Source organism: Pseudomonas sp. Bc-h (genome assembly GCF_002080045.1).
GTDB lineage: Bacteria > Pseudomonadota > Gammaproteobacteria > Pseudomonadales > Pseudomonadaceae > Aquipseudomonas.
On record NZ_MUIN01000004.1, the window covers coordinates 230686 to 285914 of the forward strand.

At 60.0% G+C, this 55229-nt stretch carries 60 protein-coding genes and 1 pseudogene (2 of these 61 only partly in view); 35 read left to right on the forward strand and 26 right to left on the reverse strand.

What is annotated here, in order from left to right:
- The 4 genes from BWR59_RS07980 to pilG form a co-directional block, all read right to left on the reverse strand.
- Positions 1-237: the 5' end (the start) of a methyl-accepting chemotaxis protein gene (locus BWR59_RS07980; protein WP_081565094.1), read on the reverse strand. 1806 nt of this gene lie to the left of the window's left edge; the window shows 237 of its 2043 coding nt (coding positions 1-237); the start codon lies at positions 235-237; the stop codon falls past the left edge of the window.
- An 89-nt stretch (positions 238-326) separates the two neighbouring features.
- Entirely contained in the window at positions 327-866 is a 540-nt protein-coding gene (locus tag BWR59_RS07985) for a chemotaxis protein CheW (protein WP_081565095.1), read from the reverse strand.
- Between the two features lie 16 nt (positions 867-882).
- A complete protein-coding gene (gene pilH, locus BWR59_RS07990) occupies positions 883-1248 on the reverse strand; it encodes a twitching motility response regulator PilH (RefSeq protein ID WP_003316741.1) in 366 nt (121 codons plus the stop codon).
- Between the two features lie 45 nt (positions 1249-1293).
- On the reverse strand, positions 1294-1704 hold the full coding sequence (gene pilG, locus BWR59_RS07995) for a twitching motility response regulator PilG (RefSeq protein ID WP_081565096.1): 411 nt from the start codon (positions 1702-1704) through the stop codon (positions 1294-1296).
- Between the two features lie 265 nt (positions 1705-1969).
- Between pilG and gshB the strand changes: the two genes are divergently transcribed.
- From gshB to BWR59_RS08030, 7 genes are all read left to right on the forward strand, one after another.
- Positions 1970-2923 (forward strand): glutathione synthase, encoded by a 954-nt coding sequence (gshB, locus tag BWR59_RS08000; protein ID WP_081565097.1) that lies wholly within the window; start codon positions 1970-1972, stop codon positions 2921-2923.
- 230 nt (positions 2924-3153) lie between these two features.
- Positions 3154-4056, forward strand: coding sequence for an energy transducer TonB (locus tag BWR59_RS08005; protein WP_081565098.1), 903 nt, complete (start codon positions 3154-3156; stop codon positions 4054-4056).
- Between the two features lie 111 nt (positions 4057-4167).
- Positions 4168-4737, forward strand: coding sequence for a YqgE/AlgH family protein (locus BWR59_RS08010; protein WP_081565099.1), 570 nt, complete (start codon positions 4168-4170; stop codon positions 4735-4737).
- Positions 4737-5177 (forward strand): Holliday junction resolvase RuvX, encoded by a 441-nt coding sequence (gene ruvX, locus BWR59_RS08015; protein WP_081565100.1) that lies wholly within the window; start codon positions 4737-4739, stop codon positions 5175-5177. The genes BWR59_RS08010 and ruvX overlap by 1 nt, the downstream gene beginning before the upstream one ends.
- 93 nt (positions 5178-5270) lie before the next feature.
- The gene (gene pyrR, locus BWR59_RS08020) at positions 5271-5795 is read left to right on the forward strand and encodes a bifunctional pyr operon transcriptional regulator/uracil phosphoribosyltransferase PyrR (RefSeq protein WP_081565101.1); all 525 of its coding nucleotides are present in this window, start codon (positions 5271-5273) and stop codon (positions 5793-5795) included.
- A gap of 12 nt (positions 5796-5807) precedes the next feature.
- Positions 5808-6812 (forward strand): aspartate carbamoyltransferase catalytic subunit, encoded by a 1005-nt coding sequence (locus tag BWR59_RS08025; protein WP_081565102.1) that lies wholly within the window; start codon positions 5808-5810, stop codon positions 6810-6812.
- Positions 6809-8080: a dihydroorotase gene (locus tag BWR59_RS08030; RefSeq protein ID WP_081565103.1), complete on the forward strand. Its 1272-nt coding sequence runs from the start codon at positions 6809-6811 to the stop codon at positions 8078-8080. Before BWR59_RS08025 ends, BWR59_RS08030 begins: the two co-directional genes overlap by 4 nt.
- A gap of 83 nt (positions 8081-8163) precedes the next feature.
- Here the strand turns inward: BWR59_RS08030 and BWR59_RS08035 are convergent, their stop codons facing one another.
- Together BWR59_RS08035 and BWR59_RS08040 are read right to left on the reverse strand one after the other, a co-directional pair.
- On the reverse strand, positions 8164-9507 hold the full coding sequence (locus BWR59_RS08035; protein ID WP_168184461.1) for a delta-60 repeat domain-containing protein: 1344 nt from the start codon (positions 9505-9507) through the stop codon (positions 8164-8166).
- A gap of 397 nt (positions 9508-9904) precedes the next feature.
- Positions 9905-10321 (reverse strand): TM2 domain-containing protein, encoded by a 417-nt coding sequence (locus BWR59_RS08040; protein ID WP_081565105.1) that lies wholly within the window; start codon positions 10319-10321, stop codon positions 9905-9907.
- Between the two features lie 250 nt (positions 10322-10571).
- Here BWR59_RS08040 and BWR59_RS08045 point away from each other — a divergent pair, with 250 nt between their 5' ends.
- Positions 10572-11303, forward strand: a complete 732-nt coding sequence (locus BWR59_RS08045) for a C40 family peptidase (RefSeq protein WP_081565106.1) — start codon at positions 10572-10574, stop codon at positions 11301-11303.
- A 122-nt stretch (positions 11304-11425) separates the two neighbouring features.
- Here the strand turns inward: BWR59_RS08045 and BWR59_RS08050 are convergent, their stop codons facing one another.
- Positions 11426-12460, reverse strand: a complete 1035-nt coding sequence (locus BWR59_RS08050) for a type IV pilus twitching motility protein PilT (protein WP_081565107.1) — start codon at positions 12458-12460, stop codon at positions 11426-11428.
- Positions 12461-12514: 54 nt separating this feature from the next.
- Between BWR59_RS08050 and BWR59_RS08055 the strand changes: the two genes are divergently transcribed.
- The 9 genes from BWR59_RS08055 (at position 12515) to BWR59_RS08095 (ending at position 19208) form a co-directional block, all read left to right on the forward strand.
- A complete protein-coding gene (locus BWR59_RS08055) occupies positions 12515-13201 on the forward strand; it encodes a YggS family pyridoxal phosphate-dependent enzyme (RefSeq protein WP_081565108.1) in 687 nt (228 codons plus the stop codon).
- Between the two features lie 24 nt (positions 13202-13225).
- The gene (proC, locus tag BWR59_RS08060; RefSeq protein WP_081565109.1) at positions 13226-14044 is read left to right on the forward strand and encodes a pyrroline-5-carboxylate reductase; all 819 of its coding nucleotides are present in this window, start codon (positions 13226-13228) and stop codon (positions 14042-14044) included.
- Positions 14045-14054: 10 nt separating this feature from the next.
- The gene (locus tag BWR59_RS08065) at positions 14055-14645 is read left to right on the forward strand and encodes a YggT family protein (RefSeq protein ID WP_081565110.1); all 591 of its coding nucleotides are present in this window, start codon (positions 14055-14057) and stop codon (positions 14643-14645) included.
- A gap of 178 nt (positions 14646-14823) precedes the next feature.
- Positions 14824-15963: a homoserine O-acetyltransferase gene (locus BWR59_RS08070; protein WP_081565111.1), complete on the forward strand. Its 1140-nt coding sequence runs from the start codon at positions 14824-14826 to the stop codon at positions 15961-15963.
- 7 nt (positions 15964-15970) lie between these two features.
- Positions 15971-16591 (forward strand): methionine biosynthesis protein MetW, encoded by a 621-nt coding sequence (gene metW, locus BWR59_RS08075; protein ID WP_081565112.1) that lies wholly within the window; start codon positions 15971-15973, stop codon positions 16589-16591.
- 20 nt (positions 16592-16611) lie between these two features.
- Positions 16612-17058: a DUF4426 domain-containing protein gene (locus tag BWR59_RS08080; protein WP_081565113.1), complete on the forward strand. Its 447-nt coding sequence runs from the start codon at positions 16612-16614 to the stop codon at positions 17056-17058.
- Positions 17055-17651, forward strand: a complete 597-nt coding sequence (gene rdgB, locus BWR59_RS08085) for an RdgB/HAM1 family non-canonical purine NTP pyrophosphatase (protein WP_081565114.1) — start codon at positions 17055-17057, stop codon at positions 17649-17651. Before BWR59_RS08080 ends, rdgB begins: the two co-directional genes overlap by 4 nt.
- Positions 17648-18862, forward strand: a complete 1215-nt coding sequence (gene hemW, locus BWR59_RS08090) for a radical SAM family heme chaperone HemW (RefSeq protein WP_081565115.1) — start codon at positions 17648-17650, stop codon at positions 18860-18862. Before rdgB ends, hemW begins: the two co-directional genes overlap by 4 nt.
- A gap of 22 nt (positions 18863-18884) precedes the next feature.
- Entirely contained in the window at positions 18885-19208 is a 324-nt protein-coding gene (locus BWR59_RS08095; protein ID WP_062385487.1) for a DUF3392 domain-containing protein, read from the forward strand.
- Between the two features lie 135 nt (positions 19209-19343).
- Here the strand turns inward: BWR59_RS08095 and BWR59_RS08100 are convergent, their stop codons facing one another.
- The 5 genes from BWR59_RS08100 to BWR59_RS08120 all read right to left on the reverse strand — a co-directional run bounded on the left by BWR59_RS08100 (position 19344) and on the right by BWR59_RS08120 (position 22348).
- Positions 19344-19784 carry a hypothetical protein gene (locus BWR59_RS08100; RefSeq protein ID WP_081565116.1) on the reverse strand — a complete coding sequence of 147 codons (441 nt, stop codon included), beginning with the start codon at positions 19782-19784 and terminating at the stop codon, positions 19344-19346.
- 229 nt (positions 19785-20013) lie between these two features.
- A complete protein-coding gene (trmB, locus tag BWR59_RS08105; RefSeq protein ID WP_081565255.1) occupies positions 20014-20727 on the reverse strand; it encodes a tRNA (guanosine(46)-N7)-methyltransferase TrmB in 714 nt (237 codons plus the stop codon).
- A gap of 55 nt (positions 20728-20782) precedes the next feature.
- A complete protein-coding gene (locus BWR59_RS08110) occupies positions 20783-21577 on the reverse strand; it encodes a thiazole synthase (protein WP_081565117.1) in 795 nt (264 codons plus the stop codon).
- A gap of 75 nt (positions 21578-21652) precedes the next feature.
- Positions 21653-21853, reverse strand: coding sequence for a sulfur carrier protein ThiS (gene thiS, locus BWR59_RS08115; protein ID WP_081565256.1), 201 nt, complete (start codon positions 21851-21853; stop codon positions 21653-21655).
- A 111-nt stretch (positions 21854-21964) separates the two neighbouring features.
- Positions 21965-22348 carry a DUF423 domain-containing protein gene (locus BWR59_RS08120; RefSeq protein WP_081565118.1) on the reverse strand — a complete coding sequence of 128 codons (384 nt, stop codon included), beginning with the start codon at positions 22346-22348 and terminating at the stop codon, positions 21965-21967.
- 79 nt (positions 22349-22427) lie between these two features.
- Here BWR59_RS08120 and mtgA point away from each other — a divergent pair, with 79 nt between their 5' ends.
- Positions 22428-23138 (forward strand): monofunctional biosynthetic peptidoglycan transglycosylase, encoded by a 711-nt coding sequence (gene mtgA, locus BWR59_RS08125; protein ID WP_081565257.1) that lies wholly within the window; start codon positions 22428-22430, stop codon positions 23136-23138.
- A gap of 97 nt (positions 23139-23235) precedes the next feature.
- On the opposite strand, the gene rpoH is transcribed toward mtgA, so the two are convergent.
- The 4 genes from rpoH to ftsY form a co-directional block, all read right to left on the reverse strand.
- On the reverse strand, positions 23236-24090 hold the full coding sequence (rpoH, locus tag BWR59_RS08130) for an RNA polymerase sigma factor RpoH (protein WP_081565119.1): 855 nt from the start codon (positions 24088-24090) through the stop codon (positions 23236-23238).
- A gap of 138 nt (positions 24091-24228) precedes the next feature.
- A complete protein-coding gene (gene ftsX / locus BWR59_RS08135) occupies positions 24229-25254 on the reverse strand; it encodes a permease-like cell division protein FtsX (RefSeq protein WP_081565120.1) in 1026 nt (341 codons plus the stop codon).
- Positions 25251-25922 carry a cell division ATP-binding protein FtsE gene (gene ftsE, locus BWR59_RS08140; RefSeq protein ID WP_081565121.1) on the reverse strand — a complete coding sequence of 224 codons (672 nt, stop codon included), beginning with the start codon at positions 25920-25922 and terminating at the stop codon, positions 25251-25253. Before ftsE ends, ftsX begins: the two co-directional genes overlap by 4 nt.
- Complete coding sequence (gene ftsY, locus BWR59_RS08145) at positions 25919-27469, reverse strand: signal recognition particle-docking protein FtsY (RefSeq protein WP_081565122.1); 1551 nt, start codon at positions 27467-27469, stop codon at positions 25919-25921. Before ftsY ends, ftsE begins: the two co-directional genes overlap by 4 nt.
- Positions 27470-27995: 526 nt before the next feature.
- On the opposite strand from ftsY, the gene BWR59_RS08150 reads away from it, so the two are divergent.
- From BWR59_RS08150 to BWR59_RS08175, 6 genes are all read left to right on the forward strand, one after another.
- On the forward strand, positions 27996-29351 hold the full coding sequence (locus BWR59_RS08150) for a pitrilysin family protein (protein ID WP_081565123.1): 1356 nt from the start codon (positions 27996-27998) through the stop codon (positions 29349-29351).
- A complete protein-coding gene (locus BWR59_RS08155) occupies positions 29344-30840 on the forward strand; it encodes a pitrilysin family protein (RefSeq protein WP_081565124.1) in 1497 nt (498 codons plus the stop codon). The genes BWR59_RS08150 and BWR59_RS08155 overlap by 8 nt, the downstream gene beginning before the upstream one ends.
- Positions 30840-31460, forward strand: coding sequence for a 16S rRNA (guanine(966)-N(2))-methyltransferase RsmD (gene rsmD, locus BWR59_RS08160; RefSeq protein WP_081565125.1), 621 nt, complete (start codon positions 30840-30842; stop codon positions 31458-31460). The genes BWR59_RS08155 and rsmD overlap by 1 nt, the downstream gene beginning before the upstream one ends.
- Positions 31444-32466, forward strand: coding sequence for a hydrolase (locus BWR59_RS08165; RefSeq protein WP_143490794.1), 1023 nt, complete (start codon positions 31444-31446; stop codon positions 32464-32466). The genes rsmD and BWR59_RS08165 overlap by 17 nt, the downstream gene beginning before the upstream one ends.
- Positions 32467-32629: 163 nt before the next feature.
- Positions 32630-33358 carry an AzlC family ABC transporter permease gene (locus BWR59_RS08170; RefSeq protein ID WP_081565127.1) on the forward strand — a complete coding sequence of 243 codons (729 nt, stop codon included), beginning with the start codon at positions 32630-32632 and terminating at the stop codon, positions 33356-33358.
- Complete coding sequence (locus BWR59_RS08175) at positions 33355-33678, forward strand: AzlD domain-containing protein (protein ID WP_081565128.1); 324 nt, start codon at positions 33355-33357, stop codon at positions 33676-33678. The genes BWR59_RS08170 and BWR59_RS08175 overlap by 4 nt, the downstream gene beginning before the upstream one ends.
- A 127-nt stretch (positions 33679-33805) precedes the next feature.
- Here BWR59_RS08175 and BWR59_RS08180 read toward each other — a convergent pair whose 3' ends face one another.
- The 3 genes from BWR59_RS08180 to BWR59_RS08190 form a co-directional block, all read right to left on the reverse strand.
- The gene (locus BWR59_RS08180; RefSeq protein ID WP_081565129.1) at positions 33806-34660 is read right to left on the reverse strand and encodes a sulfurtransferase; all 855 of its coding nucleotides are present in this window, start codon (positions 34658-34660) and stop codon (positions 33806-33808) included.
- Between the two features lie 63 nt (positions 34661-34723).
- Positions 34724-35410, reverse strand: coding sequence for a TetR/AcrR family transcriptional regulator (locus BWR59_RS08185; RefSeq protein ID WP_081565130.1), 687 nt, complete (start codon positions 35408-35410; stop codon positions 34724-34726).
- A 73-nt stretch (positions 35411-35483) separates the two neighbouring features.
- Entirely contained in the window at positions 35484-36680 is a 1197-nt protein-coding gene (locus BWR59_RS08190) for an MFS transporter (protein ID WP_081565131.1), read from the reverse strand.
- Positions 36681-36858: 178 nt separating this feature from the next.
- On the opposite strand from BWR59_RS08190, the gene BWR59_RS08195 reads away from it, so the two are divergent.
- The 6 genes from BWR59_RS08195 (at position 36859) to ggt (ending at position 43258) form a co-directional block, all read left to right on the forward strand.
- Positions 36859-38298, forward strand: coding sequence for a coniferyl aldehyde dehydrogenase (locus BWR59_RS08195; RefSeq protein ID WP_081565132.1), 1440 nt, complete (start codon positions 36859-36861; stop codon positions 38296-38298).
- Positions 38295-38831 (forward strand): twin-arginine translocation pathway signal protein, encoded by a 537-nt coding sequence (locus BWR59_RS08200; protein ID WP_081565133.1) that lies wholly within the window; start codon positions 38295-38297, stop codon positions 38829-38831. Before BWR59_RS08195 ends, BWR59_RS08200 begins: the two co-directional genes overlap by 4 nt.
- Before the next feature lie 35 nt (positions 38832-38866).
- Positions 38867-40459, forward strand: a complete 1593-nt coding sequence (locus BWR59_RS08205) for a GMC family oxidoreductase (protein WP_081565134.1) — start codon at positions 38867-38869, stop codon at positions 40457-40459.
- A gap of 135 nt (positions 40460-40594) precedes the next feature.
- Entirely contained in the window at positions 40595-41074 is a 480-nt protein-coding gene (gene coaD, locus BWR59_RS08210; RefSeq protein WP_081565135.1) for a pantetheine-phosphate adenylyltransferase, read from the forward strand.
- Positions 41075-41185: 111 nt separating this feature from the next.
- A complete protein-coding gene (locus BWR59_RS08215) occupies positions 41186-41437 on the forward strand; it encodes a YfhL family 4Fe-4S dicluster ferredoxin (protein WP_081565136.1) in 252 nt (83 codons plus the stop codon).
- Between the two features lie 78 nt (positions 41438-41515).
- A complete protein-coding gene (ggt, locus tag BWR59_RS08220) occupies positions 41516-43258 on the forward strand; it encodes a gamma-glutamyltransferase (protein ID WP_081565137.1) in 1743 nt (580 codons plus the stop codon).
- Here the strand turns inward: ggt and BWR59_RS08225 are convergent.
- The 3 genes from BWR59_RS08225 to BWR59_RS08235 all read right to left on the reverse strand — a co-directional run bounded on the left by BWR59_RS08225 (position 43240) and on the right by BWR59_RS08235 (position 45414).
- Positions 43240-43578, reverse strand: coding sequence for a multidrug transporter (locus BWR59_RS08225; RefSeq protein ID WP_081565138.1), 339 nt, complete (start codon positions 43576-43578; stop codon positions 43240-43242). The two genes, ggt and BWR59_RS08225, sit on opposite strands and share 19 nt — an antisense overlap.
- 117 nt (positions 43579-43695) lie before the next feature.
- Positions 43696-44508, reverse strand: coding sequence for a bifunctional DNA-formamidopyrimidine glycosylase/DNA-(apurinic or apyrimidinic site) lyase (gene mutM / locus BWR59_RS08230; RefSeq protein ID WP_081565139.1), 813 nt, complete (start codon positions 44506-44508; stop codon positions 43696-43698).
- 39 nt (positions 44509-44547) lie between these two features.
- A complete protein-coding gene (locus BWR59_RS08235) occupies positions 44548-45414 on the reverse strand; it encodes an HDOD domain-containing protein (RefSeq protein ID WP_081565140.1) in 867 nt (288 codons plus the stop codon).
- 168 nt (positions 45415-45582) lie between these two features.
- On the opposite strand from BWR59_RS08235, the gene BWR59_RS08240 reads away from it, so the two are divergent.
- Positions 45583-46779 (forward strand): class I SAM-dependent rRNA methyltransferase, encoded by a 1197-nt coding sequence (locus tag BWR59_RS08240; protein WP_081565141.1) that lies wholly within the window; start codon positions 45583-45585, stop codon positions 46777-46779.
- Positions 46780-46884: 105 nt separating this feature from the next.
- Here BWR59_RS08240 and BWR59_RS08245 read toward each other — a convergent pair whose 3' ends face one another.
- Positions 46885-47301 (reverse strand): magnesium transporter, encoded by a 417-nt coding sequence (locus tag BWR59_RS08245; protein WP_230981977.1) that lies wholly within the window; start codon positions 47299-47301, stop codon positions 46885-46887.
- A gap of 233 nt (positions 47302-47534) precedes the next feature.
- On the opposite strand from BWR59_RS08245, the gene ilvD reads away from it, so the two are divergent.
- Entirely contained in the window at positions 47535-49382 is a 1848-nt protein-coding gene (ilvD, locus tag BWR59_RS08250) for a dihydroxy-acid dehydratase (RefSeq protein ID WP_081565143.1), read from the forward strand.
- A gap of 120 nt (positions 49383-49502) precedes the next feature.
- On the opposite strand, the pseudogene BWR59_RS08255 reads toward ilvD, so the two are convergent.
- Both BWR59_RS08255 and BWR59_RS08260 read right to left on the reverse strand, forming a co-directional pair.
- Positions 49503-50429: pseudogene (locus BWR59_RS08255) on the reverse strand (haloacid dehalogenase-like hydrolase); the annotation flags it as partial.
- A gap of 172 nt (positions 50430-50601) precedes the next feature.
- Positions 50602-51114: a dihydrofolate reductase gene (locus BWR59_RS08260; RefSeq protein WP_081565144.1), complete on the reverse strand. Its 513-nt coding sequence runs from the start codon at positions 51112-51114 to the stop codon at positions 50602-50604.
- A 261-nt stretch (positions 51115-51375) separates the two neighbouring features.
- Here BWR59_RS08260 and BWR59_RS08265 point away from each other — a divergent pair, with 261 nt between their 5' ends.
- Positions 51376-52755 (forward strand): DUF2868 domain-containing protein, encoded by a 1380-nt coding sequence (locus tag BWR59_RS08265; protein ID WP_081565145.1) that lies wholly within the window; start codon positions 51376-51378, stop codon positions 52753-52755.
- Complete coding sequence (locus BWR59_RS08270; protein ID WP_081565146.1) at positions 52748-54133, forward strand: GTPase/DUF3482 domain-containing protein; 1386 nt, start codon at positions 52748-52750, stop codon at positions 54131-54133. Before BWR59_RS08265 ends, BWR59_RS08270 begins: the two co-directional genes overlap by 8 nt.
- A gap of 104 nt (positions 54134-54237) precedes the next feature.
- On the opposite strand, the gene BWR59_RS08275 is transcribed toward BWR59_RS08270, so the two are convergent.
- On the reverse strand, positions 54238-54801 hold the full coding sequence (locus BWR59_RS08275; RefSeq protein ID WP_081565147.1) for a phosphonate degradation HD-domain oxygenase: 564 nt from the start codon (positions 54799-54801) through the stop codon (positions 54238-54240).
- A gap of 175 nt (positions 54802-54976) precedes the next feature.
- Between BWR59_RS08275 and BWR59_RS08280 the strand changes: the two genes are divergently transcribed.
- On the forward strand, positions 54977-55229 hold the 5' portion of the coding sequence (locus BWR59_RS08280; protein WP_081565148.1) for a YkgJ family cysteine cluster protein. Its footprint extends 203 nt past the window's final position; the window shows 253 of its 456 coding nt (coding positions 1-253); it begins with the start codon at positions 54977-54979; its stop codon lies beyond the right edge, outside the window.

The window sequence follows — 55229 nt, forward strand, 5'->3', positions numbered from 1 at the left end:
CAACTTGAACGCCGCAGCCTTGCCGGCCGCAGCCTCTGTCGCGTTTTTCGCGATGCGCTGAGACAGAACCCGTAGCTCGCCGGCATGCCCGATGTACTGTTTGTCGTAGTTGGACTGCGTGCTCAAGTACGCAAAATTGACGAACAGCAGCATGATGAAAACGATCAGGCCCACGAACAGCGCAATGATCTGCGAGCGACTGCGCGCGCCTTCCAGTGACTTGCCGGTATTACTCATTTCTCAGGGCTCCGCCTGAACCATGGCTCTTGCGGACAGGTCCGCGCCTGCGAAGACGACGGGCGTCCTCGGTGCTGTGCCAGACAGTATTAAAGTGCAACATCCATAAAACCCGGCGACTGCACCAGGATTCTGGGACTGAAAACCCGCCAGGCCTGCTCGCGTAGAAACCGGCCTTGAATATAGGGGGCGATGTTCGGCTCGCTGTCATCCGGGGACTCTGGCATCAGGCTTCGCTCACTGAAATGCTGCATGCCCAACACTTCATCGACCAGCAATCCGGTGAACACGTCCTGATGGTCGATCACCAGCACCCGGCGCTGCTTGCGCAGCGGCGAGAGTTCGTGACCAAAAAAAGCGTAGAGGTCCATGATCGGCAGCAATCGACCGCGCAGGTTGGCAATGCCCTTGACCCATGGCTTGACGCCCGGCAGCGCGGCACAACGCGGTTCGTGGAGGATTTCGTCAACCTCGCCCATGGGCGCCACGTAATAGCGCTCGCCCATGCGAAAGCCGATGCCGCTCCAGCCTTGCTGTCGGGTTTCCTGCAACGGCAACCCGGCAGCCAACGAGCGACAGCGCTGGTCGATATCGAGCAGCAGCTGGAAGGCAGTTTGCGACTGAGCCATGAACGCCAGCGGGCCTTCAGCCCGCCAGGACCGCGTTCAGGGTTTTCATGAGGGTTTCTTCGTCCACCGGCTTGGTCAGGTAATCCCTTGCGCCCTGGCGTTTGCCCCAGACCTTGTCGGTTTCCTGATCCTTGGTGGTGATCATGATCACCGGGATCATGCTGGTGTCCGCGTCCTTGGTCAGCTGACGGGTCGCCTGGAAGCCATTGAGACCGGGCATGACGATATCCATCAATACCGCATCGGGCTTTTCCTGGCGGGCCAATGCCACGCCATCGGCACCGTTTTCAGCTTTGAGGACTTCGTGGCCATGCTTCTCCAGCATCCCGGTCAGCTTGTACATTTCAGTCGGCGAGTCATCGACGATCAGAATTCGAGCCATGGTGCTTCCCCATAGAAACAGCCGCCCCACAACCTGGGACCGGCATCAAGATAGTTGTTGTTCTACTGCAACGAACCCTGGCACGTGAGCCTTGATCGCACTCAGCAGTTCTTCCTTGCTAAACGGTTTGGTCAAAAACTGATCGGACCCGACGATACGCCCCTTGGCCTTATCGAACAGCCCGTCCTTGGAGGACAACATGATCACCGGCGTAGACTTGAATGCCCGGTTGTTCTTGATCAACGCGCACGTCTGATACCCGTCCAGCCTGGGCATCATGATGTCGACAAAAATGATTCTTGGATGATTATCGGCAATCTTGGCCAGCGCATCGAAGCCGTCTACAGCGGTAATCACTTCGCAGCCAACGTTCTTCAACAGGGTCTCGGCAGTGCGACGAATCGTTCGGGAGTCGTCGATGACCATGACTTTCAATGGGGCTGAATGCTGTTCCATATCTGCTCTACCATCGCCGCGGCGATTCAGATGGGTCTGCCTTCGGCCGGGCATGGCGCTGTTAGAAATCGCTGAACCCCCATCTAGAGGGGTGGAATGACAACTGACGAGACGCCAGATGCCGAGCCTTTTTAGCACACTCTAAAGACGCAATCCATAAAGCATATGCGCCACTCTTGCCCCTTGACCGCAGGCCAGCTCAGCGCCACCCTGACGCCTGTTTTCAGGCCCGTTGCGGCCATTACCGATCAGAGGAATATCGCCCATGAGCATTCGCCTGGGAATCGTCATGGACCCCATCGAGCGCATCTCCTTTAAAAAGGACAGCTCGCTGGCCATGCTCCTTGCAGCGCAGGCCCGCGGCTGGTCGCTGTTCTATATGGAACAGCAGGACCTGTATCAGGACGCAGGCCAGGCCCGCGCGCGCATGAAGCCGCTGAAAGTGTTCGCCGACCCTGCACACTGGTTCGAACTGGAAGCCGAAGTCGACAGCGGCCTGGATGATCTGGACGTGATCCTGATGCGCAAGGATCCGCCGTTCGACATGGAATTCGTCTATTCCACCTACCTGCTGGAGCAGGCCGAGCGCGCGGGCGTGCTGGTGGTCAACAAGCCTCAGAGTCTGCGTGACTGCAACGAGAAGCTGTTCGCCACGCTGTTTCCTCAGTGCACACCGCCAACGCTGGTCAGCCGCCGCTCGGACGTCCTGCGTGAATTCGCAGCCAAACACGGCGACGTCATCCTCAAGCCGCTGGACGGCATGGGTGGTGCCTCGATCTTCCGCCATCGCGTTGGCGACCCGAACCTGTCGGTGATTCTGGAAACCCTGACCAACCATGGTCAGCAACAGATCATGGCGCAGGCCTACCTGCCTGCGATCAAGGACGGCGACAAGCGCATTCTTATGGTCGATGGCGAGCCTGTGCCGTATTGCCTGGCGCGAATTCCAGCTGCAGGCGAAACCCGTGGCAATCTGGCCGCCGGTGGCCGGGGCGAAGCTCGTCCGCTGACCGACCGTGATCGCTGGATCGCCGCCGAAATCGGCCCGATCCTGCGGGAAAAAGGCCTGTTGTTCGTGGGTCTGGATGTGATCGGGGAGCATTTGACTGAAATCAACGTCACCAGCCCGACCTGCATCCGCGAAATCGACAACGCGTTCGGCACGGACATCGGCGGGATGTTGATGGATGTGATCGAGAAGAAGCTGCAAGCTCGATAATTGATGCACCGTACCTTGTAGCAGTCCGGCTTGCCGGCGGCAGCGACTCCAATGACGCCACGGCCGGCAAGCCGGGCTGCTACAGAATCGAAGATACCTCGCCAAAGCCCACTAATCGGCCCGGCGCCATCAAAGCCCAAGAACCCCCTGACATTGCGTTATCATGCGCGGCCTGAATTTCGTCCTAGGTTGGTTTTCGCAATGCTGGTTCGTGTGATTCCGGAGCGTCGATGAACGCTGCGGTCGACAGTGATCTCCCGATGGCCCTGACCCGCACCCAAGTGCGCCCGGCCGATCGCCTGGGTTTTACCCTGATGATCGCGGCGCTGGTACATCTGGCATTGATCCTTGGCGTGGGCTTTACCTACGTCAAACCCGAGAAGATCACCCAGACCCTGGAAATCACCCTCGCCCCCTTCAAAAGCGACACTAAGCCCAAGGATGCTGACTTCCTCGCACAGGAAAACCAGCAAGGCAGCGGCACCCTCGACAAGAAGGCCGTGCCCAAGACCACTGAAATAGCGCCCTATCAAGACACCAAAATCAACAAGGTGACACCTCCGCCTGCCGCCAAGCCAGTGGTCAAGCAGGAAGCGCCCAAGACCGCCGTGGCCACTAAAGCCCAGGCGCCGCAGAAAACCGTCGCCAAACGCGATGAAGTCAAACCGGACGAGCCCAAAAAGGCCGCCCCGACCTTTGACAGCACCCAACTGAACAGCGAAATCGCAAGCCTGGAAGCCGAACTTGCCGATGAGCAGCAGGCCTATGCCAAGCGTCCGAAGATTCATCGCCTGAGTGCCGCATCGACCATGCGCGACAAGGGCGCCTGGTACAAAGAGGACTGGCGCAAGAAGATCGAACGCATTGGCAACCTCAACTACCCCGAAGAGGCCCGGCGCCAGCAGATCTACGGCAGCCTGCGGATGATGGTGTCGATCAACCGCGACGGCACTCTCTATGAGGTTCTGGTGCTGGAGTCCTCCGGCCAGCCGTTACTGGATCAGGCAGCGCAACGAATCGTCAGGCTGGCGGCGCCTTTCGCACCGTTCACCGGCGATCTCGCAGACATCGACCGGCTCGAGATCATCCGAACCTGGAAATTCGCCCGGGGCGACAAGCTTTCGAGTAACTGACCGACGGGCCAGCGGTTATCAACATGAAACCTGAACCCCGTCGCGATTTATCCGCCCTCGGGTCGGTTCTGCCAGTTGTCACAACAGCCCCACGGCGCCACACTAGGGCTCATGAAAAACGTCACTCCGTCGTACCTCAAGCACCAATTTCTGATCGCCATGCCCCACATGCACGATGAGAACTTCGCTCAGACCTTGACCTACATCGTCGAGCACAACGCCAATGGCGCCATGGGTCTGGTGATCAACCGACCGCAAAGCCTTTCTCTGGCTGACATTCTCGAGCAACTGCGCCCGGAGCTTCCCCCGCCCGTGCGTTGCCAGCACATCCCCATTCATGTCGGCGGCCCGGTTCAGACCGATCGCGGTTTCGTCTTGCATCCGACCGGACAAGTGTTCCAGGCCACTGTGGATCTGGGCGGGATCTCGCTGTCCACCTCGCAGGACGTCCTGTTTTCCATCGCCGACGGCTACGGACCTGATCAAAATCTGATCACCCTCGGCTACGCAGGCTGGGATGCAGGGCAACTGGAGGCCGAATTCGCGGCCAACGCCTGGCTAAACTGCGCATTCGATCCGGCCATCCTGTTCGAACTCGACAGCGAACAACGCCTCAACGCCGCTGCCGCGAAACTGGGCGTCAATCTGAACCTGCTGACCAGCCAGGCGGGCCACGCCTGATGGCCGCACTGCGCCTGTTATTGGGCTTCGATTACGGCACCAAACAGATCGGCGTCGCGGTCGGACAGGTCATTACCGGCCAGGCCCGCGAGCTGTGCACCCTGAAAGCCCAGAACGGCGTGCCGGACTGGGACAAGGTTCAGGCACTCATCACCGAGTGGAAGCCCGACGCGATTGTCGTTGGCCTGCCGCTGAACATGGATGGCACGCCAAGCGAGATGAGCGCCCGCGCCGAGAAGTTCTCGCGCAAGCTCAACGGCCGCTTCAACCTGCCCGTCTACACCCATGACGAACGCCTGACCACCTTTGAAGCCAAGGGCGAACGCTCGGCTCGAGGCGGCCAGCGCGGCAGCTATCGCGACAATCCGGTGGACGCAATTGCCGCAGCGCTTCTGCTGCAAGGCTGGCTGGAAGCCAACGGCGCACTGTTTGAAAGCTGAGCGCTTTACACTGCACCGCATTGAACAGCACTGAATTCGAGTTTCAGCCCGGCCAGCCGCAAGGAGTGAGACCGGGCTTCTGAAGGAGCGACCATGAGCAGCCTGCCCAACCCCGCCGAATTGATCAGCCAGATGGCGATTGATCTGAACGCGCACCTGAATAAACGTGATATCAGCGAGCCTCGCTTCATCGGCATCCGCACAGGCGGCGTATGGGTCGCTCAGGCCCTGCTCGAAGCACTGAACAACCAGTCGCCGCTCGGCACGCTGGACGTTTCGTTCTACCGCGACGACTTCAGCCAGAACGGCCTGCACCCTCAAGTGCGCCCCTCGGAGCTGCCGTTCGAGATCGAAGGTCAGCATCTGGTGCTGATCGATGACGTATTGATGAGCGGCCGTACTATCCGCGCCGCCCTCAACGAACTGTTCGACTATGGCCGCCCGGCCAGCGTGACCCTGGTTTCACTGCTGGACCTGGACGCCGCCGAGCTGCCGATTCGCCCAAATGTGACCGGCGCGACGCTGGATCTGTCTCCGAACGAGCGGGTCAAGCTGTCCGGCCCGTCGCCGCTGACGCTCGAACTGCAAGACCTTTCCACCGATTCCGCCGCCCTCTAAGAGTCCTTTGCGATGACGCCTCTCGACGCCAAGCGCCCGCTGCAGCTGAACCATCAGGGTCAGCTGCAACATTTTCTCTCGCTCGACGGTTTGCCCCGCGAACTGCTCACCGAAATCCTCGATACCGCCGACTCGTTCCTTGAAGTCGGTGCCCGGGCGGTGAAAAAAGTCCCGTTGCTGCGCGGCAAGACCGTATGCAACGTGTTCTTCGAGAACTCGACCCGCACCCGCACCACGTTCGAACTGGCGGCACAAAGGCTGTCGGCGGACGTCATCACCCTGAACGTGTCGACCTCCTCGACCAGCAAGGGCGAGACGCTGTTCGACACCCTGCGCAACCTTGAGGCCATGGCTGCCGACATGTTCGTCGTGCGTCACGGCGACTCGGGGGCGGCGCACTTCATTGCCGAGCACGTGTGCCCGCAGGTGGCGATCATCAACGGCGGCGACGGCCGTCACGCCCACCCGACGCAAGGCATGCTCGACATGCTGACCATCCGCCGCCACAAGGGCAACTTCGAGAACCTCTCGGTGGCCATCGTCGGCGACATCCTGCACTCGCGCGTAGCGCGCTCGAACATGATCGCCCTCAAGGCGTTGGGCTGCCCTGACATTCGTGTGGTCGCACCGAAAACCCTGCTGCCGATTGGCGTCGAGCAGTATGGCGTGAAGGTCTATACGGATCTGGCAGAAGGCCTGAAAGACGTCGACGTGGTCATCATGCTGCGCCTGCAGCGCGAGCGCATGTCCGGCGGCCTGCTGCCGAGCGAGGGCGAGTTCTACCGCCTGTTCGGCCTGACCACCGCGCGCCTGGCCGGAGCCAAGCCTGATGCAATCGTCATGCACCCTGGCCCGATCAATCGGGGTGTGGAGATCGAGTCGGCTGTGGCCGACGGCGCCCATTCCGTGATCCTCAATCAAGTGACCTACGGCATTGCCGTGCGCATGGCCGTCTTGTCCATGGCCATGAGTGGCCAGAACGCCCAACGCCAGTTCGAGCAGGAGAACGCGCAGTGAAGTTCAGCATCATCAACGCTCGCGTCATCGACCCTGTCAGCGGCATGGATCAGGTCATCGACGTACACCTGGAAGCCGGCAAGATCCTCGCCCTTGGCTCGGCGCCCGCCGACTTCACCCCATCGCAGACCATTGACGGCAAGGGTCTGGTTGCAGCGCCCGGTCTGGTGGATCTGAACGTGTCCCTGCGCGAACCGGGCTACAGCCGCAAAGGTACCATCGCCAGCGAAACCCGCGCGGCCGCAGCCGGTGGCGTGACCAGCCTGTGCTGCCCACCTCGGACCAAGCCGGTGCTCGATACCTCGGCCGTGGCCGAACTGATTCTGGATCGCGCCCGTGAAGCCGGACACAGCAAGGTGTTCCCGATTGGCGCGCTGAGCAAAGGTCTGGAAGGCGAACAACTGGCCGAACTGATCGCCCTGCGTGATGCGGGTTGCGTCGCTTTCACCAATGGCTTGGTGAACTTTGGCAGCAATCGCACCCTGTGCAGGGCGCTGGAGTACGCCGCGACCTTCGACCTGACCGTGATCTTCAACTCCCAGGATCATGATCTGGCGGCCGGTGGTCTGGCTCATGACGGCCCGACTGCAGCATTCCTCGGCTTGCCGGGCATTCCCGAAACCGCCGAAACCGTGGCGCTGGCCCGCGACCTTCTATTAGTAGAGCAAAGCGGCGTTCGCGCGCACTTCACTCAGTTGACCAGCGCTCGTGGCGTTGCGCTGATCGCCCAGGCCCAGGCTCGTGGTTTGCCAGTGACCGCCGATGTTGCGCTGTATCAGTTGATTTTGACCGACGAAGCGCTGATCGACTTCTCCAGCCTCTATCACGTGCAACCGCCGCTGCGCACCCGCGCTGACCGCGATGCGCTGCGCGAGGCAGTTAAATCGGGCGTGGTACAGGCCATCTCCAGTCATCACCAGCCCCATGAACGCGATGCCAAACTGGCGCCGTTCGGTGCGACGGAACCGGGTATCAGCAGCGTCGAGCTGCTGCTGCCACTGGCGATGACGCTGGTTGAAGATGGCTTGCTGGACCTGCCGAGCCTGCTCGCGCGCCTGAGCTCGGGCCCTGCGGCGGCCTTGCGCCTGCCTGCGGGCCAGTTGGCTGCCGGTGCCCCTGCGGATCTGGTCCTGTTCGACCCGGCTGCCTCCACCGTCGCAGGCGAGAAGTGGCTGTCCAGGGGCGAGAATTGCCCGTTCCTCGGCCATTGCCTGCCGAGCGCGGTGAAGTACACCTTTGTGGATGGCCGGATCAGCTATATCGGGTGACATCCGAAATACTGACTTTCAGTGCAAACGCTAAGCACTCATCGTACTGAAATGAGTGCTTAGCCAACGATCACTAAGTGTATCTATGCGGTGCCACCAAAATACCGCCGCATTGATCCCATATTCGCTCCTAGCCCGGGCTCCATCGAATTATTACATCCGACTACCAGTTTCCCTCCCTTCTGTTCGATCATTTTAGCTGGAAGACTGCCGCCCCCGCCGGGGTGGTATTGGTAGCCATTCCCCTTCTCACCAAACGTCTTGTCCAATTGTCCGCCAGGAAGAAGGTAACGAGCGAGACAGGAGTCCTGGGCACCTGTACCCCAGGCCATTAGATTCCCATCGCCCGTAATAAACGCATCCTCCCAAGGACAATCATTATCAACTGTTACCGAATCAAAAAAATCACCCGGCTCACCATCTACTTGAAACGATTGGATAAATGTCTTACCGCTGACCGGACCCTCTTTTTTGTGAAATAGGTTACCCATCGCCAATATTGAGCCATTGTCCTGTATGACTAAGTGACGAATGCTGACACCTTGGTCCTTTGGTTGAAACCGATAAATTCCATCACCCCGATCACCAAAGGTTCGGTCTAATGTCCCATCCTGGTTCACCCGAGCCAATAGTCCCACATAATCCCCAACTGGCTGATAATAACAGCCACCCACAATGGTCTTTTCACCTTGACTGGCCAGCGTTGTGATTTCCACAATAAAATCCTCTTCTACATCGATGTTTGAACGTAAGTCGAACACGCCATTGACAAGCTGGCCATCTAGGGTAACTCGATAAACCAAACCACTCGTGCGGGAGGCACGCCCGGCGTTGACTGCAACGACAAAACCATCTTTAGCTAGCGCAAAATTTGCTACCCTCCCCAGCCGCCCTGCAAACTCGCTATATTGCTCCGGTAGATCCCATTGCAAAAAACCTGGCCTCGGAGCCTTCTTTGTAGCTGCTCCGCTTTGCTTGGCAAAATCAGGATCGGGGGAACAATCATGCAGGAGGCGCCCGAAACTCAGCGTTTTAGTGCCCACTCCCCCCAACATAATAAAGCCATTGTTTTCATCTGAAATAAACCGCCACATCGGCTGACCTAAAAGGTCATCACTTTGCTGCCCAAGTTTCAATCCAAAAACGCGATCGGGAACGGTATCGGACGTGATTCGAACAATAAAATAGTCGTGAGTTCTAGGCCCTTCAAAGGGCCCGAAGTAACCACAAACATAGAGTCCTCCATCCGGCTCTCCCGCACTATCGATACTGTTCGCAACCGATATGATTTTAACCAAGCCGGGCATAGGCTCGAGACCGAGGTCAGCCAGCACTGCACTAAGACGAACCACCGTAACTCCCGGATCGCCCTTAGGAAAAACGAATTCGCGATCCAGTGCCCCGGGGTACTCAGCGTTCTTAGTCATATCAAAAATCTCCCTATAATAATTAACCACCTCAGCCTGCTGAAACATTTCATACCAGGCGTATAGAACTGTATAGCAAATAGCGTGAAGAACGCAGAACTTTCCCGACGAAGTGAGTCGACTTATTCGAAATTAAATAACCCGTTAATATTCACTTTCGCGATTGAACAGAAAAACAACAAACTATTATTTCGGCTTAAGGTTGAGAAACACTATCGCTTGATTCATGATTGCCGCGACCGCATGCTTCACTCCCGAGGATAACGAGCATCATCTGTAGGAGCGAGCGTACCCAGAGCCGCCGCCAAGCGGTAGATTTGCACCTCAGGCTCCATGTCCAAGCATTCGTTGCTAGGCATTCACCAAGGCAGCGGAGCGAGTTGATGACCAGTAGAAATCAACGCTTCGCGTTCTTCACTGAAACTTGGTCATTCAGCGTCCAGAAGTCGTACAGAACGCCCAGGAAGAACAGCCCGCCGGTAAACAGGTAAATGATCCCGGTGATCCATTTACCCTGATACATCCGGTGCACACCGAAGACACCCAAAAAGGTCAGCAAAACCCAGGCGACGCTGTAATCGGTGGTACCCGCGTTGAATCTCAGATCGGCTTCGCGATCCATCGACGGGATCAGAAACAGGTCGATCAGCCAGCCAATCCCCAGCAAACCCAGCGTGAAGAACCAGATCGTGCCGGTCACCGGCTTGCCGTAATAGAAGCGGTGAGAACCGGTGAAACCGACGATCCACAGCAGATAACCCATGACCTTGCTGTGGGTGTCGGGACGTTGAACGTCAGGGTGATAGGTGTTCATTGGTTACCTCTTTTGTGACGATAGAAAAAAATATGCGTAAGTTTTGTGACTTTGATGTGCCTCTCCGACGTATGGCTTGAACCTCTGGGCGATCACGCAAACCCTTGTTCTGCAAGGCGATGGCCACAGACATGTGACAGTTAGAGCGTCGAAACTGACCTTGAGACCAGTAAATTGTTCGACAAATGGCCTCGGAAACGTCGAAAAAGCTGTTATAAAGTTGCGCGCTGACCAATATGAGCCCTGCCTAATGCGTCCATTTTTGAAGACATGGCTAACTATTTGCCTATTTATGCCACTGGCCGCCCACGCCACCAATCGTGAGCAAACGCTACCTTCGAGTTTTACGGGTTTTACTGCCAGATCCGAGTCATCGGAAACCGTATCTCGCAACATTGCCGCTCAACGCGCAGCAATCGCAGCCCTCGAAGAGACAGCAACCCCGCTTGAAACTTCAAGCAGGAAAAACCGAGTAACCAAGGGCAAGAAGTCCCACAGTTCTCGCAAGATTTCGGAAAACACCGTTGCCCTCGCCGCGTCTTCGCAGATGGGGACCAGGCAGAGCAACAACGTGGTCAACCGGGCCGTGAATGCAATCGGTACACCTTATCGTTGGGGCGGCACCAGCCCGACAAAAGGCTTCGACTGCAGCGGCCTGGTCAAATACGCGTTCAACGATGTGAGCGAAGTGGACCTGCCGCGCACCTCCAACGCCATGGCCGAAGGCCACGGGCAGAAGGTCGACCGCAAGGATCTGAAGCCGGGCGACTTGCTGTTCTTCAACATCAAGAGCCGCAAGGTCAACCACGTCGCCATTTACTTGGGTGACGACCGCTTTGTTCACGCACCTCGCCGTGGCAAGTCGGTGACCATCGACACGCTGAAGAAGCCGTACTGGGACAGCCACTACGTGGTTGCCAAGCGCGTCCTGCCGAAACAGGCGCCGACGCCGAAAGGCACGGTGCGCATCGCGCAGCGTTGATCGGTATCAGCGGCATCGCGACATGAACCTGTAGCAGCCCTTGCCAGCGGTAGCGATCTTATTGACGCCACCACCGCGAATCCGGACTGCTACAGGTTTTTTTGCATCTGCTGTTTGGGCAATCAGAAGTTGTCCGGCGTCTTGGCTTTCTCGCGAGCGCTTTCCCGCGTGATCAGGCCCTTGCTGATCAGGTCCTTCAGACACATGTCCAGCGTCTGCATCCCCAACGCCCCACCGGTTTGAATCGACGAGTACATCTGCGCCACCTTGTCCTCGCGGATCAGGTTACGGATGGCAGAGGTGCCGATCATGATCTCGTGCGCCGCCACTCGGCCGCCGCCAACTTTCTTCAACAGCGCCTGGGACACAATGGCGTGCAGCGACTCGGAAAGCATCGAACGAATCATCGATTTTTCCTGAGCCGGGAATACGTCCACGATCCGGTCGATACTCTTCGCTGCGGATGTGGTGTGCAGCGTGCCGAACACAAGGTGGCCGGTTTCCGCGGCAGTCAGCGCCAGGCGGATGGTCTCCAGGTCACGCAGCTCACCTACCAGGATCACGTCCGGGTCTTCCCGCAGCGCCGAACGCAGCGCTTCGGCGAAACCATGAGTGTCGCGGTGGACCTCACGCTGGTTGATCAGGCTTTTCTTGGACTCGTGAACGAATTCGATCGGGTCTTCGATGGTCAGGATGTGGTGATGCTTGTTGGCGTTCAGGTAATCGACCATCGCCGCCAGCGTTGTCGATTTACCTGAACCGGTCGGGCCGGTCACCAGCACCAGCCCGCGCGGGACGTCGGTAATCTTGCGAAACACTTCCCCCATGCCCAGCTCTTCCATGCTCAGGACTTTCGAGGGAATGGTCCGGAACACCGCACCTGCACCACGGTTCTGGTTAAACGCGTTGACCCTGAACCGCGCCACGCCCGGCACCTCGAAGGAAAAGTCCGTTTCCAGATCTTCCTCGAAATCCTTGCGCTGCCTGTCGTTCATGATGTCGTAGATGAGCGCCTGGACCTCTTTCTGATCCAGCGCTGGCAGGTTGATCCGCCGCACGTCGCCATCCACACGAATCATCGGTGGCAAGCCGGCAGAGAGATGTAAGTCCGACGCGCCTTGCTTGGCACTGAAGGCAAGCAGCTCGGTAATATCCATACAGCTCCTCATCACATAGAATGCCGCAGACTTTAGCCCTGCTGGCGCAAATCAATGTCCACGATAGCAGAGAACATTTCAACGCTCGCAGAGCGAATTAACAACGCCGCGCAGGCCGTACAGCGTGATCCGGCCTCCGTCGGCCTGCTGGCGGTGAGCAAGACCAAACCGGCAGGCGATCTGCGTGAAGCCTACGCTGCCGGCCTGCGGAACTTCGGCGAGAATTATCTGCAGGAAGCTCTCGGTAAACAGTCCGAATTGAGCGACCTGCCCTTGATCTGGCATTTCATCGGCCCCATCCAGTCAAACAAGACTCGCGCCATCGCCGAGAATTTCGCCTGGGTACATTCCGTGGATCGTCTGAAAATCGCTCAACGCCTTTCCGAACAACGCCCCGCCGATCTGCCCCCGCTGAACATCTGCATTCAGGTCAACGTCAGTGGCGAAGCCAGCAAGTCAGGCTGCACACCCCAAGATCTGCCCGCGCTGGCTCAGGCGATCGGCGCCCTGCCCAATCTGAGATTGCGCGGTTTGATGGCAATTCCCGAACCTACAGAAGACAGCGACGAACAGAACGCTGCCTTTGCTGCTGTACGTACCCTGCAAGATCAACTGAACCTGCCGCTGGACACCCTTTCCATGGGCATGAGCCACGACCTGGAAGCCGCCATTGCACAAGGCGCGACCTGGGTGCGGATCGGCACTGCCCTCTTTGGCGCCCGCGATTATGGGCAGCCTTAACCTTCGTCTCACAGGAAACCGTTCATGAGCAAAACCCGTATCGCGTTTATCGGCGCCGGAAACATGGCTGCCAGCCTGATTGGCGGCATGCGTGCCCAAGGCGTCGAAGCTGATTTGATCCGTGCCAGCGATCCTGGTGCAGAAACACGCGAGCGCGTGGCCAAAGAGCACGGTATCAAGGTCGTTGCCGACAATGCCGAAGCTATCGAAGGCGCTGACGTGGTGCTGCTGGCGGTGAAGCCGCAGATGATGAAAGCCGTGTGCGAAGCGCTCAAGCCAGCCCTCAAGCCGAACCAACTGCTGGTTTCGATTGCGGCCGGCATCACCTGCGCCAGCATGAAAGCCTGGCTGGGCGAGCAGCCGATCGTGCGCTGCATGCCTAATACCCCTGCGCTGTTGCGTCAGGGCGTGAGCGGGCTGTACGCCACCGCCGAAGTGACCCAGGCCCAACGCCAGCAGGCTGAAACGCTGTTGTCGGCCGTGGGCATCGCCCTTTGGGTCGATGAAGAAACCCAGATCGACTCCGTGACTGCCGTTTCGGGCAGCGGCCCTGCGTATTTCTTCCTGTTGATCGAAGCCATGACTGCCGCAGGTGTAAAGCTGGGCCTTTCGCCAGACGTCGCCAAGCAACTGGCCGAGCAGACTGCCTTGGGCGCAGCCCGTATGGCCACCGAGAGCGATGTCGATGCAGCCGAACTGCGCCGCCGCGTGACTTCGCCTGCGGGCACCACGGAGGCCGCGATCAAATCGTTCCAGGCGGACGGTTTCGAGGCGATGGTAGAAAAGGCGCTCGGCGCTGCGGCACACCGCTCGGCCGAAATGGCCGAACTGCTGGGCAAATAAGGAGCAATTCATGAATGCACTCACCGGCGCCACGATTTTCGTCATCCAGACGCTGATCAGCCTGTACCTGACCATCGTTCTACTGCGCTTCGTGCTGCAACTGGTCAAGGCCAACTTCTACAACCCGCTCTGCCAGTTCGCCGTGCGCGCTACTCAGCCGCTGCTCAAACCTATCCGCCGAATCATTCCGAGCGTGCTGGGGCTGGACACCTCGTCGCTGCTGTTGGCGGTGGTGATTCAGGCGCTGCTGATGGCCTTCGTGCTGATGATGACCTATGGCACCATCGGCGATGTACCACACCTGCTGATGTGGTCGATCATCGGCATCACCTCGCTGCTCCTGAAGATTTTCTGGGTGGCGATGATCATCATGGTGATCGTGTCGTGGATCGCACCGGGCACCCATAACCCAGCCGCCGAACTGGCCTATCAGATCAGCGAACCGATCCTGGCGCCATTCCGTCGTATCATCCCGAACCTGGGCGGTCTGGACATCTCGCCAATCTTCGCCTTCCTGGCGATCCAGGTCCTGCAGTCGTACGTCATGCCTGAACTCGCGGCCTACGCAGGCATGCCGCAGGAGCTGTGGCGGTTGATCTGACCCTGCGACGCCCCCCTTGTAGCAGCACGGCTTGGCGGCGGCAGCGATCTTTGAGTCGCCACCGCCGCCAAGCCGGACCGCTAGAGAAATCACCCGCGCCACACCTGCCCCGTTGTTTGCTTGCCGCTACCCTGCGCGATCTTTAGACTTACGCCTCATTTCAGCGAGAGCAGGGTCGATGTCCACGGTCTTTCCCGAAGATTCTGTCGGTCTAGTCACGCCGCAAACGGCGCATTTCAGTGAGCCTCTGGCGCTGGCTTGTGGCCGTTCGCTGGCCGCCTACGACCTCATCTACGAAACCTACGGTCAGCTCAACGCCGCCAAGAGCAACGCGGTGCTGATCTGCCACGCCCTGTCCGGCCATCACCACGCCGCTGGCTATCACAGCACCGAAGACCGCAAGCCGGGCTGGTGGGATAGCTGCATCGGCCCTGGCAAGCCCATCGACACCAACAGGTTCTTCGTCGTCAGCCTCAACAACCTCGGCGGTTGCAACGGCTCCACCGGCCCGAGCAGCGTCAACCCCGAGACTGGCAAGCCATTCGGCGCCGACTTCCCGGTATTGACCGTCGAAGACTGGGTCCATAGCCAGGCGCGCCTCGCGGACAACCTCGGCATCGTGCAGTGGGCGGCCATCGTCGGTGGCAGTCTCGGCGGCATGCAGGCGTTGCAATGGACCATGACCTATCCGGATCGCGTTCGCCACTGCCTGGCAATCGCTTCGGCACCCAAGTTATCGGCGCAGAATATTGCCTTCAACGAAGTCGCCCGGCAGGCCATCCTGACCGACCCCGAATTCCACGGTGGTTCATTCCAGGAAAAGGGCGTGATCCCCAAGCGCGGGCTGATGCTGGCGCGCATGGTCGGGCATATCACCTACCTGTCCGATGATTCCATGGGCGAGAAATTCGGCCGCGGACTGAAGAACGAAAACCTCAACTACGATTTCCACAGCGTCGAGTTTCAGGTCGAAAGCTACCTGCGCTATCAGGGCGAAGAATTCTCCGGTCGCTTCGATGCCAACACTTATCTGTTGATGACCAAGGCGCTGGATTACTTCGACCCGGCAGCCAGCTTCAACGACGATCTTGCGGCGACTTTCGCTCACGTCACTTCCAGATTCTGCGTGATGTCGTTCACCACTGACTGGCGCTTCTCGCCGGCCCGCTCGCGCGAGCTGGTGGACGCACTGATGGCCGCCAAGAAGGACGTCTGTTATCTGGAGATCGACGCCCCGCAAGGCCACGACGCCTTTCTGATGCCGATCCCGCGCTACCTGCAGGCTTTCACCAGCTACATGAACCGAATTGCACTCTGAGGACACCATGAGAGCCGACCTGGAAATCATCCAAGACTGGATACCGGCAGGCAGCCGCGTGCTCGACCTCGGCTGTGGCGACGGCGAATTGCTGGCCTGGCTGAAGGACAACAAACAAGTCACCGGCTACGGCCTGGAAAACGACGCCGAGAACATCGCCCGCTGCGTGGCGCGCGGCGTCAACGTCATCGAGCAGGACCTGGACAAGGGTCTGGGCAACTTCGCGAGCAACAGCTTCGACGTCGTGGTCATGACTCAGGCGCTGCAGGCGGTTCACTACCCTGACCGGATCCTCGACGAAATGCTGCGGGTCGGCCGTCAGTGCATCATCACCTTTCCGAACTTCGGGCATTGGCGCTGCCGCTGGTACTTGGCGAGCAAGGGCCGGATGCCGGTCTCCGAGTTCCTGCCGTACACCTGGTACAACACGCCGAATATCCACTTCTGCACTTTCGAAGACTTCGAAGAACTGTGCCGCGGTCGGTCTGCCAAGGTCATTGATCGGTTGGCGGTGGATCAGCAGCATCGCCATGGTTGGGCGAGCAAGCTATGGCCTAATCTGTTGGGTGAGATCGGCATCTACCGGGTCAGCAGCCCCACGTTGCAGGACCACCGGATCGCCGTGTAAATCCCACAAAGGAGAATGTCATGGCTCGTCTGATCGTAATGCTGGGCGTGCTGTTTGCGCTGTCGGGTCCCGTCATGGCCGTGGACAACGCCAGACCGGAACGACAAGAACAGTTCGGCGACCTGACCATTCACTACAACGCCTTCGCTTCCAGCATCCTGCAACCGTCCGTCGCGCAGGCTACCGGCCTGATTCGCAGTAAAGGCCAGGCGGTGATTAATATCACCGCCATAAAAGGCGGCAAGACTGTACCGGCCAGCGTCAGCGGATCGGTGCAGGACCTTACCGGTCGGAAAAAGCCGCTGACCTTCAAGCAGATCAGCGAACAGGGTGCGGTGAACTATATCGCCCAGTTCGCCGTAGCGCCTGACACTTCAGAGTTCTACACATTTACCATCGACGTGAAGGCAGGCGACGGCGACGCCCATACGCTCAGCTTCAATCAGCAGATTTACACGGATCAATAATGAATTTCACCCAGCTCGTACTGGCCAGCCACAACGCCGGCAAACTCAAAGAACTTCAGGCCATGCTCGGCGGCAGTGTCCAGCTGCGCTCGATCGGCGAGTTCAGCAGCGTAGAGCCCGAAGAGACCGGCCTGTCCTTCGTCGAGAACGCCATTCTCAAGGCACGCAACGCAGCGCGTATTTCCGGCCTGCCATCACTGGCCGACGATTCCGGCCTTGCCGTGGACTTCCTCGGCGGCGCCCCCGGCATCTATTCGGCTCGCTACGCTGATGGCAAAGGCGATGCCGCCAACAACGCCAAGCTGCTGGACGCTCTCAAGGACGTGCCCGAGGAGCAGCGTGGCGCGCAGTTCGTCTGCGTTCTGGCGCTGGTCCGGCATGCCGACGACCCGCTTCCTATCCTCTGTGAAGGCCTGTGGCACGGCCGCATCCTGAACGCCGCCACCGGCGAGCATGGTTTCGGCTACGACCCTCTCTTCTGGGTGCCCGAGCGTCATATGTCCAGTGCCGAGCTGACCCCGGCCGACAAAAACCAGATCAGCCACCGCGCCCGCGCCATGAGCATTCTGCGTCAGCGCCTGGGCTTGCAATGATCCAGGACTCCACCACCCGGCCGCTGATCCTTGGCGCGGCCGGTTTCAGCTCGGAGCAGCCGCGTAGCGCCTTGCCCGAACTACCCCCGCTGTCGCTCTACATCCATATTCCGTGGTGCGTGCGCAAATGCCCGTACTGTGACTTCAACTCCCACACCGCCAGTGCCGTGCTTCCGGAGCAGGAGTACGTCGATGCGCTGTTGGCGGATCTGGACCAAGACCTGCCCCACGTTTACGGACGCGAACTGAGCACGATCTTCTTCGGAGGAGGCACGCCCAGCCTGTTCAGCGCCGAGGCGCTAGGGCGGCTGCTCAGAGGTGTCGAGCAGCGCATTCGTTTCGCTCCAGACATCGAGATCACGCTGGAGGCGAACCCTGGCACCTTCGAACAGGTGAAGTTCAGTGCCTATCGGGGGCTGGGCATCAATCGCCTGTCCATCGGCATCCAGAGCTTTCAGGAAGCCAAGCTCAAAGCCCTGGGACGGATCCACAACGGCGATGAAGCTGTGCGCGCCGCCGACATGGCGCGCCAGGCGGGCTTCGATAACTTCAACCTGGATCTGATGCACGGGCTACCGGATCAGTCTGAGGACGATGCGCTTGGCGATCTGCGTCAGGCCATCGCGCTCGCCCCGACGCACTTGTCCTGGTACCAGCTGACCCTCGAACCCAACACCGTATTCTGGAATCAGCCACCGACGCTGCCGGAAGACGACATCCTCTGGGACATTCAGGAGGCGGGTCAGACGCTGCTGCGCGAAAACGGCTACGCACAATACGAAGTTTCGGCGTATGCGCAGCCAGGTCGCGCTGCACGGCATAACCTGAATTACTGGAGTTTCGGTGACTTCATCGGTATTGGCGCCGGCGCACACGGCAAGCTCAGTCATCCCGATGGCCGTATCGTGCGGACCTGGAAGACTCGACTGCCCAAGGATTATCTCAATCCAGCGAAGTCGTATCAGGCTGGCGAGAAGCTGCTGACGCTGGATGAAATGCCCTTTGAATTCCTGATGAACGCCCTGCGCCTGACAAAAGGCGTGGACGCTGCATTATTTCAGCGGCGCACCGGTCTAAGCGTCGACTCGCTCGCCAGCGCACGTCAGCAAGCCGAACAGCGCGGCTTGCTGGAAGCCGATGCGACGCGCCTGGTCGCCACTGCTCGTGGTCAATTGTTCCTCAACGACCTGCTGCAGTACTTTCTTCTTTAAGGCTTAACGCTAAGGACACTGAATGGACCTCGTACTCGACCTGTTGGCCACCGTTTCGCGCTGGAGTCGCAGCAACCTTTCGGAAATCGCTTTGGCACTGGTGGGCTGTCTGCTGATCCTGTTCGGCGCAGACATCAAAGGCTGGATCGAAGGTCGCCTGAGCAGCTTTGCCGGTGCCTTGCGCGTACCGGTCATGGCGCTGCTGTGCACCATCGGCAGCGGTGCAGCGCTGATCTACGCCACGCCCTGGGTGGTGCGCGGCCTGAGCCAGTTCAACAACTACAGCCTGGCGCCAGTATTGTTGGTGGTGCTGGTGTTGATCGGGGTCGTCGCAGACAGGAAGTGATTCGTCCTGTTTCTTCTGTAGCAGCCCGGCTTGCCGGCGGGAGCAATCGTAAGATCGCCGCGGACAGCAAACCGGAATGCCGAACCAGGCACATACCTCGCTTCCACCCCCATGGGCATGAGGGTGGAACGGTGATCACCGAATGCTCTGGATACTGCCCTTGTTGCCCGTGACCTTGACGTTCACCTGCTTGAAGATGAAGTAGTCATTGACGGTCACTTCGTAGCGCGGTGCTACGATCAGGTCCGAGCCCGACGACTTGACGGCCTTGTAGGCCGCGGCTGCCTTGGCGCTGGAAACGGGGTCCGGCAGGGGCAGGCCGATGCCGCCACCACTTGCGCCGCCATAGGAAACACCGTCGGCAAACTGGTTGTCGCCACCGATGTTCAACCAACCAAACAGCACGTTGGTAGAGGACTCGCCGCTGATGACCTCGCCCACTTTCACATCAGCCTTGAGATCGGTTTTCACGTCGCCCGAGAGCGATGCCACCGGTTGGCTCATGTTGTAACTGACACAGCCACTGGTGGTCGCGATCAGCGTCATAACCGCAGCCATCTGCCAGAACTTCTTCATAATTTATCCCCGTTATCCGTTTAGATGTGTGCAACGGCGGGACTATAACGACGGGTTTTGAAGGGCGATGTCGGACGCTTCTGATGGGCTTGTGGGCCGGATCGCTATCAGTAAGGATCGAGATGGGTTCGGCTTTCAGAACAAGCCCGACACGCTGACGGAGGCGGGAGTCGTTGCAAGGGAGCTACCGTATCGCCGGTAGCCCCTCGCAGGGGAACAGATTGTCAGCTCAAGCCAGCTTTTCGAACTTCAGGTCCCATACACCATGACCCAGACGCTCGCCACGGCGTTCGAACTTGGTGATCGGGCGCTCCGCAGGGCGCGGAACGCATTTGCCGTCTTCGGCCAGGTTGCGATAACCCGGCGCGACGCTCATCACTTCCAGCATGTATTCGGCATACGGTTCCCAATCGGTGGCCATGTGCAGAATGCCGCCAGGCTTGAGTTTGCTGAGCACCAGCGCTGCAAATTCAGCCTGGACGATACGGCGCTTGTGATGACGCGCCTTGTGCCACGGATCCGGGAAGAACAGCATCAGGCGATCCAGGCTGTTGTCGGCGATGCAACGGTTGAGCACTTCGATCGCGTCGCAATCGTAGACCCGCACGTTGGTCAGGCCCTGAGTCAGCACGCCATTGAGCAGCGCGCCGACGCCGGGGCGATGCACTTCAACACCGATGAAATCCTGTTCAGGCGCCGCCGCTGCCATCTCCAGCAGTGAGTGACCCATGCCGAAGCCGATTTCCAGAGTGCGCGGCGCGGACCGGCCGAACACCTTGTCGAAGTCGACCGGCTCATCGGCCAGCGGCAGCACGAACAGCGGCTTGCCCTGATCAAGACCACGTTGCTGGCCTTCGGTCATGCGACCGGCGCGCATCACGAAGCTCTTGATGCGCCGATGATGGCTGTCATCGCCCTGCTCTCTACCGTCTTCGTCGTTCATCACTTCGTCGTCCGGAAGTGCATCGGGCTTTTGCGAATCAATCATCAACAGGCTCTTACTTGATCAGACCGTCCAGCGGCGAGGATGCGCTGGCATAGAGTTTTTTCTGCATGCGGCCAGCCAGGAAAGCCATGCGGCCTGCCAGGATGGCGTGTTTCATGGCTTCGGCCATGAGCACCGGTTGCTGCGCGTGAGCAATGGCCGAGTTCATCAGCACCGCTTCGCAGCCCAGCTCCATGGCGATGGTGGCGTCGGAAGCAGTACCGACACCGGCATCGACCAGCACTGGCACTTTCGATTCTTCAAGGATGATCTGCAGGTTGTACGGGTTGCAGATCCCCAGGCCGGTACCGATAAGACCTGCCAGCGGCATGACCGCACAGCAGCCGATTTCTGCCAGCTGGCGGGCGATGATGGGGTCATCGCTGGTGTAAACCATCACGTCGAAGCCGTCCTTGACCAGTGTTTCAGCGGCCTTGAGGGTTTCGATCACGTTGGGGAACAGGGTCTTCTGGTCGGCCAGAACCTCCAGCTTGACCAGGTTGTGGCCGTCCAGCAGTTCGCGAGCCAGACGACAGGTACGCACAGCCTCGATGGCATCGTAGCAACCGGCAGTGTTCGGCAGGATGGTGTAACGGTCCGGCGGCAGTATGTCGAGCAGGTTCGGTTCGCCCGGGTTCTGACCCAGGTTGGTCCGGCGCACTGCGACAGTCACGATCTCGGCGCCCGAGGCTTCGATGGCCAGGCGGGTTTCTTCCATATCCTTGTACTTGCCAGTGCCGACCAACAGGCGCGACTGGAAAGTACGACCGGCCACTGTAAACGGCTTGTCGCTACGAACATTGCTCATCGGAAATCCTCTTTACGGTTGAGGTTCTTGCAGTTCTTTCTGGATCGGGACGCAGTGCCGGTCGGCAGTGAACGACTAGCCGCCGCCGATGGCATGCACCACTTCGACCTGATCGCCTTCGCTCAGCGTCGTGGCCTCATGCTGGCTGCGCGGGACGATATCCAGATTGAGCTCGACGGCGATTCGACGCCCGGCCAGATCCAGACGGGTCAGCAACGCCGCAACGGTCTCGCCGTCGGGCAGTTCAAAGGATTCACCGTTCAACTGAATGCGCATGCGAATGGCAGCCATCATTTTAGGGGGCGAGCATTCTAGCCCGATCAGCCGGTATGACCAAGGCAAAGGCGTGCCATTCGTCTCAACCCGGACTTGCGGGTCAGGTTTGAGTTACAGCGTGTCGAGGCCGAGCCGCCACGCCGTCCAGCCGAGAATGAACCAGCCGATCAGGAAGCACAGGCCGCCAATCGGCGTGATGATGCCCAGTTTGCTGACACCCGTCAGCGTCAGCAAATAGAGGCTGCCCGAGAACAGCAGAATGCCGAGGGTGAAGGCAATACCGGCGTAGCTGACCAATCGCCCCTGAATCTGCGTCGCCAGGATCGCCACGCCGAAGATCGCCAAAGCGTGAATCAGCTGATAAAGCACGCCGGTGTGGAAGATCGCCAGATATTCAGGGGTGAGCCGGTTTTTCAGGCCATGCGCCGCAAACGCGCCAAGGGCCACACCGGTAAAGCCGAAGAAAGCAGCCAACATCAGAAACGTTCGAAACATGTGCAACTCCAGGCAAAGTCGTTCAATGGCGCGTGGTCTGTATAATGGCCCGCTCAACGGGTTCGGCCAAGCCATCTCTATGCTGCGTTTCCTCCTTCGTCGTATCGCCAAAGGCCTGCTCTGGTTCGCAGCGGCAAGTGTCGTGCTGGTTTTGATCTTGCGCTGGGTACCTCCGCCGTTCACGGCGTTGATGGTCGAGCGCAAAATCGAATCCTGGTTCGACGGCCAGCCCATCGACCTGCAACGCGACTGGGAGCCATGGGAAAAGATCTCCGATGACCTGAAAGTCGCGGTCATTGCCGGTGAAGACCAGAAATTCGCCGAGCACTGGGGTTTCGATATCGACGCCATTCAGGCCGCACTGGTTCACAACGAACGCGGCGGTTCGATTCGCGGTGCCAGTACCCTGAGCCAGCAGGTCTCGAAAAACCTGTTTCTGTGGTCCGGCCGCAGCTACTTCCGCAAAGGGCTGGAAGCGTGGTTCACCGCACTGATCGAGGTGTTCTGGTCCAAGCAAAGGATTCTCGAGGTCTACGTCAACAGCGTCGAATGGGACGACGGCGTGTTCGGCGCTCAGGCCGCAGCGCAGCATCACTTCCACATCAACGCCAGCCAACTCTCGACGCAACAGGCCAGCTACCTCGCAGCGGTTCTGCCCAATCCCCGCGAATGGAGCGCCAGTCATCCCAGCAGCTACGTTTCACGCCGGGCAGGGTGGATTCGCCAGCAGATGCGGCAGTTGGGCGGAGATGATTACCTGACGGGTATCAATCATCGGCGGGAGTGGTGAGTACTGCCTGATCACTGCTACGGAAGACTCGACATTGCGGCCCACAAACAAAAACGCCCCGATCATCTCGGGGCGTTTTTTTGTTTCGGCTTCTCGCTTAGGCGGCGATCGACAGCTTGAGCTTGTTCATCGCGCTCTTTTCGAGCTGGCGGATACGCTCGGCGGAGACTTTGTACTTCTCGGCCAAGTCGTGCAGCGTTGCTTTTTCTTCTGCCAGCCAGCGCTGGTAGAGGATGTCGCGGCTACGCTCGTCGAGCACGTTCAGCGCTTCGTGCAGGTTGGCCGTAGAGCTGTCGCTCCAGTCGGAATCTTCCAGCTGACGCGCCGGATCGTAACGATGGTCCTCCAGATAGTTGGCCGGGGACTGGAACGCGCTGTCGTCGTCCGCTTCAGCAGCAGGGTCGAACGCCATGTCGTGACCGGTCAGGCGGCTTTCCATCTCACGCACTTCGCGGGGTTCGACGCCCAGGCTTTCAGCCACGCGATGCACTTCTTCGTTGTTCAGCCAGGCCAGACGCTTCTTCTGGCTGCGCAGGTTGAAGAACAATTTGCGCTGAGCCTTGGTGGTGGCGACTTTCACGATGCGCCAGTTGCGCAGGATGAACTCGTGAATCTCGGCCTTGATCCAGTGCACAGCAAACGACACCAGACGAACGCCCATTTCTGGGTTGAAACGCTTCACGGCCTTCATCAGACCAACGTTACCTTCCTGGATCAGGTCAGCCTGCGCCAAGCCGTAACCGGAATAACTGCGTGCGATATGCACGACAAAACGCAGGTGGGCGAGCACCATCTGCCGAGCCGCCCCTAGATCCTGCTCGTAATAGAGACTCTCGGCCAGTTCACGCTCCTGCTCAGGCGTCAGCAGCGGAATGCTGTTTACCGTGTGCACATAGGCTTCCAGGTTTGCACCCGGAACCAGGGCATAAGCAGGTTGCAAAGAATTGGTCATACGAAAAAACCTCCGACACATGACTCGTGCAGTTCAGCACTGCGAAATTGACCGGGAACCGCTAAACAAGTTCCCTTAGCTGAAAAGTCAATAGATGAAACAAAATTTACGCTACAAAAATTATCCGAACATTAAAACTCAACGAGGTGCCAACTCTCTTAAATGGCGTGCGACTGCAATCCACGCACCGATATACCCCAACAACACCGCCCCAAGCAAGAGCGACAGACCATCGGCCATCGGCACACCCGCCAGGGAGAAGTTGCTGCCGTACAGCCCGGCCAGGCGGACCACGGCCTCGTTCAGCCAGTCCAGACCGAAGGCCAGCACCCCCCAGGAGAGAACCCCCGCGCCAAACCCGTACAGCGCGCCCATATAAAGGAAGGGCCTGCGCACGTAGCTGTCGGTGCCACCCACCAACTTGATGACTTCGATCTCGGTGCGACGGTTCTCGATGTGCAGACGGATGGTATTGCCAATCACCAGCAGCAGCGCCACCACCAGCAACACCGTCAGACCGAACACGAAACGATCACCCAGCTTGAGAATGGCCGCCAGACGCTCGACCCAGACCAAGTCCAGTTGAGCCTGTTGGACTTTCGGCAATTCAGCGAGACGCGTACGTAATGCCTCCAGCGCAGCTTTGTCAACTTCCTGCGGGGTGACGAGCACTACGCCCGGGAGGGGGTTTTCGGGCAGCTCCTTGAGCGCCTCGCCCAGACCCGATTGCTGTTGGAACTCGTTCAGTGCCTGATCGCGGCTGATGTACTCAGCTTCGGCGACGCCCGGCATTGCCTTGATCTGCCCGACCAGGCTCTCACCCTCGGTCGCTGAAGCATCCAGTTGCAAATACAGAGAGATTTGCGCGGCACGCTGCCACGACCCACCCAGCCGCTCGACGTTGCTTAGCAGCAACGACAAGCCCATCGGCAGGCTCAAGGCCACCGCCATCACCAGACAGGTGAAAAAGCTGCCAATCGGTTGTTTACCCAAACGGCGCAGGCTGTCCAACAGGCTGGAGCGATGGGCCTCGACCCAGGCATTGAACAGCATGCCGAAGCTCGGCCCATCATCGTCATCGTGCTTCTTTTTCTTCTGCGGGCCCGGTTCGGTGGCCTTCGGGGCTACGCGCTCGGAAACTTTAGGACTGCGGGTGGCACTCATACTCCGGCCTCCCCGTCACCGATCAGTCGGCCGCGTTGCAGGGTCAGCATGCGATGGCGCATGCGCGCAATCAGCGCCAAATCGTGACTGGCAATGAGCACGCTGGTGCCCAGCCGATTGATGTCTTCGAATACGCCCATGATTTCGGCTGCCAAACGAGGATCAAGGTTACCGGTCGGCTCGTCCGCCAGCAGCAAGGCCGGGCGGTGAACGATGGCGCGAGCGATACCTACACGTTGTTGCTGGCCGGTGGACAGGTCGCCGGGATAGAGCTCGGCCTTGTCGGACAACGCCACACGCTCCAGCGCGGAGTCGACGCGCTTGGTCACTTCAGCCTTGGACAGCCCGAGGATCTGCAGCGGCAAGGCGACGTTATTGAACACCGTGCGATCGAACAGCAACTGGTGGTTCTGAAACACGACACCGATCTGCCGGCGCAGGAACGGGATCTGAGCGGTGCTGATCTGCCCCAGATCCTGGCCGGCGAGCAGCAGTTTGCCAGTGGTTGGGCGTTCCATGGCCAGCAGCAGACGGAGCAAGGTACTTTTGCCGGCCCCGGAGTGGCCGGTCACGAACAAAAACTCTCCACGACGCACTCGAAAGCTCAGCTCATGCAAGCCGACGTGTCCGTTCGGATAGCGTTTACCGACCTGTTCGAAACGAATCATGTGCGCTCCCGCTCGGCGAAAAGGGCCTGAACAAAGGGTTCAGCCTCGAAAGTCCGCAAATCGTCGATGCCTTCACCGACGCCGATGTAACGGATCGGCAGCCCGAACTGCTTGGCCAGCGCGAAGATCACCCCGCCCTTGGCCGTGCCGTCGAGCTTGGTCAGCGCCAGCCCGGTCAACTGGACCGTCTGGTTGAACTGTTTGGCCTGATTGATCGCGTTTTGACCAGTGCCGGCGTCAAGCACCAGCAGCACCTCATGAGGCGCGTGTTCATCCAGCTTGCCGATAACGCGGCGAACCTTCTTCAGCTCTTCCATCAGGTTGTCTTTGGTGTGCAGGCGACCGGCGGTGTCGGCGATCAGCACATCGATGCCACGGGCCTTGGCGGCTTGCACGGCATCGAAGATCACCGACGCGGAATCGGCGCCAGTGTGCTGGGCAATAACCGGGATCTTGTTGCGCTCACCCCAGACCTGCAATTGCTCGACCGCGGCAGCACGGAACGTGTCACCCGCCGCCAGCATGACTTTCTTGCCTTCCAGCTGAAGCTTCTTCGCCAGTTTGCCAATGGTAGTGGTCTTGCCGGCACCGTTGACGCCCACCACCAGAATCACAAAGGGCTTGTGCTCAGTGCCGATCACCAGCGGCGCTTCCACCGGCTTGAGCATTTCAGTGAGTTCGTTCTGCAGCGACTTGTACAACGCATCGCTGTCTGTCAGCTGTTTACGCGCCACTTTTTGCGTCAAGTTACGCACGATCAGCGAAGTTGCCTCGACACCGACGTCGGCGGTCAACAGCCGGGTTTCCAGCTCTTCGAGCATGTCGTCGTCGATGGCTTTCTTGCCAAGGAACAGACTCGCCATGCCTTCGCCGAGGCTGGCGCTGGTCTTGGACAGACCCTGCTTGAGGCGAGCGAAGAAGCCGGGCTGCTTTGGCTCGACTGGCGCCACTACTGGTTCCGCAGGGGTCTCTGGCGTTTCGACAACAGCGTCGACGGGAACGACTACCGGCGCCACGGCTGGGGGCGGAATGATCGGGGACGGCTGCGAAAGTGCAGGAAGATCGTTACCTGCGACCGGATCAGGCAGCGCAACCGGGATCGGCTCGATGGATAGCGGCACTTCGAATGAGGTGGTGTCGACACCCGCTGGCTGCGCCGGCGGCTGGGGGATGGCCACCTCTGACTGCACGTGAGACGCGGTGTAGGTCGGAATGTCCGGGGTTACATGCGGCTCGCTTTCTGGGGTCAGGGCGACCGGCTCTTCAGCGACCGGCAGTTTCAGCCACGGCTCGGCATCAGCCTGCACGCCAATCGGCGCGGGCTGCTGAGCGACGATGGGCTCCGCCTCATCTGCGGCAATAGCGGGAGCGATCTGCGGCTCAGCTACAACGGGCGTCGTCTCGACGACAGGCTCGGGCGCTGCTGCAGGTAAGTCTTGCGGCTGTTCGGAGACGGTTTCCTGCGGCTTTTTGCGCAGCCATCCGAACAGGCCTTTTTTCTCGCCAGCAGGGGCTGGGGTCTTCTTGTCGTCGTTGGAACCAAACATGGAGGACGGCTATCTCAAGGTAGCGACGCGCCAGAGCGGCGCCTCTGAAAAATTCTGTCAATGCGAAACAGACTGTAATCGAGCCCGCTTGTTCATCGAGGGCTCTGCCGTTTACGCCATTTAAGCATCGCCTCCCGGCATCAGACGAAGAGTCCTACGTCGTAGCCATGGTCGTCGAGCAAACTGGCCGCTATCCTAGGGCGTGTCATCACATATTTCCACCGCCGCGTTGCCGCCTAAAAGCGCGCCAGACAAGGCGCAGGCCGCTGGGAATGTGCGTTTCCTTGCCAAGGCCTTCAACGCAGTAGGGCGCGCTTTTAGGCGACAACCCGGAGGGCCGGGGCTGAGATTACGCAGGGCGGCGGTGCTCGTCGTTCGTTTGGAATGACCAAACCACACTCCTCGCGCCTTGCCCTGCGTAATCTCAAGCTCCGGCGCGGCGGCGGAAATATGTGATGATACGCCCTAACCCCCGCGCCCGCCGACGCTAAGTTCAAGCAGGCCGCCTCGAAGGTTCAAATTACGAATGAATGCTCTCGCCCGCTGTGCCGCAGGCCTGCTGCTCGGCACACTCTGTTTGCCCCTCGCAGCCAACGCCGCCGACCCACAACCCACTTCCGAATTCACGCTGGACAACGGCATGAAAGTCGTTGTGCGCGAAGATCATCGCGCCCCAGTGGTGGTTTCGCAGGTCTGGTACAAGGTCGGCTCCAGCTACGAGACGCCCGGCCAGACCGGCCTTTCCCACGCGCTCGAGCACATGATGTTCAAGGGCAGCTCCAAGGCCGGCCCTGGCGAAGCGTCATTGATACTGCGCGATCTGGGCGCTGAAGAGAACGCCTTCACCAGCGACGACTACACCGCCTATTACCAGGTATTGGCCCGGGATCGCCTGAGCGTGGCGTTCGAACTCGAAGCGGACCGCATGGCGACCTTGAAGCTGCCGCCTGAAGAATTCGCCCGGGAAATCGAAGTCATCAAGGAAGAACGCCGCCTGCGCACCGACGACAAGCCCAACGCCAAGGCGTACGAGCGCTTCAAGGCCATTGCCTACCCGGCCAGCGGTTATCACACGCCGACCATCGGCTGGATGGCCGACCTCGACCGCATGAAGGTCGAAGAGCTGCGCCACTGGTACGAATCCTGGTACGTGCCGAACAACGCGACTCTGGTAGTGGTCGGCGACGTGAAACCCGACGAAGTGAAGGCGTTGGCCGAACGCTTCTTCGGGCCGATCCCGCGCCGCGACGTCCCGCCATCGAAAAAACCGCTGGAGTTGCCAGAGCCCGGTTTGCGTCAGATCACCGTGCATGTCGCCACCCAGATGCCGAGCTTGATGTACGGTTTCAACGTGCCGAGCCTGTCCACCGCGACCGATCCACAATCGGTGAATGCATTGCGCCTGATTTCAGCCTTGCTAGACGGCGGCTACAGCGCGCGCATCCCGACCCGCCTCGAACGTGGCGAAGAACTGGTGACCGGGGCATCGTCGGACTATGACACCTATGCCCGTGGCGACAGCCTGTTCACCATCAGCGCCACCCCGAACCAGCAGAAGAAGAAAACCCTGGCCGACACCGAAGCCGGGATCTGGCGCCTGCTGGACGAACTGAAAACCAAGCCTCCGACCAAGGAAGAGCTTGAACGGGTTCGCGCTCAGGTCATTGCCGGTCTGGTCTACGAACGCGACTCCATCACCAGCCAGGCCAGCACCATCGGCGAACTGGAAACCGTCGGCCTGTCCTGGAGACTGATCGACGGCGAACTGGCGGCACTGCAAAGCGTGACCCCGGAAGACATCCAGAAAGCTGCACGTACCTATTTCACCCGCGAACGCCTCGCCGTTGCGCACGTTTTGCCTGAGGAGAAAGCTCATGACTAAGCGCAACGAAACAGGCTTTGCGCGAACGCGGGCCCACTCACTGCTACTGGCGGTGACCCTCGGCCTGCTCGGCAGCGCCTCGGCGATGGCTGACACACCCGCCGAAGCCCCCAAGGCTATTGATAAAGCCGCCACCGCTCTTGAGTCGCTCAAAGAGCTCAACGGCAAGGCACCCGCGCGGCGCACGTTGAATATTCAGTCGTGGAAAACCGCCGAAGGCGCTCGCGTACTGTTCGTCGAAGCCCATGAGCTGCCGATGTTCGACATGCGCTTGCTGTTCGCCGCAGGCAGCAGTCAGGATGGCCCGACGCCAGGCATCGCGCTGATCACCAATGCCATGCTCAACGAAGGCGTCAAAGGGAAGGACGTCAGCGCCATCGCCGAAGGTTTCGAGGGGTTGGGCGCAGACTTCGGCAACGGCTCTTATCGCGACATGGCCATCGCCTCGCTGCGCAGCCTGAGTGCCGCCGACAAGCGTGAGCGTGCCTTGAAGCTGTTCTCTGAGGTGGTTGGCAAACCGACCTTCCCTGCCGACTCGCTGGCGCGGATCAAGAATCAGCTGATGGCCAGCTTCGAATATCAGAAGCAGAACCCCGGCAAACTGGCAGGCGATGAACTGTTCAAGCGTCTGTATGGCGATCACCCCTATGCGCACCCGAGCATGGGCACCGCGAAAAGCATCACACCGATTACTCTGGCTCAATTGAAAGCGTTCCACGCCAAAGCCTACGCGGCCGGTAACGCGGTCATTGCCATGGTCGGCGACTTGTCCCGTCCGGAAGCAGAAGCGGTAGCCGCTCAGGTATCGGCCTCGTTGCCGAAAGGTCCGGCACTGGGTAAAACAGTCGCGCCGAGCGAGCCCAAGCCCGGTGAAACCCACATCGAGTTTCCCTCCAAACAGACTCACCTGATGCTGGCGGAACTGGGCATCGACCGCGCTGATCCCGACTACGCCGCGTTGTCGTTGGGCAACTCGATCCTTGGCGGCGGTGGCTTCGGCAGCCGCCTCATGACTGAAGTCCGCGAGAAACGCGGCCTGACCTACGGCGTCTCATCAGGTTTCACCCCGATGCAGGCTCAAGGTCCGTTCATGATCGGCCTGCAGACGCGCGCCGAACTGAGCGAAAATACCCTGAAGCTGGTCACGGACATCACCCGTGACTTCCTCGCCAACGGTCCGACCCAGAAAGAACTCGACGATGCCAAGCGCGAGCTGGCGGGCAGCTTCCCGCTCTCGACTGCCAGCAACTCGGCCATCGTTGGCCAACTGGGCGCCGTTGGCTTCTATAATCTGCCTTTGACCTATCTCGAAGACTTCATGACGCAGTCCCAGAGCGTCACGGTCGAGCAGATCAAGGCGGTCATGAACAAACATCTGGACGCTGACAAGCTGGTGATCGTGACCGCCGGTCCGACCGTTGCGCAGAAGCCTCTGCCGCCCCCTACTGATAAACCCGCCGAGCAACCGCTTGGCGTTCCGGAGCACTAATGACCTCGACTTCCAAGCCGCCGCGTATTCACATGGGGCACAAAATCCACACAGGCCTTGGCCAATTGCGGATTATCGGCGGCGAATGGCGCAGTCGGCGGCTGAGTTTCCCTGACGGCCCGGGCCTGCGCCCGACGCCGGACCGGGTTCGCGAAACCCTGTTCAACTGGCTCGCGCCTTATATCGAGGGCGCGCGCGTGCTTGATCCGTTCGCGGGCAGCGGCGCGTTGTATCTGGAAGCCCTGTCGCGTGGCGCCAGCATGGGCCTGGCGCTGGACACCAACTCGGCCGCCATTTCCAGCCTGCGCGAGCATCTGGGTACTCTGCGCTGCGCGGTCGGCAAGACCCACGCCACCGATGCCCTGCGCTATCTGGAGACCCAGCCAGCGGAGCAGTTCGACGTCATCTTCCTCGACCCGCCGTTCCATCAGAACCTGCTGATTCCGGCCTGCACGTTGCTGGAAGAACGCAACTGGCTGGCCAATGACGCGTGGATCTACACCGAAAGCGAAACCGCGCCCTCGACTCTCGGCATGCCAGCCACCTGGCGTTTGCACCGAGAGAAGAAGGCCGGACAGGTGTATTACGCGCTGTGGGAACGCAGTGTCGTCGCCAGCTGACAGCCGGGCGTTCGTTCCGGCAAGCGGCCTGGGCAACCCTCACTTGCAGACGCTGTGGGGGCCGCTCTGGCGCAGGACCATTCACCTGGATCGCCGGCGTGAGCGCATGTGGCTCGAAGACGGCGACTTTCTGGACATGGACTGGTACGGCCCGCATGACGCCGAGGTGCCAGTGGTGCTGGTCCTGCATGGGCTTACGGGCTCGTCCAACTCGCCTTACGTCGTGGGCCTGCAACAGGCCATGGAGAAACGCGGCTGGACCAGCGTTGCGCTGAACTGGCGCGGCTGCTCGGGCGAGCCCAACCTGCTGGCACGCAGTTATCACTCTGGTGCAAGCGAGGACCTGGCGGCGGTCATCGCCCACATCCGCACGGCGCGGCCGTTGGCACCGCTTTACGCCGTCGGGTATTCGCTGGGCGGTAACATCCTGCTCAAGCATCTGGGTGAGTCGGGCCTGGACAGCAACCTGCAAGGGGCTGCGGCGGTGTCGGTACCGTTTCGTCTGGATGAATGCGCCGATCGGATCGGCCTGGGGTTTTCCAAGGTCTATCAGCGGCACTTCATGCGCGAGATGGTCGGGTACATCAAAGACAAGCAGCGGCGTTTTCAGCATGAAGGGCTGAGCGATGGCCTGGCAAGACTGGCGGCGCTCGGTTCGCTGGATAACCTGCGAACCTTCTGGGAATTCGACGGCAAAGTCACCGCGCCACTGAACGGTTTTGTCGACGCTCACGACTATTACCGACGTGCCTCAAGCCGCTACTTCCTTGGCGGCATTCGCACGCCCACATTGCTGGTGCAATCGCTGGACGACCCTTTCGTCTTCAAGCACAGCCTGCCCCATGCCAGCGAACTGTCAGCCGGCACTGTGTTCGACCTGCAAAAACGTGGTGGTCATGTGGGGTTTGTCGACGGCTCGATCAGAACACCGACCTATTACCTGGAGCGGCGAATTCCGGAGTGGCTGGTGGATGTGCATGGCGCGAATGACACTTCCGTTGCCTAGATCTCCGATGTAGGCGTCAGGCGTGTCGGCGGCGTCTTTGAGATCGCAACCGCCGGCAAGCAGACTGCTACAGATTTCGGGTTCGACGCAGCCAAACCTTGCAAGATCGTTCAAGACAGCACTTCATCGCGGGCCTACCATTCGGGACATAAGGAGAAACACCATGTCCCGCAATCAACTCTACGTTCGCGGCCTTCGCGACAGCGTGCCCATGCTGGTCGGCATTGCGCCGTTCGGCATCATCTTCGGAACCCTGGCAGGTGTCGGCGGCTTGTCGTTGTGGCAAGCAGTCGGGATGTCCATGTTCGTTTACGCAGGCTCTGCGCAATTCATCGTGATCAGCCTGATGGGCGCGGGTGCCAGTGCTGTGGTCATTCTGCTGACCACCTTCATCGTCAATCTGCGCCACGTGCTGTACAGCGCCACGCTGCAGCCACAAGTTCAAGGCTTGCCGCAGCGCTGGCGTTTGCTGCTGGCATTCTGGCTGACAGACGAAACCTTCGCCGTAGTCCAGCGCTATTACCTGGTTCACGGCCGTCAACCCCTCGCTCACTGGTATTGGCTCGGCGTGGCAAGCGCGCTGTATACCTGCTGGGTGGGCAGTTCGCTGGTTGGCGTGCTGTTCGGCCAGGCCGTGCCGGACATGGCCAGTTGGGGGCTGGAATTCGCCATGCTCGCGACCTTCATCGGCATCGTCGTGCCGTTGTTGCGTAATCAGCCACAAATCGCAGCGGCACTCGCAGCGGGCGCAGTGGCCCTCATGACCTGGTCACTGCCTTACAAGCTGGGCCTGATGGCGGCAGCATTCAGCGGCATTGCAGTAGGCGTTCTGCTCGAACGTCGGCAATCACCCCATCCCCAAGACGCGTCGGGCAAGGAGGTGCACTCGTGAGTTATTGGTGGCTGATTCTGGGGATGACCGCGATCACATTCCTGATGCGTTACAGCCTGTTCGCCTGGCCGAACTTGCGCTTTGCGCCTGTCGTGCGCCAAGGGCTGCATTACGTGCCGACAGCAGTGCTGACCGCCATCGTGGTGCCGGGAATGCTATTGCCCGATGGCCAGCATTGGCAGCTCTCGTTCGATAACGCCTATCTGCTGGCCGGGATTGCAGCGATCGGAATCGCAGCATTCAGTCGCAACCTGCTGGCGACCATTGGCGGAGGGCTGGCGGTGTTCTTCCTGTTGCGGTGGATGATGGGGCAGATCTGACCGCCTGTTTCGACGCGCTGTAGCGGTCCGGCTTGCCAGCGGTATCCAATTCGAACCGCCACCGCCGGCAAGCCGGACTGTTACTGGACAGGGTAACGCTTCAGGCGCAGCGCCCGACTCAGCCAATTCAATCCCCCGTAGCTACCCCACGTTCTGGATCGTTGATCCACTCGCTCCACGACCCCGCATACAAGCCGCCCAGTGGATAACCCGCCAGACACAGGGCGAACAGGTTGTGGCAGGCCGTGACACCGGAGCCGCAATAGGCAACCAGTTGCTCGGGAGCGCGGCCGTTCAGCGTTTCGGCAAACCGCTTTTTTAGCTGCTCTGCAGGCAGAAAACGCCCGTCAGGGCCAAGGTTGTCGGTGAAAGCGGCGCACTGCGCACCAGGGATGTGCCCTGCAATCGGGTCGATAGGTTCGACTTCACCGCGAAAACGCGCAGCCGCTCGGGCGTCGATCAGGGTCATATCAGGTTGTCCCAGTCGGGCCTGCAGGTCGTCCGCTGTCAACACCAGCGAATCGTCCGGCGTACCCTGGAACGTCCCCTCTGCATGCTGAGGCGGATCAAGGCTCAGCGGTAAGCCTGCTGCGTGCCAGGCCTTCAGCCCGCCATCGAGTACATACACGCCTTCGCGCTTGCCCAGCCAGGCCAGCAGCCACCATGCGCGAGCGGCATAAGCGCCAGGACCGTCGTCATAGAGCACGATTTCGCTGTCGCTGTTGACGCCCCAGAAGCGAAGGCGCTCGACCAGCGTTTGTGGATCGGGCAACGGATGGCGGCCTGTCACACCCTTGGTGATCGGCCCGCTGAGGTCATTGAGCAAGTCGGCGTAGGACGACCCCTCAATGTGGCCCTCAGCATAGCTGCGCTGCCCGTAGTCCACATCATCAAGGGAAGAACGACAATCGAGAATCACAAGCCCCGGCCGTTGTAGGCGCTCGGCCAGTTGTTGCGGGCTGATCAATTGCGCGATGGACATGACGGGCTCCTGCAGACAGTGAAAGTGGCTATAAGACAGTCGATGTAATTGGGTGAACGCGGCTCAGCCCGCGTCTTCCAGTGCCTTGTTCAACGGCACATAAAACTCTGCGCATAGTGCATGCACGGCATCCCGAGCCTCTGGCGTGACGTACGCCATTTCCAGCATCAATACCTGATACACCCCGCGACGGATGGCATCTTCGTTCAGATGCGTGGCGTTTTCGCGGGTCGTACAGAGGAAACGCACCCAAGACGTCAGAATGATCCAGGCATTGAGGGTCAGCGACTCGATCTGCACCTTGTCCATATCCAGAATGCCCGCCTCGACAAACCCGCCATAAATCGCCATGGCTTTGATCAGGCAGTGCTGGGAGAAGCGCCTGTAGCGATCGGCCAGTTCCGGATCGGCGTCGAGCAGATGCTCAAGATCGCGATGCAGAAACCGATAGCGCCACATGCCATCAAGCAGCGCCATCAGGTAATGGCGCTTGTCGGCGACATCGGGAAGACGCCCCTTGGGCGGGTGCAGAAAACTGTCGACCAGGGTTTCGTATTCGGTGAACAGCTCGGCGATGATCGCCTGCTTGTTGGGGAAGTGGTAGTACAGGTTGCCCGGCGAGATTTCCATGTGCGCGGCGATGTGATTGGTGCTGACGCTGCGCTCGCCCTGTTGGTTGAACAGCTCCAGGCTGCTCTGCACGATGCGTTCTCGGGTCTTGATGCGTAGAGTTTTTATGCGCGGCGCCATGCTCGACTCGAAGGTACGGACGTAACGGGAATGTGCTGGATCTTAACGCAAGCGTCGGCATGCGGGGCAATCTTCACGACTCGACGGACTCATGAACGCTGGCTCGACCGAACACCGCCACAGCAACGCCGATCAAACCGGCAGCCAGCGCCAGCAGAAGAATGACCCCGCGCAATCCCATCGACGCCGCCAGAACCCCGACCAACAGCCCGGCCAGCGGTTGCGACAGGTTGTTCAGCAGCGTGATCACGCCAACCGTCTTGCCGAAGTCGCGCAGCGGAATCACTCGCTGACGAATGGTGCGCATGTAGACATTGAACATCTTGTCGAAACCGACCACGAGCAGAAAGCCCACGAGATAGACTTCTGAAGCCGCGCCGGAAGCTGTGACCAAGGCGCCGAGGGTGATTGCGCAATACGACACCCGCCCCAGTACGGACAATGGCAGGCTGACACGCGCGAGCCCGAACAGAATGGCAATGGTCACCAGCGCACCGGACGCCTGAAGCGCCGCGTAGAAGTCTTTGCTTTCGCCGAACGAGCCGATGACCATCGCCGCCGAACTGGCGAGCGTCACACCCACGATGAGATTGACGCCCACTGCCAGGCAGATGATTTTCTTCAACTCGGCGCAACGACGGATATGGCCGAACGCGATACGCAATGGCTGTATCCAGACGTCGCGATGCTGCTCGAAGGTTTCCAGTACGACATGGCTGGAGCGCTGCCATTCACGCATCGCAAGGTCCGCCAGCACGAACAGCAGCGCCGCCCCTATGACCACTCCCGGCCACGGGCAGACTTCCAGCGAAAGCGCCGCCAGCAACGGCCCGAGCACAAGGCCGGTCTGGTCGGCGATCTGCGAGTACGACAGTGTCTTGCCGTATCGATAATCCTTGAAGATATGCGGCATCACCACTTCCCGCGCCATGATGCCCTGAGTCGTCAGTACGCCGCAGATGGCCGAAAGCAGCACCAGCCAGAAAATACCGCCGAAGACGACGTACAACGCCATCGCCCCTGCGCAAACCGCGGCGCGGTACATCTGGCTGATATGTAGCAGGCGGATCGGCGCAAACCTGTCGCACAGAGCTCCGCACAGCGGAAACGCAAGAAAGCGCGGCAGCGTCTCGACAAAAAATGCCAGCCCCGCCCAGGACGCGCTGTTGGTGGTTTGGAAGACGATCAGCGGCACGAGAAACAACAGAATCTGGTCGGCCAGCCGCGAGAGGAAAAGAGAAAAGAAGAAGGCCAGGTAATCCGTGCGCATTGAGACTCCATGTCAGGTGTTGCTAAGCGACCGTAATAGATCGACGCAGGCAGTCTGGCCCGCGGCCTTGCGCTGTGCAAGCAGACCACCGCTGATTTCACGAAGTCCGGTACGTCATTTGACTTTATAGAGTAATGACTCTAAAACCACTCTATAACTTCAAGAAGGAACTGCAGCGATGCCTGTCGAATCCGTACGCTTGCCCCTGCCAGACGATGCCCCGCCCCCACAGAGTGATCTCGAACGAATTTTCGACATGCAGCGTCAGGCCTTTGCGGCAAACCCGATGCCCGTCGCCGGGCAGCGCCAACAATGGCTCGACAGTTTGCGACAGCTGCTCAGCGACGAGCGCCAGGCCATCATCGAGGCGATCAGCGCCGACTTCAGCCATCGCAGCGCCGACGAGACATTGCTCGCCGAGTTGATGCCCAGCCTACACAACATCCATTACGCACGCCGTCATCTGAGAAAGTGGATGCGGAGCTCCCGGCGCAGCGTTGGCATGGCATTTCAGCCTGCGTCAGCCAAAGTCGTTTACCAACCGCTGGGCGTGGTGGGCGTGATCGTGCCGTGGAACTACCCGCTTTATCTGGCGATAGGTCCACTGGCAGGGGCTTTGGCGGCAGGAAATCGGGTCATGCTCAAGCTCAGCGAGTCGACGCCGGCCACTGGCGAGTTGCTGAAAAAGCTGTTCGCCAAGGTATTCCCCGAGGATCTGGTGGCTGTGGTGCTGGGCGAGGCTGAAGTCGGCGTGGCCTTCTCCAGATTGCCTTTTGATCATTTATTGTTCACAGGCGCCACCAGCGTCGGCCGCCATGTGATGCGCGCGGCAGCGGAGAATCTGACGCCGGTGACGCTGGAGCTTGGGGGGAAATCACCTGCCATCGTGTCCAACGATGTGCCGCTTGAAGACGCCGCCGAGCGCATCGCTTTCGGCAAGACACTCAACGCCGGACAAACCTGTGTGGCGCCGGATTACGTGTTGGTGCCCAGGAATCGCGTCGAGGATTTCGTCCAGGCGTACAAACGCGCAGTCACGGGCTTTTATCCCACATTGGCCGATAACCCGGACTACACCGCGATCATCAACCCCCGACATGTCGCGCGCTTGAACAGCTACCTGTCCGATGCCGTCGACAAGGGTGCGCGAGTGATTGCGCTGTACACACAGGGTCAAGGGCGGCGGATGCCATTCAGCGTGTTGCTGAATGTTCGCGACGACATGCTGGTGATGCAGGACGAGATCTTCGGCCCGCTGCTACCTGTCGTGCCCTACGACCGAATCGAGCAGGCGTTCGATTACATCAACCAGCGGCCACGTCCTCTGGCGCTGTATTACTTTGGCTACGACAAGGCCGAGCAACGCCGCGTGCTGGAGCAGACACATTCCGGAGGCGTTTGTCTGAACGACACCCTGCTGCACGTCGCTCAGGATGACCTGCCCTTCGGCGGTGTGGGCGCATCGGGCATGGGCCACTACCACGGCCACGAAGGTTTTCTCACCTTCAGCAAGGCCAAGGGTGTGTTCATCAAGCAGCGTTTCAATGCGGCTCGCCTGATCTACCCGCCATACGGCAAGGCAATCCAGAAGCTGATCTATCGGATGTTCGTACGATGAGTGCAGCGACGACCGGACTTTCCCGGCGCGGCGTTCTCAAGCTTGGGCTCGGGGCAACTGCGTTTTTGTCCACAGCAGGCGTCACGGCGAGTCTCAGCGGATGCTCCAGCAGTACTGCTGCGCCCGGATTCAGCGTTTTGCGAGCCAGCGATCTGCCTTTTTTGCGCGCGGCAATTCCCGTGATGCTCGACGGGGCACTGAGTAATATCCAGATCCCGACTGCTATCGAGCAAACCCTGCAAAGCCTCGATCATGGCCTGGCTCGGCTGTCTCCTGAAATGCTCAAACTCACTCGGCAGCTGTTAGACGTGCTGGCAATGGGGATCACTCGCGGGCCATTGACAGGCATTTGGGGCAGTTGGGAAAACGTTGACGCCGGGCAGATTCGGCACTTTCTTACGCGCTGGGAAAACAGCTCTCTGAATCTGCTGCGACAAGGCCACAGCTCTCTGCTGCAACTGGTGCTCATGGCGTGGTACGGCCGGTCCGAGTCATGGGCGCAATGTGGCTATCCTGGCCCACCAAAAGTCTGAACCAGCACCTAAAACAATAACAAGATCGAGGTTCTATGCCTGTTCCCGACACGTTCCGCGAAGGTATCGCTCGCGGCTGGAAAACCCATGACGGCTCGAAACTCGAGCAGGATCTCACCCTGGAAGCCGACGTCGCGATCATCGGCAGCGGCGCGGGAGGCGGCACAACGGCGGAAATTCTCAGCGCCGCCGGCCTCAAAGTGCTGATCATCGAGGAAGGCCCTCTGAAAACCAGCTCCGACTTCAAGCTGCTGGAAGACGAGGCCTATTCCACGCTCTATCAGGAAGGGATTGGCCGCATGAGCAAGGACGGCGCGATCACCATTCTGCAGGGCCGTGCGGTGGGCGGGACGACATTGGTCAACTGGACGTCCAGCTTTCGCACGCCCGTTCCGACGCTGGAACATTGGGCCAAAGAGCATTCTGTGAAGGGGCATAGTCCCGCAGAGATGGCGCCGTGGTTCGAGAAAATGGAGCAGCGACTGGGTGTGGCGCCCTGGATCATGCCCCCCAACGCCAACAACGACGTCATTCGCCTGGGCTGCGAGAAGCTCGATTACAGCTGGCATGTGATTCCGCGCAACGTGCGTGGCTGCTGGAATCTGGGCTATTGCGGCATGGGCTGCCCGACCAATGCCAAGCAGTCGATGCTGGTCACGACGATTCCCGCGACGCTGGAAAAAGGCGGCGAGCTGCTTTATCTGGCTCGCGCCGAACGCCTGATCATTCAAAACGGCAAGGTCCTTGGCGTGGAATGCGCGGCCATGGACGAACGCTGCGTCGCGCCGACGGGGCGCAGGATAACCGTCAAAGCACGCCATACGGTGCTTGCCGGGGGCGGCATCAACAGTCCGGCCCTGCTGATGCGTTCCAGGGCGCCCGATCCGCATGAACGTCTGGGAAAGAGGACCTTCCTGCACCTGGTGACCTTTTCTGCCGCGCTGTTCGATCAGGTGATCAACCCCTTTTACGGTGCGCCACAGTCGATCTATTCCGATCATTTCCAGTGGCGCGACGGCGTGAAGGGCCCCATGGCGTACAAACTGGAGGTCCCGCCTTTGCAGCCGTCTCTCACCAGCACGCTGCTTGGGGGATACGGCGCGAAGAACGCCGAACGCATGGCGAAACTGCCCCACACTCACATGATGCTGGCGCTGCTGCGCGATGGATTTCATCCTCAAAGCACCGGCGGCAATGTAGAACTGCGTGGGGACAACACGCCGGTGCTCGACTATCAGGTTTCGCCCTACGCCTGGGATGGCGTGCGCCGGGCGTTGCACAGCATGGCCGAAATCCAGTTTGCCGGCGGCGCCAAGGCTGTGATGCCGTTGCATGGCGACGCCGATTACGTGAAAACCCTGGCTGACGCCCGTTCGCTGATCGACAGCCTCAACCTGGAGATTTTCCGCACACGCCTGGGCAGCGCACATGTCATGGGAGGATGCGCAATGGGTGAGGACCCGGCGCACGCGGTCGTCGACAGCCTCGGCCGGCACCATCAACTGGAGAATCTGTCGATTCATGACGGATCGCTCTTCCCCACCAGCATCGGTGCCAACCCGCAGCTCTCGGTGTACGGGCTGACGGCGCAGCTGGCCACCGCGCTGGTCGACAGGCTGAAAAGCTGAGCCGCCGAAGGTTGCCCCATTCTTTTAGCGGTACGGGGCAGCGAGAGCCCCCGCCAGAACGTCAGCCTGACTTGGCCCACCGGGCATGCTGCGCTACCATCCGAGTCCCCTACGGACTCCGACCAGGACGACGCGATGAACCGAGTGTTGTACCCAGGCACCTTCGACCCTATCACCAAGGGCCACATCGATCTGGTCGAGCGTGCCTCGCGGATGTTCGATCAGGTGGTCATCGCAGTCGCCGCCAGCCCCAAGAAAAACCCGCTGTTCCCGCTGGAACAACGCGTGGACCTGGCGCGAGAAGCCACCAAACATCTGCCGAACGTCGAAGTGGTGGGTTTTTCGAGTCTGCTGGCGCATTTTGCCCAGGAGCAGAACGCCAATATCCTGCTGCGTGGGCTGCGTGCCGTTTCCGATTTCGAGTACGAATTCCAGCTCGCCAACATGAATAAACAGCTCGCCCCGGACGTGGAAAGTCTTTTTCTTACACCTTCCGAACGCTATTCATTCATTTCATCTACGCTGGTCAGAGAAATTGCAGCGTTGGGCGGGGATATCACTAAATTCGTACACCCGGCGGTTGCTCAGGCACTCAAGGAAAGATTCAAGCAGTAGCTGACGAATCGAGTCCTTGCGTCACGTGAAGGTGCATATCGAGCGCCGATGCGGCACAATTCGCTGCATTAGTTTTGATATGCCCCGGTGTCGACCGCGGCAGGAGTATCCATGTCCCTGATCATCACCGACGATTGCATCAATTGCGACGTCTGCGAACCCGAGTGCCCGAACGAAGCGATTTCCCAAGGTGAGGAGATCTACGTGATCAACCCGAACCTGTGTACCGAATGCGTTGGTCACTACGATGAGCCGCAGTGCCAGCAAGTCTGCCCCGTGGATTGCATCCCGCTGGATGAAAACCATGTGGAGAGCAAGGACGAGCTGATGGCCAAGTACACGTTGATTACCAGTAAGGCATAACCGTAGGCAGATTTGTCGGCATCCGCGCTTTCGCCGAAGACACTGGCTGTAATGCCTGTTGACCTGAGCGAGATACGCATGACATCAAAGCTGGAGCGGATACCCTCCTCGTTTGGCGCAGTTTTTCTACTGTGCGCCCTATCGGCTCAAGCCAGTCCAGATCACCCTGATCAGGCCGCCATTGCCAGCCCGCACCCCATTGCGACCGCCGCCGGTCGGGAAATCATGGTAGACGGCGGCAACGCTTTCGATGCCGCCGTTGCCATCAGTGCGACCCTCGCCGTAGTCGAGCCTTATGGGTCTGGCCTGGGAGGCGGCGGCTTCTTTCTGATGCGTCAGGCGGGAGATCCTGTTCTGTACCAGTTTCTGGATGCCCGAGAAAAGGCGCCACTCAAGTCGAAACCGAAGATGTTTTATCGCAACGGCGTCGCCCAGCCAGATCTTTCCCTGAATGGCCCCTTGGCGGCTGCGATCCCCGGTCTGCCTGCGGCATTGGTAGAACTCGCTGAGCGTTATGGTCGCTTGCCGCTGAGCGTTTCCATGGCCCCGGCCATTCGCATTGCCTACAGAGGCTTCAAGGTCGACGAGGTGTATCGCGAGCGCGCCAGCTGGCGGCTTTTTGCGTTGCGAACCAACAAGGAAAGCGCCCGACTGTTCCTGCGCAACAACGACGTGCCGGATCTGGGCGAGGTCATCAAGCAGCCTGAACTGGCGCAGACGCTGGACCGCCTTGCCGACAAAGGCCGCGCAGGGTTCTATAGCGGCCTGACCGCACAGGCAATGGTCAGCGGGGTCCGTGCCGCGGGCGGTATCTGGAATTACCACGATTTCGAAGAATACGACGTCATCACTCGCACGCCCTTGCGCTTTCAATTGGCTGATCAGCGAGAATTGATCAGCGCTCCGCCACCTTCGGCGGGTGGCATCGCGCTAGCGCAAAGTCTGTTCATGCTGCAGCAGCTGCCATGGCGGGAGTCCGAAAAGGTTCAGCGCGCTCATTACGTCGTCGAAGTGTTACGAAGGGCTTACCGTGACCGAGTGCTGTTCGGTGATCCGGACTTCGTGCCCAACCCTGTCTCTCAAGTGTTGGCACCGGATTACCTGTTGCAGTTGACGACCAGTATCGATCCGCATCGGGCAACGCCGAACAACATTCTGCCGCCGGCGCCTCGTTGGCGCGAAGGCGACAACACCAGCCACTTCAGCGTGCTCGACACCGAGGGCAATGCGGTGGCCGGCACCCTGTCGCTGAACCTGCCGTTTGGATCGACGTTCACCGTCCCCGGTACCGGGGTGATTCTCAACGACGAAATGGATGACTTTGCGGTCGACCCCAAGGGCAGCAATACCTATGGGTTGGTGGGAAGTCAGGCCAATATCATCGAACCCGGCAAGCGGCCATTGTCGAGCATGAGCCCGAGCTTCATCGAAGGCCCTCATTCTTTCACGGCATTCGGCACTCCAGGCGGCAGCCGGATTCCCAGCGTCGTGCTGCTGTCGATGCTGCAATATCTGGACGACCAACCCATCGCCAACTGGGCGTCCGCGCCTCGCTATCACCACCAATACATTCCTGACGTGATGGAGTACGAACCGGGGGCGTTCACCGAAGAAGAACTCAATGATCTGAAGGAGCGCGGTTATCGCCTGAAGGAGACCAAGCGCGACTTCGGCAATCAGCAGGTCTTGCTGTGGCGCAAGAACAACGCCAGCGTGGAAGCGGCGAGCGATCCTCGCGGGGTGGGAGTGTCAGCGACGTTCAGGCCTGACGCGCGGCTGAATATGGTGCGTACGTGCGCCGATCAGTCGTGCTTGCCGTAACCACTTGTCGTGCAACCCAGGCAGCGAACGAATGCTGCCTTGCCCGGATCGACCACCAGCGCCTTGCCGGTGGCGCCGAGGTTGCCGCCCGCTGCGGCGAAGGGTGACGCAATCACGAACAGGCCGGCGCCAAGGACGGTCGCCACGATCAATAACGGGCGGGCCACCAGCAAGTCACCGATCATCGCGTACGCAGGCGGATTCTGGATCTGATAGACCGGATCGCCACTGCCTGTCGCCTCGACCTGCGCCATTACCGGCGTCATTTGCAAGCCAAAGAACAAGGCCAGGGTAGCAGCGAGAATGCGAAACGGGCTCATGGCGTGATCCTTCAGGCGCAGCAAGAAAAATGATGGTGTTCACTATAAACAGGGATCGGGGTTAAGCAAGGGGATGTCTGTCTCATTCGCGACACACAGCCTGTAGGAACCTGCGTTCTACTTCTGGCATTTTGGGCAATAAACGCTCGCCCGCTGCCCCAGCTTGACCTCACGCAGCGTCGTGCCGCAGACCTTGCACGGCTGTTCGCCACGCCCGTAGGCGAACAATTCCTGCTGGAAGTAACCTGGCTGGCCATCGCCACCGATGAAATCCCGAAGCGTCGTGCCGCCGCGCTCGATGGCAGCCGTCAGAATGCGCTTGATCTCGATTGCGAGCTTTATATACCGCGCCTTGGAAACGCTCTTGGCTTCACGGCGCGGATCGATACCTGCGGCAAACAACGCCTCAGTCGCATAGATATTGCCCACTCCCACGACCACCGCGTTGTCCATGATGAACGGCTTGACCGCCATCGACCGCCCGCGCGACAGCTCGTACAGACGCAAGCCGTCGAACAGATCGGTCAGCGGCTCAGGCCCCAGGCGAATCAGCAATTCGTGATTGTGTGGATCGAGACTCCACAACATCGCGCCAAAACGCCTCGGGTCGGTATAGCGCAGCGCAAGCCCGGATTCGAGCTCGATGTCCACATGTTCGTGCTTGAGCGCCGGCAACCCCGCTTCCACTAATCGCAGATTGCCGGACATCCCCAGATGACTGATCAAGGTGCCCACCTCGGCCTGAATCAGCAGGTATTTGGCTCGCCGTTCCACCACCACGATCTTCTGACCGGACAGGCGCACGTCCAGGTCTTCAGGAATCGGCCAACGCAGACGCCGGTCGCGCACAATGACCCGGCTCACACGCTGCCCTTCCAGATGAGGCGCGATGCCGCGACGGGTGGTTTCGACTTCAGGTAATTCAGGCATGGGGCGGCTCGATGGCAGGCAAGACGCGAGCGCGCAGGATCAGTGCGCGCTCAGTTCTCGGATACTTTCTTTGAGATTCTCGAAGTCATAGTCGGACAGGCCGACATAGTCGAGGATCAGATGACCGATGCTGTTCCACTCATGGTCGACGGCCTGGTTGCCCAGCACGCGGTGCGACGAGCAGATGTGTTCGGCCATTTTCAGCGTCGCAAGGAGGTTTTTCAGTGGGGCATTGCGGCCAGAGTCGTCCTGAAAGATCGCCAGCGCATTGTGATGGTTGGCGATGGCATTGCTGACATGTTCCGGCAAACGCCAAGACTTGGCGGTGAAATAACCTACAACCGCGTGGTTCGTGTTGAGAATGCGGTTTTCAGTATCCACCACCCGGCATTCCGGCCCGGCTTTGGCGTACGCCTCTTCCAGCACGTTCATGTATTCGGGGAAACGTTTGAGCATCAACGGCACGCCGCAGTCGTGGAACAGACCGAGCGCATAGGATTCGTCGACAGTCTGTGAGCCGAGTCGCTTGGCCAGCGTCAGGCTGGTCATGGCCACATCCTGAGCGGTGTCCCAGAAGCGGTTGAGCACGACAATGGTTTCGTCGCTCATCTCGCCTTTGATTGACTGCGCGTTGATCAGGTTGATGACCGAGCGGCTGCCCAACAGATTCACCGCGCGTTGGATAGAGGCGATCTTGTTCGCCAGGCCGTAGTGGGCCGAGTTGACGATTTTCAGCAGGGCGCCAGAGAGGCCGGGGTCCTGCGCGATCAACCGGGCGATCACACCCAGATCAGGGTCGGGCATGTACTGCTCCATCTGCAAATCCACCATGATTTGCGGTTGGGGCGGAACGCTGATGCCTTGCAACGCCTGCTGGATCTGCTCGGAAGTAAGCTCTTGGGACATAAGTACACACTCAAGGTCAGGGCGCGATTCTAACCCTTACCGCCCATGCTTCGACAACCGTTGAAATACTCTTTGGATCCGACCGACCGCTAGCCGGTTAATTCACGGGAGCACGCCCGCAGGCAGGAACCCGCGCTATAATCCCGCTCTTTTTTCCGGAGCGACGTCATGTCCCTGCCTAGCTTGCGCCTCAAGCCCAACGCCGACCGTCGCCTGCGCGCTGGTCACCTGTGGATCTACAGCAACGAGATCGACGTTGCCGCCACCCCGCTCAACGGCTTCGCTCCAGGCGCTCAAGCGATTCTTGAAGCAGCTGGCGGCAAGCCGCTGGGCATCGTCGCGATGAGCCCGAACAACCTGATCTGCGCCCGCCTGCTGTCCCGCGACATCAAGCTGCCGCTGGACAAGTCGCTGCTGGTGCATCGCCTTAACGTCTGCCTGTCGCTGCGCGAGCGCCTGTTCGACAAGCCGTTCTATCGCCTGGTCTACGGCGACTCCGACCTGCTGCCAGGTCTGGTGGTCGACCGCTTCGGCGACATTCTGGTGGTGCAACTGGCCTCCGCGACTATGGAACAGCACAAGGACGAGGTTCTCGCGGCGCTGATTCAAGTCATCAAGCCAAGCGGCATCCTGCTCAAGAACGATTCCGCAGCGCGCGATGCCGAAGGTCTGAACCGCTACGTCGAAACCGCGTTCGGCCTGGTGCCGGAGTGGGTCGCGCTGGAAGAGAACGGCGTGAAATTCGAAGCGCCGGTAATGGAAGGCCAGAAAACCGGCTGGTTCTACGACCACCGCATGAATCGCGCGCGCCTGGCGCCGTACGTCAAAGGCAAGCGCGTGCTGGATCTGTTCAGCTACATCGGCGGCTGGGGCGTACAGGCTGGCGCGTTCGGCGCCAGCGAAGTGTTCTGCGTCGATGCATCGGGCTTCGCACTCGACGGCGTTGAACGCAACGCCGGTTTGAACGGGTTTGCCGAGAAAGTCACCTGCATCGAAGGCGATGTGTTCGAAGCGCTGAAGGAATTGAAGGCCGCCGAAGAACGCTTCGACGTGATCGTTGCCGATCCTCCCGCGTTCATCAAGCGCAAGAAAGACCTGAAAAACGGCGAAGGCGCCTACCGCCGCCTCAACGAACAGGCCATGCGCCTGCTTAGCAAGGACGGCATTCTGGTCAGCGCCTCCTGCTCGATGCACCTGCCCGAAGACGACCTGCAGAACATCCTGCTGACCAGCGCCCGCCATCTGGACCGCAACATCCAGTTGCTGGAACGCGGCGGCCAGGGCCCGGACCATCCGGTACACCCGGCAATTCCGGAAACGCGCTACATCAAGAGCATTACCTGCCGGTTGTTGCCCAATAGTTGATTTGCGGCGCTTTCACTGACGCCATCGCGGGCAAGCGCGCTCCTGCAGCAGGACTCGATCCACTGTAGAGGCGCGCTTGTCCGCAAACGTTTTAAACCGGCGCCCTTAAAGCCCCAGAATCACCGAAGCAATTCCGAAGTACACCAACACCCCCGCTGCATCGGCAATCGATGTAATCAACGGCCCGCTTGCCACCGCAGGGTCCATGCGCAGTCGGCTGAACAGGAATGGCAGGCTCATGCCAATGAGGCTGCCGATCAGCACTATGATCAGCATGCTGCTCGCCACCACCATGGAAACGTTCCAGCCTCCACGCATGGCACCCAGCAGCGCGACGGCCACGGCCATGGTTACGCCGAGCGCCAGCGCCACTGAACATTCGCGCCACAGCAGACGCAGCCAGTCTTTCATCACCACGTCCCCGGTCGCCAGGGCCCTGACCATCAGGGTCGCTGATTGCGCGCCCGCGTTGCCGCCGCTATCTACCAGCAGTGGCAGGAAGAACACCAATACAATATACAAAGCCCTAATAGAGGCACCGGATCTGTCTTGGCATTCCATCCGGCCGCCAGCGGTGTAGAATCGCGGTATTCATCGCCAATCATCCCCGGCGGGTTTATGAGCTCCGGTCGAGCGCGCAGCGATCCTGTGGCGTCACCGACCTCATCCGCAGCGACAGCTACCTGTCGTCGCTGCAAAGGACCAAGAGAAGCTCACTCCCTTACTGATACCTGATTAGCCGCCCGGAGTGCTCCATGCCTGATTACCGCTCGAAAACGTCCACCCACGGCCGCAATATGGCCGGCGCACGCGCCCTGTGGCGCGCCACGGGCATGAAGGACGAAGACTTCAAGAAACCGATCATCGCCATCGCCAACTCGTTCACCCAGTTCGTGCCGGGTCACGTGCACCTCAAGGACCTCGGCCAACTGGTCGCCCGCGAGATCGAGAAAGCAGGCGGCGTTGCCAAGGAATTCAACACCATTGCCGTGGATGACGGCATCGCGATGGGCCACGACGGCATGCTGTACTCGCTGCCGAGCCGCGAGATCATTGCCGATTCCGTGGAGTACATGGTCAACGCCCACTGCGCCGACGCCATCGTCTGTATCTCCAACTGCGACAAGATCACCCCCGGCATGCTCATGGCCGCACTGCGCCTGAACATCCCGGTCATCTTCGTCTCCGGCGGCCCGATGGAAGCCGGCAAGACCAAGCTCGCCAGCCACGGCCTGGACCTGGTTGACGCGATGGTCATCGCTGCTGATTCTTCGGCCTCGGACGAAAAAGTCGCCGAATACGAGCGCAGCGCATGCCCGACCTGCGGTTCGTGCTCCGGCATGTTCACCGCCAACTCGATGAACTGCCTGACCGAGGCCTTGGGCCTCGCGCTGCCAGGCAACGGTTCGACACTGGCGACCCACTCCGACCGCGAGCAGCTGTTCCTGCAGGCTGGCCGCACCATCGTCGAGCTGTGCAAAACCTACTACCGCGACAATGACGACTCGGTTCTGCCGCGCAACATCGCCAACTTCAAAGCCTTTGAAAACGCGATGACGCTGGACATCGCCATGGGCGGTTCGACCAACACCATCCTGCACTTGCTGGCCGCCGCTCAGGAAGCTGAAATCCCGTTCGACCTGCGCGACATCGATCGTCTGTCGCGCCGCGTTCCGCAGCTGTGCAAAGTCGCGCCGAACATCCAGAAGTACCACATGGAAGACGTCCACCGCGCTGGCGGCATCTTCAGCATTCTCGGCTCACTGGCCCGCGGCGGTCTGTTGCACACGGACCTGCCGACCGTCCATGCGAAGTCGATGGAAGAAGCCATCGCCAAGTGGGACATCACCCAGACCGACGACGAAGCGGTTCATCACTTCTTCAAGGCAGGCCCTGCAGGCATACCGACGCAGACCGCATTCAGCCAGTCGACCCGGTGGGAAACACTGGACGACGACCGTGAGAACGGCTGCATCCGTAGCGTCGAACACGCTTATTCGCAGGAAGGCGGTCTGGCCGTGCTGTACGGCAACATCGCGCTGGACGGTTGCGTCGTGAAGACTGCGGGCGTCGACGAGTCGATCCATGTGTTCGAAGGCAACGCGAAAATTTTCGAGAGCCAGGACAGCGCCGTGCGCGGGATCCTTGCTGACGAAGTGAAAGCCGGCGACATCGTGATCATCCGTTACGAAGGTCCGAAAGGCGGCCCGGGCATGCAGGAAATGCTTTACCCGACGTCGTACCTGAAATCCAAGGGCCTGGGCAAAGCCTGTGCGCTGCTGACTGATGGCCGCTTCTCGGGCGGTACCTCGGGCTTGTCCATCGGCCACGCTTCGCCGGAAGCGGCTGCCGGTGGCGCGATCGGTCTGGTGCGTGATGGCGACAAGGTGCTGATTGACATCCCGAACCGTGGGATCAACCTGTTGATCTCCGATGAGGAAATGGCTGCCCGTCGTGCCGAACAGGACAAGAAAGGCTGGAAGCCCGTCGAATCTCGTCCTCGCAAGGTAACCACTGCCCTCAAGGCCTACGCCCTGCTCGCCACCAGCGCCGACAAAGGTGCCGTGCGTGACAAGGCAATGCTGGACAAGCTGATTCCGTAATCGGCATCGGTAGCTACATAAAAAAACCGGCAGCGATGCCGGTTTTTTTTGTGAGCGCACCACAGCCTGTGTGGCAGTCCGGCTTGCCGGCGGTGGCGTTTGAATGCCCACCGCCGGCAGGTTGATCCACAAGTGAATCCCGCCTTTGTTGACGTCGACGCTGTGAAACAGCATGTAGCCATCGCTCGTTGGCGTGTCGCCGCCCACCAGCACCGGTTTCTTCCACTGATCGATGTACGTCAGGATCGCCGCCTGCTTGCCCGCCATCCAGGTCGCCGGGGTCCACAGGTAAGGGGTCAGCTCAAGGCCGAGGTTGGCCTTCTCGTCGTACTTGCCCGCCGTGATCTGCTTGCGTGCGGTGGTCAGCTCGCCGGTATCGCGGTTCTTCAACAGCGTGGTCACGCCGATAACATTCTGCGGTTTGACGTTGTAGCCGTACTTCGGATCGGACGCGACCATGCGTACCAGCTCCTCGGAGGCCGCGGTCATCACGTAGACCTCAATGCCGTTTTCCATCAGCTTGTTGTACAGCTCGGCTTGGCCGGTGAAGACCTTCGGCGGCTGGACCTCTATGGTCTTGACCGCATCGCCTTCGTAATAAGTGCTCGGCACGGGTTTGCCGGACGCCATCAGCTCGTCGACGTAGCCTTTGAGCTCTTTGAGGGTGAAACCGGAAAACACCTGCGCGACCCACGGGTAGCAAACCATGTCGTCGATTTCGCAGAGGCGGTAGTAGTAGCTGAACAGGCTCTCTTTGTGGTCGGCGGTGTCTTTGAACGGGATCAGCTTGAGGGAAGGATCGAGCTTTTCACGAGTGATCAGCCCTTTGTTTTCCATGAACGGCAGCAGCGACTCTTCCAGGTCGTAGCGATAGCTGGTGTTGTCCATGTCGAAAACGGCGAAATTACCCTTGTTGGCATTCGCCGCGATCATGGCGTTGAGCTGCTTGGCCGCAGGCTCGGGCCAGTGCTTGAGCTCCGTGGAATACGCCTGTCCGGCAAGGCCCAGACAGAGCGCCGCGGCCAACAGTTTTGGTGCGAGCTTCATAACGGTGTCCTCCCCTTTATTAGTTCGAGGCTGGACCGTAACAAAAAGCCATTACTGTTTTAATGCGTCAGCGACTGCGTACGTTCTGATGGCGTCACGTTGAGAACCATTCGCGACATATGACATAAAAACGACCTATGTGTGACAGGGGTTGGCGCTATGCCAACCAAAGTCAGAGGCGCTCCCAGACCTCGAAGTTGTAGGCAGGCTTGTCGTCCAGTGCCGGGTTTTCCGTGTTGGAGACCAGCGTCCACTGAGCAGGATCGAACTCCGGAAACCACGCATCACCCTCAGGGCTCAGCGCGACTCTTGTCAGATACAAGCGATCAGCCTGCGCCATACCTTGCGCATACAGCTGCGCGCCGCCGATCAGCATGACTTCGCTTACGCCCTGCTCGCTCGCCCATTCTTGCGCGCGCTCCACGGCAGCTTCCAGCGAGGTGAAGACTTCAGCGCCTTCAAGCTGCAGGTTCGCCTGACGACTGACGACGATATTGAGCCGGCCCGGCAGTGGGCGGCCCAACGAATCCCAGGTCTTGCGACCCATGATGATCGGCTTGCCCAGCGTGGTGGCCTTGAAGTACTTGAAATCCCCCGGCAAATGCCAGGGCATGGAATTGTCGACACCGATGACCCGGTTTTCACCCAGGGCGGCAATCAGGCTGAGGGGGAGATGTTTTTTCATGGCGGCGAGGATAGCAGAGGCAACACAGAGATTCGTAGCCTTGGAAGGGCCGCAGCTATCGCTTCGCCTGGAACATTGCCTTCGCGAGCAAGCTCCCTCCCACAGATTTCAGGGGGGTCGAAGAATCTTGCTTCATCGCGACTACCGTGGGAGGGAGCTTGTTCGCGAAGACAGTAGTCCAGGCACTACAGAACCTGTGGCCCTGCGCGATTGCTGCCACAACGGTTATGCTCACTTCTGACTTCAACAACGAGACGCCGCGTGACTGCACTGACCCCACTCGATGAACTTTGGCTGACCGAAGCCGTGCGCCTGCGGGAACAACACGCAGGCCCGCTTGAAGACGACGAAGCCAGCCGCCGAGCCCGCGCCAGTGCGGGTGATCTGCTGACGCGGATCAAGAACCGGGCCCTGTGGCTGGCCGAGCGTGACGGCATGGTTTCGGCCCTGCGCCACTGGAAACAGGGCGCGAAGCTTTCACTGATCGTGCTGGCGATCTTCGCAATTGTAAGCGGGGCCGGACTGGCCTTTGCCGCGCTGGGGGACGGCCAGACCCCGGTCAATGTGTTCTGGGCGCTGGGCAGCCTGCTCGGCCTGAACCTTATTCTGCTTATCAGCTGGTTATCAGGGCTGCTATTCGCCGGGGACAGCGCCGCCAGCCTTGGGCGGCTCTGGTTATGGCTCAGCGAAAAACTCGCCCGCGATGCTCAAGCGGCACAACTCGCACCGGCGCTAATTCTGCTATTACAGCGCAAACGCCTGAATCGCTGGGTGCTCGGTACCTGCGTCAACGGCCTGTGGTTGCTGGCGTTGGTCAGCGCGTTGACCCTGTTGTTACTGCTGATGGCCACCCGGCGTTACGGCTTCGTCTGGGAAACCACCATTCTGGGCAGCGATACATTTGTCAGCCTGACTCAGGGCCTCGGCACACTCCCCTCGCTCCTCGGCTTCAGCGTCCCGACCGAAGACATGATCCGCGCCAGTGGCGACACCGCTCTGGTGATCGAAAACGCTCGGCAGGCCTGGGCTGCCTGGCTGGTCGGCGTGCTCGTCGTCTATGGCATCGCGCCTCGCTTGATACTGACGCTGCTGTGCTACGGCCGATGGCGCGCCGGTCGCAAGCATCTGGCCCTGGATCTAAGCCAGCCCGGTTTCGCCGAATTGCGCGAACGCTTGATGCCCAGCAGCGAACGCCTGGGCGTCAATGACGCAGCCCCTGCGCAATTGCATCAGGTGCAGGCAGGCACTGCAGCTCTCGAAAGTGAAGGCGCGCTGCTGGTGGCCATCGAACTGGACGATCAGCGGCCGTGGCCACCGAAACTGCCGAGAAGCGTCGCCGACGCGGGCATTCTCGACAGCCGCGAATCTCGCCGAACCCTGCTCGACCAACTCACCCGCTACCCGCCTGCGCGGCTGGGCATCGCCTGCGACCCACGCCGCTCGCCTGATCGTGGCAGCCTGGCCTTGATTGCGGAACTGGCTCGCTGTGCAGCCGACACCCGCGTCTGGTTGCTGCCCGCACCAACAGGCCAGGCGCTGGATGACGATCGTCTCGGCGACTGGCACGAGGCATTGCAACAGCTGGAATTGAAATGGACTGACAGCGCGCCGCTGACCTGGCTGGAGACTGGACATGACTGACAAGGATGCGAATCGCCCCCTGAAGCTGGCGGTGGTCGGTCATACCAACGTCGGTAAGACCTCGCTGCTGCGCACCCTCACCCGCGATGTCGGCTTTGGCGAGGTCTCCCATCGCCCCAGCACTACCCGCCATGTGGAAGGCGCGCGGCTTTCCGTCGACGGCGAAGCGTTGCTGGAACTCTACGACACTCCCGGACTGGAAGACGCCATCGCTCTTCTCGATTACTTGGAGCGTCTCGACCGCCCCGGCGAGCGGCTCGATGGTCCGGCCCGATTGGCCCGTTTTCTGGAAGGCAGCGAGGCACGTCAGCGTTTCGAACAAGAGGCCAAGGTAATGCGTCAGTTGCTGGCCTCGGATGCAGGTCTTTACGTGATTGATGCCCGCGAACCTGTTCTCGCCAAGTACCGTGATGAGTTGGCCGTACTCGCCAGTTGTGGCAAACCGTTGCTGCCAGTGCTCAATTTCGTGAGCAGTGCACACCATCGCGAACCGGATTGGCGTGAGGCCCTGGCGCGCCTGGGCCTGCATGCCCTGGTGCGATTCGACAGCGTCGCCCCGCCTGAAGATGGCGAACGGCGACTCTATGAAAGCCTGGCGCTGCTGCTGGAAACATCGCGCGGGCGACTGGAGCGATTGATCGCCGATCAACAGGCGCAACGGGAAGTTCGCCGGTACAGCGCCGCCCGCGTGATCGCAGAATTGCTGCTGGACTGCGCCGCGTGTCGACGCAGTGTCGCGACCAGCTCCGATCAGGTTCCGGGCGCTATAGAAGACCTGCGCAAGGCTGTACGCCAGCGGGAACAACGCTGCGTTGAAGCACTGCTCAAGCTCTATGCGTTCCGGCGTGAAGACGCCTCGGCCAATGACCTGCCTTTGATGGATGGCCGCTGGGGAGACGATTTGTTCAACCCGGAGACTCTCAAGCTATTGGGCGTACGCGTGGGCAGCGGCATTGCAGCCGGGGCTGCGGCCGGCGCGGGCGTGGATCTGCTCGTCGGAGGTATTACGCTGGGCGCCGCGGCGCTGGTCGGTGCGATTGCCGGTGGCGCTCTGCAAACCGCTCGCAGCTATGGCACAAGGTTGCTTGGCAAACTCAAGGGCCAGCGAGAACTGACCGTCGATGATGCGGTGCTGCGCCTGCTGGCTCTGCGTCAGCGCCAACTGCTGATCGCGCTGGAGGCCCGAGGCCACGCAGCGATGGACAGCATCAAGCTGGACGCACCAAAGGACAAGACCTGGCGCGAGGGCAAACTGCCGGACGCCCTGCACAAGGCGCGGGCGCATCCGCAGTGGTCGTCGCTCAATCCCCATTCGAAGCTGAATCAGACCGAGCGGCAGGAGCAGATACAGGCATTGGCGGAAACGATCCTGGTCTAAACGCCGATCCCTGTGAGTTCCCAGAGGTCACGAGGGTCGCGATGGCGATGTGTCAGATAAATCGCTTTCGCGACCGTCGTAACCTCCGGTTGCTCCCACAGGCGTTATGCACCAAGCAGGACTCTTGCCTTCTCTTTCAGCATTTCAAGATCGATCACCGGGACGTTCATCTCTTTCGCCATCTCATCCCACTGACGCATACGCAAACTGATGCTGCACAGCGGATCGCGCTCGAATGCATCGGCTTCAGCCTCGCTCATCACGCCGCCCTGATATTCCAGCGTGCGACGACTCGCTTCACTGAGCCGGGCGTAATAGCCCGGTTGGCGGAGGGTCAGGTAGCGCTTGGCCTGAACGTGATACTCCACCAGCCTGGCAACCCGGTCGCTGAACCCACGCTTGCGCAAGTAGTCGGCGCCAACCCGTTCATGGCTGGCGACCCCATACCCGCCCATGCTCGCCGCGTCCGGATCGCTTTCGCAGATATGACCGATGTCGTGAAAGAACGCCGCCAGCACTACTTCGTCGTCGTACCCTTCTACCAGCGCCAACTGCGCAGACTGCGACATGTGCTCGATCTGCGACACCGGCTCGCCGATGTAATCGTCGTTGCCGCGTTGCACGTACAGACCAAATACTTCGTTGACCACCTGTTCAGCGTGTTGCATTAGCTACCCTCGAATTCGTCGCCGCTTGCCTGTCCGCCCACCCTACCCGGCCTGTATTGCGAAGGCGTGGCAGCGGCGCATCGTGTGCCGATAGTCGCATCGATCATTTTGCGATAGGGGAAACGCGCGCGGCCCGGTATGATCGCGCGCCCGATACACCCGGAAGCACAACGCCATGAAACCCACCTTGATCGCCGCTGCAGAAATCGACCGTCTCGAGACCTGGCAGAAATACTCCAGCCACATGTGCGGAGGCTGCGTTTCCAGCTGCTGCACCTTGCCTGTGGAAGCGAAGATCAAGGACCTGATCCGCATCGGCATCGTCGACGAGTTCGAACAGGGTGACAACCCGAAGAACATCGCCAAGCGGTTGCAGAAGGAAGGAATCGTCGAGCGTTTCAACCAGAAATCCGGGATCTTCACCCTGC

What these genes read in the sequence shown, in the direction of transcription:
- BWR59_RS08185 (WP_081565130.1), bottom strand. Translation starts at nt 35,410, where the DNA reads ATGGCGCCGCGCATAAAAACTCTACGCATCAAGACCCGAGAACGCATC.
- BWR59_RS08225 (WP_081565138.1), bottom strand. Translation starts at nt 43,578, where the DNA reads ATGAGCCCGTTTCGCATTCTCGCTGCTACCCTGGCCTTGTTCTTTGGC.
- trmB (WP_081565255.1), bottom strand. Translation starts at nt 20,727, where the DNA reads ATGAACGACGAAGACGGTAGAGAGCAGGGCGATGACAGCCATCATCGG.
- BWR59_RS08170 (WP_081565127.1), top strand. Translation starts at nt 32,630, where the DNA reads ATGTCCCGCAATCAACTCTACGTTCGCGGCCTTCGCGACAGCGTGCCC.
- metW (WP_081565112.1), top strand. Translation starts at nt 15,971, where the DNA reads ATGAGAGCCGACCTGGAAATCATCCAAGACTGGATACCGGCAGGCAGC.
- BWR59_RS08195 (WP_081565132.1), top strand. Translation starts at nt 36,859, where the DNA reads ATGCCTGTCGAATCCGTACGCTTGCCCCTGCCAGACGATGCCCCGCCC.
- ruvX (WP_081565100.1), top strand. Translation starts at nt 4,737, where the DNA reads ATGGCCGCACTGCGCCTGTTATTGGGCTTCGATTACGGCACCAAACAG.
- pyrR (WP_081565101.1), top strand. Translation starts at nt 5,271, where the DNA reads ATGAGCAGCCTGCCCAACCCCGCCGAATTGATCAGCCAGATGGCGATT.
- ftsY (WP_081565122.1), bottom strand. Translation starts at nt 27,469, where the DNA reads ATGTTTGGTTCCAACGACGACAAGAAGACCCCAGCCCCTGCTGGCGAG.
- BWR59_RS08215 (WP_081565136.1), top strand. Translation starts at nt 41,186, where the DNA reads ATGTCCCTGATCATCACCGACGATTGCATCAATTGCGACGTCTGCGAA.
- BWR59_RS08155 (WP_081565124.1), top strand. Translation starts at nt 29,344, where the DNA reads ATGACTAAGCGCAACGAAACAGGCTTTGCGCGAACGCGGGCCCACTCA.
- mutM (WP_081565139.1), bottom strand. Translation starts at nt 44,508, where the DNA reads ATGCCTGAATTACCTGAAGTCGAAACCACCCGTCGCGGCATCGCGCCT.
- BWR59_RS08260 (WP_081565144.1), bottom strand. Translation starts at nt 51,114, where the DNA reads ATGAAAAAACATCTCCCCCTCAGCCTGATTGCCGCCCTGGGTGAAAAC.
- BWR59_RS08270 (WP_081565146.1), top strand. Translation starts at nt 52,748, where the DNA reads ATGACTGACAAGGATGCGAATCGCCCCCTGAAGCTGGCGGTGGTCGGT.
- BWR59_RS08240 (WP_081565141.1), top strand. Translation starts at nt 45,583, where the DNA reads ATGTCCCTGCCTAGCTTGCGCCTCAAGCCCAACGCCGACCGTCGCCTG.
- BWR59_RS08150 (WP_081565123.1), top strand. Translation starts at nt 27,996, where the DNA reads ATGAATGCTCTCGCCCGCTGTGCCGCAGGCCTGCTGCTCGGCACACTC.
- BWR59_RS08040 (WP_081565105.1), bottom strand. Translation starts at nt 10,321, where the DNA reads ATGAACACCTATCACCCTGACGTTCAACGTCCCGACACCCACAGCAAG.
- BWR59_RS08110 (WP_081565117.1), bottom strand. Translation starts at nt 21,577, where the DNA reads ATGAGCAATGTTCGTAGCGACAAGCCGTTTACAGTGGCCGGTCGTACT.
- BWR59_RS08200 (WP_081565133.1), top strand. Translation starts at nt 38,295, where the DNA reads ATGAGTGCAGCGACGACCGGACTTTCCCGGCGCGGCGTTCTCAAGCTT.
- BWR59_RS08120 (WP_081565118.1), bottom strand. Translation starts at nt 22,348, where the DNA reads ATGTTTCGAACGTTTCTGATGTTGGCTGCTTTCTTCGGCTTTACCGGT.
- BWR59_RS08100 (WP_081565116.1), bottom strand. Translation starts at nt 19,784, where the DNA reads ATGAAGAAGTTCTGGCAGATGGCTGCGGTTATGACGCTGATCGCGACC.
- BWR59_RS08035 (WP_168184461.1), bottom strand. Translation starts at nt 9,507, where the DNA reads ATGACTAAGAACGCTGAGTACCCCGGGGCACTGGATCGCGAATTCGTT.
- ggt (WP_081565137.1), top strand. Translation starts at nt 41,516, where the DNA reads ATGACATCAAAGCTGGAGCGGATACCCTCCTCGTTTGGCGCAGTTTTT.
- ilvD (WP_081565143.1), top strand. Translation starts at nt 47,535, where the DNA reads ATGCCTGATTACCGCTCGAAAACGTCCACCCACGGCCGCAATATGGCC.
- BWR59_RS08095 (WP_062385487.1), top strand. Translation starts at nt 18,885, where the DNA reads ATGGACCTCGTACTCGACCTGTTGGCCACCGTTTCGCGCTGGAGTCGC.
- BWR59_RS08025 (WP_081565102.1), top strand. Translation starts at nt 5,808, where the DNA reads ATGACGCCTCTCGACGCCAAGCGCCCGCTGCAGCTGAACCATCAGGGT.
- pilG (WP_081565096.1), bottom strand. Translation starts at nt 1,704, where the DNA reads ATGGAACAGCATTCAGCCCCATTGAAAGTCATGGTCATCGACGACTCC.
- ftsX (WP_081565120.1), bottom strand. Translation starts at nt 25,254, where the DNA reads ATGAGTGCCACCCGCAGTCCTAAAGTTTCCGAGCGCGTAGCCCCGAAG.
- BWR59_RS08235 (WP_081565140.1), bottom strand. Translation starts at nt 45,414, where the DNA reads ATGTCCCAAGAGCTTACTTCCGAGCAGATCCAGCAGGCGTTGCAAGGC.
- BWR59_RS08045 (WP_081565106.1), top strand. Translation starts at nt 10,572, where the DNA reads ATGCGTCCATTTTTGAAGACATGGCTAACTATTTGCCTATTTATGCCA.
- BWR59_RS07985 (WP_081565095.1), bottom strand. Translation starts at nt 866, where the DNA reads ATGGCTCAGTCGCAAACTGCCTTCCAGCTGCTGCTCGATATCGACCAG.
- BWR59_RS08050 (WP_081565107.1), bottom strand. Translation starts at nt 12,460, where the DNA reads ATGGATATTACCGAGCTGCTTGCCTTCAGTGCCAAGCAAGGCGCGTCG.
- BWR59_RS08190 (WP_081565131.1), bottom strand. Translation starts at nt 36,680, where the DNA reads ATGCGCACGGATTACCTGGCCTTCTTCTTTTCTCTTTTCCTCTCGCGG.
- BWR59_RS08180 (WP_081565129.1), bottom strand. Translation starts at nt 34,660, where the DNA reads ATGTCCATCGCGCAATTGATCAGCCCGCAACAACTGGCCGAGCGCCTA.
- BWR59_RS08065 (WP_081565110.1), top strand. Translation starts at nt 14,055, where the DNA reads ATGAATGCACTCACCGGCGCCACGATTTTCGTCATCCAGACGCTGATC.
- thiS (WP_081565256.1), bottom strand. Translation starts at nt 21,853, where the DNA reads ATGCGCATTCAGTTGAACGGTGAATCCTTTGAACTGCCCGACGGCGAG.
- ftsE (WP_081565121.1), bottom strand. Translation starts at nt 25,922, where the DNA reads ATGATTCGTTTCGAACAGGTCGGTAAACGCTATCCGAACGGACACGTC.
- BWR59_RS08070 (WP_081565111.1), top strand. Translation starts at nt 14,824, where the DNA reads ATGTCCACGGTCTTTCCCGAAGATTCTGTCGGTCTAGTCACGCCGCAA.
- mtgA (WP_081565257.1), top strand. Translation starts at nt 22,428, where the DNA reads ATGCTGCGTTTCCTCCTTCGTCGTATCGCCAAAGGCCTGCTCTGGTTC.
- coaD (WP_081565135.1), top strand. Translation starts at nt 40,595, where the DNA reads ATGAACCGAGTGTTGTACCCAGGCACCTTCGACCCTATCACCAAGGGC.
- proC (WP_081565109.1), top strand. Translation starts at nt 13,226, where the DNA reads ATGAGCAAAACCCGTATCGCGTTTATCGGCGCCGGAAACATGGCTGCC.
- BWR59_RS08080 (WP_081565113.1), top strand. Translation starts at nt 16,612, where the DNA reads ATGGCTCGTCTGATCGTAATGCTGGGCGTGCTGTTTGCGCTGTCGGGT.
- BWR59_RS08205 (WP_081565134.1), top strand. Translation starts at nt 38,867, where the DNA reads ATGCCTGTTCCCGACACGTTCCGCGAAGGTATCGCTCGCGGCTGGAAA.
- BWR59_RS08005 (WP_081565098.1), top strand. Translation starts at nt 3,154, where the DNA reads ATGAACGCTGCGGTCGACAGTGATCTCCCGATGGCCCTGACCCGCACC.
- BWR59_RS08275 (WP_081565147.1), bottom strand. Translation starts at nt 54,801, where the DNA reads ATGCAACACGCTGAACAGGTGGTCAACGAAGTATTTGGTCTGTACGTG.
- BWR59_RS08055 (WP_081565108.1), top strand. Translation starts at nt 12,515, where the DNA reads ATGTCCACGATAGCAGAGAACATTTCAACGCTCGCAGAGCGAATTAAC.
- BWR59_RS08010 (WP_081565099.1), top strand. Translation starts at nt 4,168, where the DNA reads ATGAAAAACGTCACTCCGTCGTACCTCAAGCACCAATTTCTGATCGCC.
- rsmD (WP_081565125.1), top strand. Translation starts at nt 30,840, where the DNA reads ATGACCTCGACTTCCAAGCCGCCGCGTATTCACATGGGGCACAAAATC.
- hemW (WP_081565115.1), top strand. Translation starts at nt 17,648, where the DNA reads ATGATCCAGGACTCCACCACCCGGCCGCTGATCCTTGGCGCGGCCGGT.
- rpoH (WP_081565119.1), bottom strand. Translation starts at nt 24,090, where the DNA reads ATGACCAATTCTTTGCAACCTGCTTATGCCCTGGTTCCGGGTGCAAAC.
- gshB (WP_081565097.1), top strand. Translation starts at nt 1,970, where the DNA reads ATGAGCATTCGCCTGGGAATCGTCATGGACCCCATCGAGCGCATCTCC.
- pilH (WP_003316741.1), bottom strand. Translation starts at nt 1,248, where the DNA reads ATGGCTCGAATTCTGATCGTCGATGACTCGCCGACTGAAATGTACAAG.